This is a genomic window from Vibrio sp. OPT41 (assembly GCF_015163595.1).
GTDB classification, from domain to species: domain Bacteria; phylum Pseudomonadota; class Gammaproteobacteria; order Enterobacterales; family Vibrionaceae; genus Vibrio; species Vibrio alginolyticus.
Map to the genome: position 1 here is coordinate 1 of NZ_JADDYH010000013.1, position 53,383 is coordinate 53,383.

Consider the following 53,383-nt stretch of genomic DNA (forward strand, 5'->3'; position numbering starts at 1 on the left):
AAATGAGGCCTCATACGGCTTTAAAATACAAAACGCCCGATGAAGTACATCGAGCGTTTTAGTTAAAAAGTGTCAACCCATATCAGGACGGGTCATACAAGAGGAGAAGAGTAAGACACGCCACCTAATAAAGCGGCGCAAACGAACTATTTCGCGCTTTCTTCTTCCATTTGTGCGTTATCCACAACGTGGTTTTCACCTAAATCGTTTGGTAGCACAAGGTTAAGAATAATTGCCACGATACCGCATAGGCTCACACCCTGTAGACTGAACTCACCAATACCGAAAGCCATACCACCAATGCCAAACACAAGTGTTACGGCAACAATCACTAGGTTACGAGACTTATGTAAATCAACGTTATTCTTGATCAGTGTGTTGAGGCCTACCGTTGCGATGGAGCCGAACAGCAGAATCATGATGCCGCCCATGACAGGAACTGGAATCGTTTGAAGAACCGCACCTAGCTTACCTACCAATGCAAGTACGATTGCGGTGATTGCTGCCCAAGTCATGATCACAGGGTTAAATGCTTTGGTTAGCATTACCGCTCCTGTTACTTCACTGTAAGTGGTGTTTGGTGGAGCACCCACCATCGAAGCTGCGATAGTTGCCACCCCGTCACCTGCGATTGTGCGGTGAAGGCCTGGTTTTTTCAGGTAGTTTTTACCTGTAACGTTTGAGATAGCAAGCATGTCACCTACGTGCTCAACCGCAGGTGCGATAGCGACAGGAATCATGAACAAAATTGCGTTGATATTGAACTCTGGCGCGGTGAAGTTTGGCATGGCTAGCCAAGCCGCTTGCTCTACGGGAGTGAAATCAACCACCCCGTAGAATAGAGAAACAGAGTAACCAGCAAGAATACCACCAACAATAGGAACGAGCTTCAAAAAGCCTTTTGCAAAAACGCTGAGTACAATGGTTGTGAGCAGTGAGACCGCCGAGATAATGATCGCAGCATCACCATTAACTAGCTGTGCAGCTCCATCACCAGTTTTACCTACCGCCATGTTCACTGCTGTTGGGGCAAGGCCAAGGCCGATAACCATGATCACAGGGCCAACGACAACGGGCGGGAGAATTTTATGGATAAATCCAACACCGCGCACTTTGATCATAGCCCCTAGAGCCACATAAACTAAGCCCGCTGCCATCAAGCCGCCCATCGTTGCACCGATACCCCAAGTTTGGATACCGAACATAATAGGAGCAATAAACGCAAAAGAAGAGGCAAGGAAGATGGGAACAGAACGTTTAGTCATTAATTGGAAGAGGAGGGTACCGACACCGGCACCAAAGAGGGCTACGTTTGGATCAAGGCCAGTTAGGAGCGGCACAAGCACCAAAGCACCAAAAGCGACAAAGAGCATTTGAGCGCCTTGTAACGCGTTTTTCATAATAATTCCCTATTTTCAAGATACGCAGACAAATCCGGCGAATACTATCATCCTGCAATCGTTTGCAATGTTGCATAGATCAAACTTTCGATTGAATTTTTCCCATAAATAGCACTTTTGAGAGTTGCTTGCTTGCAAATTGTCCTCTTTTACGTGTCTTGCGTGAAGATGAAAAATGGACAGCCTAACTTGTTGAGATAGCTTAATAAGCAATGAGTTTATTATAAAAAATAGCACTGAAGTGCTGGTTGAGGCCCGAGTTAACAAAGCTGGTCATAATACAGACAATTTACTCAGTACTTGCCTTGCTCAAGATTTGATAGTTGCTTATTATTCGGGTTCTTGTTCAGAGGATTATAAAAACTATGCGCTATTTAGCTCTCTTACTGATAGGTTGGTTGTCCCTACCAGTATATGCATTAACTCAGGTGGATATCTATCGTGCCGAAGTGGTTATCGACAGTGAGCAGAACGACGGTGAGTCTTTGGCTCGTCAACAAGGTATGCAGGATGTGATTGTTCGAGCGACCGGTTCTCAATCCTCTTTAAGCAATCCAGTGATTAAAAAGGCACTTAGCTCAAGTGCGCGTTACATTTCTCAACTAAGCTATGGGCAGGTTGATGGAAAAGCGAGCTTAAAAATGTTGTTTAACAACGACCAAATCAGCTCTCTTTTAACACAAGCACAATTGCCATCTTGGTCGCCAAATCGTGCCAATATTTTAGTTTGGATGGTTGAAGAACAGGGTTACGATCGTAACATTGCGTGGGAACATTCTGAATCTTCAAATGTTGCAGCACTTCGTAGCGCAGCGAAATTAAGAGGCCTACCAATCACTATCCCGGTTGGGGATTTTGATGATGTAACCGGTGTTAATGTCTCTGATCTTTGGGGCGGCTTTATTGAGCCAATTGGTCAAGCCAGCCAGCGCTACCCAGCTGACGCCGTTTTGGTTGTACGGGCTCAAGGTGAACAAATTCGTTGGACACTCTACGACCAGTCGCCAACGAGAATTGTAGAAGCGCAACGTTCTCCGCGTAGCGGGTCTGTATCAGGTGCTAATGCTATTGCAGAAATGGTGGATGGCATCGCAGACTACTATGCAAGTAAGAGTGCAGTTGTGGTTTCAGGAAAGTCTTCAAAAGCGCTAGCAGTGAAAGTCCTTAATGTAACCTCTGCCACGGACTTCTTCCGTTTAGAGAATGCGTTAAAACAACTTAATTCGGTTGCGGGTACAGAGATTAAGCGTGTTCAAGGGGACGAGTTAACGCTCAACATCCACCTTTTGGCATCACAACAAGCTTTTGAGAAAGAAGCTTCTTCTATTTCTCAATTAATGGTTTTTGAAGATCCTTTAGGTGAAGTTGATGCCCCAGCTTCAACTCAAGAAGAAGAGCCATTGGTTCAGAGTAATGAAGCAAAAGACGCCGCGACGCCAAAAGAAGCGCAGCCTGAAGTACCAGTAGATATTGTGGCAGAAGCAAGTGACGAAACACAGCCAACTCAGCCGATGATTGTGGAGCCTGCCCGAGAACAGTATGACTTGATCTACGAGTGGCGCTCGGCATCGTAATCTCCTTGGTAGCGTTCCAGGCGTGAAACGCAAGGATCAAAGACCAATGTGGTAAGCATAAAAAAGAGTCGCAATAGCGACTCTTTTTGTTTTCTAAATTCGTATTCGAACCAATGATCAGTGATTGACTGCAATTGGCGTTATTTATTGAATTTCGCTTTTTCTTCTTTTTCTACTTGAGAGAGGCGTTTCAACTTAAGACCTAGCTCTTTGCCTCTCGCTCTAGCAAACAAAATATTGCCAGCGAAACCGAGTGAAGTCAGTATCAGTTCCACTGCCGCAAGCCAGCGTTCACCCCCATCCACATAAAGGATGGTCAGAGCATGCAAGAAATACAGCATAAGAACAAAGTTAGCCCAAGCATGAGTGTAAGGCTTACCAGCTAAAATACCAGGCAACGGAAGTAGTAGCGGAATACACCAAGCAATAGCAAGTGTTGTGCTGCTGAGGTGAGGGTGAGGGGATAACGCAAGCTGCCAAATAGCGACCCAGGCTAATAAGGCTAAGTTGCCAAATAAAGCCAGGTAACGATAGGTTTTAGCCTGTGTACCGAGTGGTGTTTGGTCTAAAGAGTCAGACATCGATTAACTATCCTTGATTTTACTAACAGACTTTTAGTTTTAACGCTGCAGTTGCCAGCCTTTTGCCTAATTGTTGTGTCAGGCGAATCTCTTCACTGCTTAGGGTTGCCTCATGGCCTACACTGCTGGCGCCATACGGAGTGCCTCCGGACTGCGTAGTGTGTAACTCTGGCTCGGAATAAGGAATGCCCAAAACCATCATCCCGTGATGCAATAAAGGGGTCATCATGCTTTGTAACGTTGTTTCTTGACCACCATGCATCGAGGACGAAGAGGCAAAGACACAAGCAGGCTTATCGATTAAGTCACCACTGACCCATAAAGATGTAGTCTGATCCCAGAAGTGCTTTAAAGGCGCTGCCATGTTGCCAAACCAGACGGGACTGCCAAACGCTAGACCGTCGCACGTTTTCAGTTCCTCTAGAGTAACAATTGGATCAGAAGGGGAGTGTGAGTGAGGTGACAATTCTTCAACTGTACGCAAAACTGCTTGGCATTGAGGAGTCGATTCGACTCCTCTTGCTATTTGTCTTGCCAGTTGTTTTGTCGAGCCATGACGGCTGAAATACAAAATAAGGATCTGGCAATCCATTTATAAAATATCCAACACTTGCTCTGGTGGGCGACCAATTTTTGCTTTGCCGTTAGCAACGACTACCGGACGTTCAAACAACTTTGGATTTTTCGCCATTGCTTCGAATAATTGCTCATCGCTGACGGAGTCTTCGCCTAAGCCAAGCTCTTTATATTCACTTTCTTTAGTGCGCATCATTTCACGTACAGATGAAAAGCCAAGCTGGGCGTACAGCGCTTTTAGTTCATCCACGTTAAGTGGTGTGTCTAGGTATTTGACGACTTCCGGTGTAACACCATTTTGCTCAAGTAGTTCAAGTGTTTGACGGCTCTTTGAGCAACGAGGGTTGTGATAAATCACGACTGACATGGTTTTCTCCATTTCGTTATTGTAATGCCATGAATCGATCTCTTTGGATCATGAGTTGGTCGATACGGGCATCGTATCGCGCTTGCTCTAAGCTGCCCAACTTGGCCATTTTACTTGCTTCACTATAATATTGAATCGCTTTATTCCAATTTGCTCGCAATGCCAAAATTTCCGCTCGAGCAGCCAATTCTTCATCGCTACGCCCTAGCGCGTGGTAGCTCTTCGATATTAGGTGCCAGCCATTTGTATCTTCAGGATAGTCATGAGTGTATCTTTGAAGAACTCGCGTGGCTTGATCGTTTTTATTGTCCTCAAGTAGCGCATTGGCGTAGTTAATGGTTAATACTTTATTTTGAGGGTTACGAGATAACGCTTTACGGAGCATCTCGGTCGCTTTTTCTGGCTGCTTCTTCTCGATGTATAAATCCGTCATAGCATCCAAGTAAAACGGGTTACTTGGGTCTTGTTCCAGTAACTTTTTCAAAATTGGTTCCGCTTGAGATAAGCGTTTATTGTCTAAATGCACGAGTGCTCGACCATAATCAAAAGCAGGTGTAATGTCCGCAGAGGCTTTCTTTTGAGTTCGCTCAAACCAGCTCAGGGCGGCTTGTCCATCAATGCCAGCGTAACGAGCCACAATGCGCGCGCGAGCTAGATGATAGTCTATTGAAGGCACAACACGCATTGGAGGATAGGTTCTTGCTCGCGCACGGCTATCGGTAATTCGATCTTCAGGCAGAGGGTGAGTCAGGAGCATTGGTGGCGGTTTACTCGCGTAACGATACTCATCAGCAAGACGGCCAAAAAACCTTGGCATTGCTTGAACATCAAAACCGGCTTTTGCTAGTGTCGAAATACCAAAGCGATCCGCTTCTTTTTCGTTTGCACGAGTGTAGTTGATTTGACTTTGCATGTTGCCCGCGGTTGCTGCTGTAATTGCAGCCATCCCCGCTTCGGGTGAGGCAATTGAAAGCAGTAGTGCCCCCGCAAGTGCGGCTAATGTGGCCGGAGAGCGGCGTGCTTGTTCTTCCATACTCCGAGCAAGATGACGTTGTGTGACGTGCGCTATCTCGTGAGCGACAACAGAGGCCAGCTCACTTTCTGAACGAGCATGAAGAAACAACCCAGAATGCAGCGCTACATAGCCACCAAAAAACGCGAACGCGTTGATATTACGGTCGCGAATCATAAAGAAGTGGAACGGCGTTTTTACATCATTCGCATTGGCCACTAATTTGTGCCCAAGAGAGTCAATATATTCATTGATGACAGGGTCATTAACGATAGGTTTACTGGCTCTGAGCATACGCATATAGGCGTCGCCATAAATCAACTCTTGGTCTATTGAAAGCGTGCCACCAGCAGCTGTGCCAATGTCTGGCAAGTCAATGCTATTGGCATAAGTTGTCGGCGAACTGATGGCAGCAGCAAGACATAAGCAAACTAGCGAGCGAGTGCGTTTTAACATACGTTTACAAGGTTCTCCAAAATACATAAGCATGTGGTTACAGGTCGAGAGCCTATTAACAGCGCCACATACGTTTTGGTTATCCGTGAGGATATAAGCTAACAGTAAGACCGGAAATAAATGAATTGGTTTCGTAAATTATTTTATATCCGAGCTATTTCAGCATGTGGTTAAATCATGTCAGAAGTGCTAGCACCAGCTCAAAAAGCCGTTACAATACAACCCTATCATAAGTGCAGAGCAATACAATGGAATCCATGTTACTTGATTTGCGTGAGCAACGTTGTCCTATGGCACTGTTACTTGCAAAGCGTCATGCTGCTGAGGTCTTTCAAGGAGAAGCAAAGCAGTATCATCAACTTGTCATTCAAGTGGTGGACAACAGCTCTAAACGAGACATTGTGAACTATCTTAGTGCCCAAGGGTACTCGGTTGATTGCCAATCTATATCAGAGCACTACACATTGACTGTCTTCAATAAGGAATCCGCATAAGATGTTTGAAATGGTTAGTCGTTGGTATAAACGACGTTTCTCTGACCCTCACGCAGTAAGTCTCGTCGCGATCTTGCTGTTTGGCTTTATCACCATTTACTTCTTTGGACACTTGATTGCGCCATTACTTGTCGCGATCGTTTTGGCTTATCTACTTGAATGGCCAGTTGTCAAAATGTGTCGTATGGGCGTGCCGCGCACTTTGTCGGTTATTATCGTGATCTTGGTCTTTGTCGGGTTAATGTTAATTGCGTTGTTTGGCTTGGTTCCGACGATTTGGACTCAGGTCGGTAATCTAATTAACGATATTCCGAACATGTACAACGGGCTACAAAAGTTTATTGTCACATTGCCAGAGCGCCATCCTGAACTAGCCAATTTAGAAATAGTAGAAACCGTGGTGACGAACGCCAAAAACCAAGCACTGGGGCTGGGTGAAAGTGTCGTCAAAGGGTCGCTTGCTTCATTAGTTAGCATTGCAACGCTAGCGGTATATTTGATCTTAGTGCCACTCCTTATCTTCTTTTTGCTTAAAGACAAAGAAGAAATGCTGCGAATCGCAAGCGGTATTCTGCCGAAAAACCGTAAATTGGCGAATAAAGTTTGGCATGAAATGAACGAGCAGATATCAAATTACATTCGCGGTAAAGTGTTAGAGATTTTAATCGTGGGCGGTGTGAGCTACGTAACTTTTGCCCTTTTAGATCTTCGTTACTCGGCGTTGCTTGCCGTAGCCGTTGGTCTATCGGTTTTGATTCCTTATATCGGTGCGGCGGCTGTTACTGTACCTGTTGCTATCGTTGGTTTGTTCCAATGGGGTTTAACGCCTCCGTTTTATTGGTTGTTGCTTGCTTACGGTATTATCCAGGCGCTTGATGGTAACGTCTTGGTTCCTGTTCTGTTTTCCGAGGCAGTAAACTTACACCCAGTTGCTATCATTGTGGCTGTATTAGTCTTTGGTGGGCTCTGGGGTTTTTGGGGGGTGTTCTTTGCCATTCCTTTAGCGACATTAGTCAAAGCCGTATGGCATGCATTACCAAGCACGGAAGAAAACGAACCTATCGAACAAGAGTAGTTGTTACCAAAGGTACGATAGTTAAAAGAAAGCCCAGCAGTTTGCTGGGCTTTTTGTTTGTAGAAAAACAATAGCGTTTAAGCGTTTTCGTTTAAGTAGTTTAATACGACTTCGTGGTGATCTTTGGTTTTGAACTTGTTAAACACGTGTTCGATCACGCCTTCTTCATTGATCAGAAAGCTAATGCGGTGAAGACCGTCGTATACTTTGCCCATGAATTTCTTTTCGCCCCAAACGCCGAACTGGTCTGCAACGGCATGGTCTTCATCAGAAAGCAGAGTGAAGTTTAAATCATCGCGCTCGATGAACTTGCCTAGGCGCTTTACAGGGTCGATGCTTACGCCGAGTACTACCACGTTATGTGCATCGAGTTCAGCTTTGATGTCACGAAGGCCTTTTGCTTGTGTAGTACAACCCGGCGTCATCGCCTTAGGGTAAAAGTAGAAAAGTACTTTCTTGCCTTTAAAGTCTTCAAGAGAAACGGTATTTCCGTCTTGGTCGAGCAAAGAGAAGGCTGGCGCTGGCGAGCCTGCTGTCAGCGTATTCATTTTGATTTCCTTTACTTTATAGTGTGTTTTTAATGAAATTCAGAGAACCTTGTACGTTGAGCGACTTACAAAGTTCATCGAAGTCTTCTTGTAACTGCATCAAATTAAAATCCGCGCTTACAGATGCAGTAATCGCAATGTGAAACTGGTCAGAATCGAGTTGAATTTTCGACTTGCTGATGGTTTGCGCACTAAGAGAGTCTAAACCAATCTGCTGATCAGCGAAGAACTTAGTAAATTTTTCAGTTAACCCAGGGCGGTCTTCAGACTCAATAAACACTTCCATGGTGTAGCTGTTATCGAGCAGTTCGTGCGCCGCTGTGCGTTTCATGATCGTAATAAGGTCATGTTCTTGGCCAAGCAGGGGCAATTGCGTTTCAACTCGAGTCACGCTGCTGGCGTTCCCAGTCAGGAGCATGATCAGCGTAAATTCGCTGCCAAAGATAGCGATACGGCTATCGACTATGTTACAACCAGCTTGAGTAACGAGCTGTACGACTTGGTTACAAATGCCTGGACGGTCCGTTCCAACTGCTGTAAGTACCAGATGTTGCTTCATAAATGAGCTTCTTGTCCTTTCTTCAATAGAGAGATGTTAGCACAGATATTGCGAAGAAATATCGAGCCAGTTCTTTTTTAGTCTATAAAAAGCAGGAGGATGTTGAGGGGAGCGGTGGGAAATAAACAGTAAATGCAGGCTACAGGATAAACAAAACGTTTGCATGATGTGCTTGCCTATTGTCTGGCCGTTTTATTCACTTAGATCTGACTTGGCTAACAAGACCAAAGAGTATATTTTCCTTGCTTGTGCTCTTCAGTATTTTCCAAATCACTGATAGATTCTAAAGTCACTCGAAAGCCCAACACGATTATCAATATTGCCGTTAATCAAACCAAATAGAGCAATTAAGTTGCTAGACCTCTAACAACTGGTAATTATTCATTCATTTGTACTTTGTAAGCGAGTTTACGCTCTTGTGTTTTTCAATCGCATTACAGTACCATGCAGAAAGAGTTAAATGAGGGAGATAAACATGTTTTCAGGAAGTATCGTAGCGCTGATTACGCCATTCAAAGCAGATGGCGAAGTAGACTTTGATGGTCTGCAAAAGCTAGTAGAGTACCACGTTGAAGCGGGTACAGACGGTATTGTGGCAGTAGGCACAACAGGTGAGTCAGCGACACTGACCATTGAAGAGCATGTAAAGGTCGTTAATAAAACTGTTGAGTTTGCCGACGGTCGCATCCCTGTGATTGCTGGCACGGGTGCAAATGCTACCCATGAGGCAGTAACATTTAGCAAATTACTGGCTGATTCTGGTATTGCTGGCTTCCTGAGTGTGACACCGTATTACAACAAACCAACTCAAGAGGGTTTGTTTCTACATTACAAGGCAATTGCCGAAGCGAGTGATGTGCCTCTAATTTTGTACAACGTACCAGGCCGTACTGCTGTTGATATGCAGCCAGAAACAGTGGCACGCTTGTCAAAGCTTGATAATATCGTGGCTCTAAAAGATGCAACGGGCGATTTGGAACGAATTGCAATTCATCGTGAACTTTGTGGCGAAGATTTTATCTTACTAAGTGGCGATGATGCGACAGGGCTGGATTTTGTGAAACTTGGCGGCAATGGTGTTATCTCGGTAACGAACAATATTGCAGCTAAAGACATGGCAGACATGTTCCATTTGGCAAGTGAAGGTAAGTACGAAGAAGCAGAAGCGATTAACCAACGCTTGATGACTCTACACAAAAACCTTTTCATCGAAGCAAGCCCTATCCCAGTAAAATGGGCAGCGCAAAAGCTTGGTTTGATTGAAGAAGGTGGTTTGCGTCTTCCTTTAACTACGCTTTCTGAAAAATCGCAGCCGATCGTCGAGCAGGCGCTAACAGACGCCCATATTTATTAAGATTGAGCTATTAAGATTGAGTTACTAGGATTGAAGTTCATACTGGGGGCCAAAGCGCCCTCGGTGTTTTAGGAGTATAGATGAAGCTTTCAAGCCAGTTAGTGTTAAGTTCATTAGCTGTATTCGTATTGACTGCCTGTTCAGGTGGTGCCAATCAACGTCGTCAAGCAAAAGATGACTTCGAGTATTTGAACTCCCCCAATTTGGGTGAGTGGAATGTCCCACAGGGTGCACAGCCTCAGTTTTACCCTAACTACGAGATCCCTCAGGGTAACTACGCTGGTGGTGTCGGTAAAGATGTCGACATTCGTCCACCTCAACAAGTCCTAGAGCTTATTCCCGGTGCACGTTTGGACCGCAGTAGTGATGGTGAAGTGACACTTTGGCTACTTCGTAAAGATGAACTAGATAAAGTTTGGCAAACGGTGCAAAACATGGTCGCGGCCAACGAGATTCCAGTTGAAAGCCAAACAGACTCTCGCATCGAGACAGGATGGGTGACTTGGGATTCGCCAGATGAAGAGCTAGAAATTGGCAGCCGATATGAAATCGTACGCGCTGAAGCAAATGGTCGACACGGCTTTAAGGTGAGCATTATTGACTGGCGTGAAGGCAATCAAGTGAAAGAAGTAACGGCGACCAACCGTGAGCGCTACAATGTGTTCATGACGAACTTGGTCACCGCTCGCTACGATCAAGAAGTGCGTGAAGAAGCACAGCGTAAAGCGCAAGAGTTGGTTAAACAGATCCCAATCACAATGGGTAAAGACCGCAGCGGACTTCCTGTGATTATCGCGCGTGCGCAATACAACATGCTTTGGCAACGTCTGCCTAATATTCTACCTAAGATGGGCTTTAAGATTGAAGAGCGTAGCCAGTCTCAGGGCACAATCACTGCGAAATATGCATCTCCGGATGATGAATTCTGGAATGATATCGGCGTTAAACCAGTGGAGTTAGCCGCTGGTAAGTACACATTCTTACTTGGTGATTTAGGCAACCGTACGTCTATCAATATCACCGACTCCTCTGGCAAGCCAGTAGAAGAAGAGTTTTTGAAATCACTAGCGCCTGTATTGGCTGCAACAGTGAAGCAGTAAACAAAGCGAGCTTAACGCGGCGTGTTTACTTAATGATAGAAAAGGGACCTAGTGGTCCCTTTTTTGATGTTTAGATTAAATGTGTCGAGATGAAGCTGGTGAGTAACTAACGAGGCTCGTTTTTGTTTTTATCTTCTTCAGCGTAGCGCTGTTTATCCAATGTGTTCAGCTTATCTAAATCGTTCTTACGGCTTTTATCCATCTGACCAAACTTCATTTTTGCGGTATATTTGAGTGCGGCAATATTACCAATGACCACGCTCAACACTACAATAATAATGACCCAAGGATTGGTTAGTATTTCTATCATAGAGCCTCCGGCGGCGTGATATTGTGAATAAATTTGGCAACGACGTTATCCAAATTATTCAGTATGACGTCAATCCCTGCAATGTTGTCGGTCTGATTTTGTTTAATCAACTGGCTTCTGAGTACATCAAGCGTCAACTGCTCGAGGCATTGCTGCCCGACAGCGCGGTGACTAATGTGCCAAGGCTCAATCGAAACGCCACCTAAATCGTGCTGATAAGGAAAGAAGAAACCGAACCGACCAAGGTTGGCTTTTAACCATTGGTAGAACGCCTGCTGGTGGCCTTCGAGATACTCCCAAGGTTCCAACTTGAGTTTTGTGTCAGCAGGCAATAAATTGCGCGCATAGACATCAAAATCACAACCCCAATGATGACGACTTCCTCCGGGCAATGCCGACCAGCGCAAAATGGCCATCAATTTCTCTTTGTCATTTAACTCTGCTTTATTCAAAGGGCGGGAGTTGATGTCGAGAATTGGCAACTCACCAGAAAACTTCCCGTTCCAGATGGCTTTTTGGCGATTAAAGTCACGAAAACCACTGGCGATTTCCATTTTGAAACCTGCTTCGGTTGCGGCATTAATCATCTTCAATAAGTCATTGACTACTTTAGGGTGAAGCATAAATGCCTTTTGCCCCACTAGTGTGGATTGAAGATGGGAATCAGTGATTCCGGTGAGTTGCTCTGGTGTCATTGTGTTCTCGCTGATTACTTCGCCAATAGGTGTTTCAACGTGTTTTCGTACATGTCCGTCAACTTTTCAAGATCGTCGACTTTCACACACTCGTTCACTTTATGAATCGTAGCGTTAACAGGGCCTAACTCTACGACTTGACCTCCCATTCGAGCAATAAAACGACCATCAGACGTACCGCCAGTTGTAAGTAGCGCTGGCTTCGTATCATTGACTTCGGCCACAGCAGCTACAACCGCGTCTAGCAGTGCGCCCGTATCGGTCAGGAATGGGTCTCCGTTGAATGTCCATTTTAGGTCGTAGTCCAGCTCATGCTTGTCCAATGTTTCGGTAACACGCTGAACAATTGCGTCATTGTTAAGCTCAGTACTAAAACGTAGGTTGAACTGAACATGGAACTCGCCAGGAATAACGTTAGACGCACCAGTGCCAGCCGATACATTCGGGATCTGGAAACTAGTCGGTGGGAAGTAATCATTCCCTTTGTCCCATTCTGTCGTCGCGAGTTCATGAATCGCGAGTAGAGACTCGTGCACTGGATTGCTGGCTAGGTGAGGGTAGGCCACGTGACCTTGTGTTCCTTTTACCGTTAAATCACCAGTGATGGATCCACGGCGTCCATTTTTCACTACATCGCCAACCACGTCGGTGCTGGATGGTTCACCAACAATACACATATCGATGTTCTCACCACGTTCCATCAACGTTTCTACAACGCGAACGGTACCATTGATAAATGGTCCTTCTTCATCTGACGTAATCAAAAAGCCAATTGAGCCTTTGTGGTCTGGGTTTTCTTCAATGAAGCGTTCGACAGCAACGACCATAGCAGCTAGCGACCCTTTCATGTCAGCTGCGCCGCGGCCATGCAAGTAACCATCAATAATGGTCGGTTCAAACGGATGTGTATTCCAGTGTTCCAATTTGCCAGCTGGTACCACATCGGTGTGGCCAGCAAACGCAAATAGCGGCGCTTCTGAACCACGTCGAGCCCAGAAGTTCGTGGTGTCTTCAAATACCATCACTTCAATTTCAAACCCGAGTGCTTTTAAGCGCTCGATCATCAAATCCTGACAACCTGCGTCTTCCGGCGTTACGGACTGTCTACTGATCAGATCTTTAGCAAGTGCCAATACTGGACTGTCTGTCATCCTTGAGTATTCCTTTATTTAAGAGTTGAAAATGCTAGCGTATTGATCAGCTTTAAAACCGATATGAAGTTGATCATTCACTTTTAAAATTGGGCGTTTAATCATCGCAGGGTTTTCTACCAAAAGAGCGATGGCGTTTTCCTCGTTAAGTGTGTCTTTCTGCTCTTGCGCTAATTGGCGGTAGGTTGTGCCACGTTTATTGAGCACCTGTTCCCAACCTAAAGCGCGACAAAATTCACTTACCATTTCTGCATCAATGCCTTGCTTACGGTAGTCATGGAAGTCGTAAGCAATATCCTCGGCTTCTAACCATTTCTTGGCTTTTTTGATCGTATCGCAGTTGGGAATACCAAACATGGTAATCGACATAGTGTTTCCTTTTTCTTTGTTCTATTTTTCACTGGCGCGGTTAAGACGCACTTAAGTGATTTGGGCTGTTAAAGCATCCTATCAAGAAGCAATCAAACTGACAAAATGCGGTGGAAAATATTTTCAGATAGATTGAGATAACTAATGTCACATAACTTATTTACGATGAATGCGCTATAAATCGAATAAAAATTCGTCTAAATTAAATGGAAAAGTCGAGTTATTGATCAAACGCAACACCTCGCTGAGCAAAAACGAAATAATGAATCAGCACAATTTTAGGAGGTGTCAATGGAATTGAGTCCTGTTTTTGCAAGGCGGCTATATTTGGCCTTGTTGGTGGAAAACCTAGAAAGGCCGAATGTGCCAAAGTTGATCGAAAAAACGGGGTGGCCTCGTCGTACTATTCAAGATGTACTCAAGGCGTTACCTGGGATCGGCATTGAACTCATATTCGTTCAAGATGGCCGACGTCATAATGACGGCTATTATCAACTTTCAGATTGGGGGCCTTTTGATAGCCAATGGGTTCTAGAGCGGGAGAGAGATATCGCTAGCAGTCTTGGATTTCGTGCATAAGCCAGCAATTGCTGGCTTTTTTCATATTCAGGCCTCATCCATTGCAGCGGTAAGCGGAACCCAGCACGCTAAATGAAGTGATAAAATCTTGTGGGGAGACCATAAAAACGGTGTCCGCATCGATAGCCGCTGCATTGTTTTTTAAATCGTTCATCGCGCCTTGCATCATCGCGTCATTAGTCATGAAAATGTAGTTATACCAATGGCCTTCACTTCCGGTGACTTCGCCTTTGTATTCGCATCGCTCAGGGTCGAATTGCGCGTCAATGCGAATATGAACATCTTGACTTTGAGCATGAGTAAGGTGAGAAGGCATCGTGCAACCCGTTAGAAGCACGACAAAAAGTCCAAGTAACAGGCGTTTCATTAGCTATTTCCCCAATACTATGTAAGCAGCAAAGTCAATCCAGCTCAGGACAAGTAGTGTCCAAGGCAGTTTGCTTGATGAATGGTTTGGCGCATCGTCGGTGATATTGTCTTGTTCGATAATCTCTTCATGCTGACGTTGTTTTTCACGTTGCTGTTTTTTCTTCGCTTTATCGGCTTGGCGGTTGCGCTCTTTTTGTTGTTTCTTATATTGCGCGATGCCTTTTTCGATACCTTGAGCGATGAGCTTGGTTTGCTCTTTAGTTTGGCCGGGCTTTTGCGTGGATTTAGCAATTCTCATCGCTTCGGCTTGTGTTTCTTGAGAAGGCACAGGGGTGGCAGGAGTTCTTTTTTTCATGTTTCTCATCAACGTCGCTGTAAATCTTTGTTTAGTTTACCTGTGTAAGGTGCTGAAATGAACTTCAGTTCTCATCTTTGTTGGCTTGCAACTCTGAAACGATAGGTTAAAGTGACGTTTTTATCACATAAAGAAGAAGATGTTGTGCGCTATTCGTTTGACCAATATGACGCTCATGGATTTTTAAAGGCGCCGATCATTTTATGGGTGGGATGGATGTTTCTTGTGCGTTCATGGGTGGTGTTTGCCATGGCTGGTGTAAGTCGTGATAGTGGCAGTAAGCTACTCGCTATTGTTTACCCAGATTCAAGTACGTTGTATTTAGGTTTGGCGATGGGCATTCCAAGTTTGCTTCTTATGTGGTTAATGGGGCTTCGTCATCCCGACAGAGGATGGGTAAACAGAATTACTCGCTATGGTCGCGAGATCACTTTGATCTTGTGCGGTATTCAACTTGCTCAGACCATGTATCATGTGTACCTAGAACATGGAGTGTTTAATTGGGCAAACGCCCTTACCATTACCTTATTAGCTTGGTTTATGATCTATCTTCTAAATGGAAGATGGGTAAAAGACTGTTTTCATGTGCCACAATTGGCGCACGATGAACAGCAGCATTCAAAGAATTAAAAACAATAACTTCCCACTCTGGGGCAAAGTAATAGAGGAAACCTCAATGTCACAAGCTCAAACGGCGATCGTGCCAGAAGCCGGGCCATTTGCACTGTACACTCAACTCAAAGTGAACCAAAACCGTGAAAACGTATTAGAAAAACTGAAAGCACTACCAAAGTTGGTGGAAGAGTTAAACATTACCCAGCCGGGTGCAGCGCTGACGCTTTCTATCGCATTCACAAAATCGTTTTGGGAACACCTTAATGTAGACGCGCCAGAAGAGCTTATTGATTTTACTCAACTTGGCGAAGGTGACATCGTTGCTCCAGCAACAGACGTAGATGTACTGATTCACTGTCACTCGACTCGTCACGACTTGCATTTTTACGTGTTGCGTAAGTTCCTAGAAGAGACGGCACAAGATGTCACCATTGTGGACGAAACATATGGGTACCGTTACCTTGATGCTCGTGATATGACAGACTTCATTGATGGCACAGAAAACCCGAAAGGGGAGGCTCGCGCTGATGTGGCTCTAGTAAAAGAGGGCCCATTTGCTGGAGGCAGTTATGTTATGGCTCAGCGCTTTGAACATAACCTTGCCGCTTGGAATCGATTGAATGTCAAAGCGCAAGAAAAAGTGATTGGTCGTACCAAACCAGACTCTATCGAGCTAGAAGATGTTCCTGCTGCGTCGCACGTTGGTCGGGTTGATATCAAAGAAGAAGGTAAAGGTTTGAAGATTGTTCGCCACAGCTTACCATACGGGACGGTGACCGGAGCTCACGGTCTGTTGTTCATCTCTTACTGCAATACACTTCATAACATTAAAGTGATGCTAGAAAGTATGTACGGCGTAACAGATGGTAAAACAGACCAAATGCTTCGTTTCACAACAGCGGTAACAGGTGCGTACTTTTTCGCTCCTTCGCAAGAAATGCTCGCAGAGCTAGCCATCAAGTAAGTTCTCAGACTTTATTTCTTAAGCCCTCCAATTAGAGGGCTTTTGTTTTCTATTTCTATTCCAATCTCTTTTCAAAAAACACTAAACTTTTCTGTTACTTGGTCGATAAGTATCCAAAGCCTTAATTTATTTGGAGTCTGTGTCTCGTGGCGATCACCGTTAATACCAATGTAGCAGCACTTGTCGCACAGCGTCATTTGACCAGTGCAACTGACATGCTGAACCAATCCATGGAGCGTTTGTCTTCAGGGAAGCGTATTAACAGCGCAAAAGATGACGCGGCGGGTCTGCAAATCTCCAACCGTCTGCAATCGCAAATGCGTGGTTTGGATGTCGCGGTACGTAACGCGAATGACGGCATTTCCATCATGAAAACTGCGGAAGGCGCGATGAATGAGGTGACCAATATCATGCAACGTATGCGTGATTTGTCGCTACAGTCAGCCAATGGTTCAAACAGCAAAGCGGAGCGCACTGCACTGCAAGAAGAAGTTTCTGCTTTAAATGATGAGTTAAGTCGTATTGCAGAAACGACCTCCTTTGGCGGACGTAAATTGCTGAATGGCACATTCGGTACATCGTCTTTTCAAATCGGAGCAACGGCTGGTGAAGCGGTACAAATTGGCCTGCGGACCATGCAGCCGGAATCTTTAGGTAGCTTTTCAATGAGCTCATATCAAAGAGTCAGTTCAGATTGGACGGTTCAAAACGGAAATAATGAAATTGTTATCAGCTACCGTGATAACAATTTTGAAGAGCAGGAGATCCGTATTGAAGCTAAAGCTGGCGACGATATAGAAGAACTCGCGACTTACATTAATGGGCAAACCGATAAAGTGAAAGCGTCTGTTAATGAGGAGGGGCAACTGCAGTTACTCATGTCCCACAAGGACGCCATAAAATACCCTGGACCAACCTTCAGTGGTGGCCTGGCTGATGAGTTAGAAATTGGCAAGTATGTCACCGTAAATAGAACGGTAGATAGTATTGATATTAGCACGGTCGGTGGCGCTCAGATGGCGGTCGGCATTTTAGATGATGCTTTGAAAACGGTAGATGGCAGTCGTGCGGAGTTAGGCGCGTATCAAAACCGCTTTAATCACGCGATCAATAATCTCGATAACATCCACGAAAACTTAGCTGCTTCCAACAGTCGTATCCAAGACACTGACTACGCGAAAGAAACCACGCAAATGGTGAAGCAGCAGATTTTACAACAGGTCAGTACTTCTATTCTGGCGCAAGCAAAACAAGCGCCAAACCTAGCATTGACCTTGCTTGGCTGATGAATGGCCTTGCCCGAATTTAACGCAAAACCTGCCTGTATCGACAATTCGAAAAGAAGCTTTAGCGAAAAATGAAAGTTTTTTTGCTTTTTTATCCGCTTTGTCACGATTACCCCTCCAAACGAATTATTTTCAAAAAAATCTAAAATTTTCTCTAAAGAAAACAGGGCATGCGCCGTTAATAAAAGTAACTTTGAGAGAACTACTTGGTTTTCCGAGACGTCGGAAACCGCTACACCGGAAAATCAATTGGAGAAATCACCATGGCAGTGAATGTAAACACTAACGTATCAGCGATGACCGCTCAGCGTTACCTAAACAACGCAAACTCAGCTCAACAAACTTCTATGGAGCGTTTGTCTTCAGGTTTTAAAATCAACAGCGCAAAAGATGACGCTGCGGGTCTACAAATCTCGAACCGTTTGAACGTACAAAGCCGTGGTTTGGATGTAGCGGTTCGCAACGCGAACGACGGTATCTCAATTGCACAAACTGCTGAAGGTGCAATGAACGAGACCACTAACATTCTTCAACGTATGCGTGATTTGTCTCTGCAATCAGCAAACGGTTCAAACTCGAAAGCAGAGCGCGTTGCGATTCAAGAAGAAGTGACCGCACTCAACGACGAACTAAATCGTATCGCAGAAACAACCTCTTTCGGTGGTAACAAGCTACTAAACGGCACACACGGTGCGAAATCGTTCCAAATCGGTGCGGATAACGGTGAAGCAGTGATGCTTGAGCTAAAAGACATGCGCTCAGACAACAAAATGATGGGCGGTGTGAGCTACCAAGCTGAAAGTGGTAAAGGTAAAGACTGGAACGTTGCTGAAGGTAAGAACGACCTAAAAATCAACCTAACGGACAGCTACGGCCAAGAGCAAGAAATCAACATCAGCGCAAAAGCGGGTGACGATATCGAAGAGCTTGCGACTTACATTAACGGCCAAACTGACCTAGTGAAAGCGTCAGTAGACCAAGACGGTAAACTGCAAATCTTCGCTGGCAACAACAAAGTTGAGGGCGAGGTCGAGTTTTCAGGCGGTCTATCTGGTGAACTAGGTTTGGGCGAAGGTAAAAAAGTGACGGTAGATACTATTGACGTAACCTCAGTCGGTGGCGCACAAGAATCTGTTGCAATCATCGATGCGGCACTGAAATACGTAGACAGCCACCGCGCAGAGCTGGGTGCATTCCAGAACCGTTTCAACCATGCAATCAGCAACTTGGACAACATTAACGAGAATGTGAACGCGTCGAAGAGCCGTATCAAAGATACAGATTTCGCGAAAGAAACGACGGCAATGACCAAATCACAAATTCTATCGCAAGCGTCAAGCTCAATCCTTGCGCAAGCGAAACAAGCGCCAAACTCAGCGCTAAGTCTGCTAGGTTAATTTCAAACCTAAGACGAGAACCTCATTGGCTCGTGGTGAGAGATGAGCGAGTAAACCCAGCTTCGGCTGGGTTTTTTTCTGCCTTTAAAAGAGCGAAGGTATTCATCAACGGCAATATTAGAGCTTTATCACACTTCAGTAAGCCAAAGAAAATAATCGCAAAAAATTGAAAATTTCTCCTAAAGGATATGCATACGTCGCCGTTAAAGGGACTGAGAGAAATGAGATGTACCTAAGTGAGGTGAGAGACACGACGGTACATTCACTAAAGCCTTAAGGAGATCAATTATGGCGATTAACGTTAATACTAACGTTTCTGCGATGACTGCACAGCGTTACCTGAACCAGGCAGCTGACGGTCAACAAAAATCTATGGAGCGTTTGTCTTCGGGTTACAAAATCAATAGCGCGAAAGACGATGCTGCAGGTCTACAGATTTCAAACCGTTTGAATGCACAAAGCCGTGGCCTAGATATGGCAGTGAAAAACGCAAACGACGGTATTTCTATTGCACAGGTTGCTGAAGGTGCAATGAATGAATCTACCAACATCCTACAACGTATGCGTGATCTTTCGCTTCAATCGGCGAACGGCTCTAACTCAAAAGCAGAACGTGTAGCGATCCAAGAAGAAGTAACAGCGCTAAACGACGAGCTAAACCGTATTGCTGAAACTACCTCTTTCGGTGGTAACAAGCTTCTAAACGGTACTTACGGTACTCAATCTTTCCAAATCGGTGCGGACTCAGGTGAAGCAGTGATGCTTTCTATGGGTAACCTACGCTCAGACACTTCAGCAATGGGTGGTAAGAGCTACGCAGCAGAAGAGGGTAAAGACGCATCTTGGACTGTTGGTGAGAAAACAGAGTTCAAAATGAGCTACACCAACAAGCAGGGTGAAGAGAAAGAGCTATCAATCAGCGCTAAGCAAGGCGATGATATTGAACAGCTAGCGACATACATCAACGGTCAAAACGATGATGTAAAAGCCTCTGTTGGCGAAGATGGCAAACTACAAGTATTTGCTTCTTCTCAAAAAGTTGAAGGTGATGTTGAGTTTTCTGGCAACCTAGCAGACGAGATCGGCTTTGGTGGTCCGAAAGACGTAACAGTGAAAGACATCGACGTAACCACAGTAGCTGGCTCTCAAGAAGCAGTAGCGGTTATCGACGGCGCTCTTAAGTCCGTAGACAGCCAACGAGCTTCACTCGGTGCTTTCCAAAACCGCTTCAACCACGCAATCAGCAACCTAGACAACATTAACGAGAACGTTAACGCGTCTAAAAGCCGTATTAAAGATACTGATTACGCGAAGGAAACCACTGCGATGACTAAGTCGCAAATTCTTCAGCAAGCAAGTACTTCAATCCTGGCTCAAGCGAAGCAGTCTCCATCTGCAGCGCTAAGCTTGTTGGGCTAAGTGGTAAACCCAGCCTGAGGTCAACACCTTAGTGCTGGGGCACCAAAGCGATAGATTCTATCGTTAGCCCATAAGGTGGAAGGGAGATTGTAATGGATATATCCTCCTACGCATCGAACATCCAGCCTTACGGCACGCCAAATGGCACAAAGTTTGCAAATAAAAATGGCAATGATATAGGCACGTCTAGCCCAGCAAATTCAAATGGTGAGATTTCGCCGCAAAAAGCGAAAAACACCGAATACGACTTCTCTGTTCAAGCTGCGATCGAGATGGCTGAAAGCCGTCAAGAACTGAACAAAGAAGAACGTGAAAAATTGGTCGCACAAATGAATGAATTTGTAACGTCCATAAACAAAGGAGTCGCATTTCGAGTGGATGAAGAATCCGGACGAGATGTGGTGACGATTTATGAAGCCAATACCGGTGACGTGATTCGTCAAATTCCTGATGAAGAAATGCTAGTGGTATTGCGTCGCCTAGCTGAGCACACAGCCAACAGCGGGTTGTTGACTGAAAAAGTGTAAGTCGTTTTTAGAGGTGATTTGATGAGTTTAGGCCCTTTGGGGATGTCTGGCGGCATGGATATTAATTCCATGGTCAGCAAAATTGTGGATGCCGAACGCGTACCAAAGCAGCAACGCATCGACAACGAACGCACGACAATTAATGCCAGTATCAGTGCTTACGGACGACTCAGAGAATCATTGGATACGATGAAAAATCTCATGGCGAACTTTCGTCAGGAGAAAGCATTTGCCGTTCGCACCGTCGAAACGACCAATGACAATATCGTATCTGCCACGGCAACCACAGATGCTATCGCTGGCAAATATGCTATCGATGTGTTGCAGCTTGCTCAGAGCCATAAAGTCGCTTCTGACGTATTGCCAGAAGACGCAAAATTTGGCCCTGGTAAGCTGCAGATTTCGCTTGGTGATGAGCGTTTTAATATCGATGTTCGTTCCCGATCTAAGCTCATCGATGTCGTACGTGGCATCAATGGCGCTAAAGATAACCCTGGCGTTCGTGCATCTCTTATTAACGACGTCGAAGGTCCACGCCTTATCCTTGCTTCTAACCTCTCTGGTAAGGATCATCAAATCAGAGTCAGTGTGGAGGCAGAAAAAGGCAACCCTCTTAAATATTTCGAATACCAAACACTTGAAGACCGCGTCAACGCGCTTGAAGAAGCTCGTTCAGCGGCGGAAGATGTCTTAGGTCCTCTTAAATTTCCGGAACAACCAGCAGAAGAGCTGGATGCAAACGGCAATCCTCTACCTCCAGAAGAGCAAAAAGCGGCAGACGATGTACAAGATGATGCATCGCAAGCGCCAATCTCTGCGGCGGGTGCAGAAGCAGCCAAAGCTGGTCAAGAAGCCATTGATGAAGCCAACCGACGCGCGAGTTTACGCCCTGAAGACAGAATTCCAGGGTGGACAGAAACTGCGTCAGGTACTTTGTTGGACTCTTATGAAGAACCAGAGCTCGAACTCGACGAAAAGGCAATAGAGAAGGCACCAGATGTACCAGGCTGGAATAATGCCGCATCGGGCACCCTAACCGATTCTTACGTTACGACGAAAGAGGCTAAGCAGCTTCTTGAGCAAGAAAAAGCGGAAATCGAGCAAAAAATTGCGAGTGAAAAGCAAGCGTTAGACGAAAAAGTGGCACGTGGTGAACTTTCCGAAGCGCAAGCTAAGCAAATTCATCGCGCTAAACTTGATCCTCAAGAACGTGAGCGTCTGGAAAAAATTGATGAAGCAGAAGCGAAAATCGCAAAGGCACAATCTGCTTTTGAAGAATACCTTGGAATGACAGAAGTACAAGCAGGGCAAGATTCAGAAGTTCTGCTTGATGGAGTGGCAAAGCTATCTAGCCACAACAATGTGATTGAAGATGCGATCGAAGGTGTTGATTTAACGCTAAAAGGCAAATCAGAACCGAATAAACCGCCTGCTGAAATTGGTGTCGAGTACGACCGTCAAAGTGTACGCAACGATATCGAAAACTTTGTGGCAGCGTATAACTCGTTTTATCAAACCTCCCAAGCGTTGGCGAGTGTGGATCCGGTAACTGGCCAAAAAGGGCCGTTGTCAGGTGACAGCACCGTACGCAGTGCAGATTCACGATTAAAATCGGTCTTTTCTACTCGAATCGATAAAGCACCTGAAAACCTAAAGTCCTTAACAGAATTTGGCATTACGACCACACGTCAAGGCACCCTAGAAATCAACTATGACATGCTAGACCGCCAGTTGAACAATAACTTCAACGAGTTAGAAAAGTTCTTCGGTGGCAACACAGGTTTTGCTAAACGAGTAGAAGATGCGATTCACGGTATCACAGGTATTACAGGCAGTATTCGTACTCGAGAAAAAAGTCTCACAGAACAAAACTACCGTTTGAGTGACGATCAAGCGGCATTAGATCGCCGCATGGAAAGCCTAGAGAAGCGTACTCATGCGAAGTTTACCGCGATGCAAGATGCGACCGGTAAAATGCAAGGCCAGTTAGGCGCTTTGATGAGTGCGTTGGGTTAATAAATGCAAAAAGAACTCATGGAAATTAGTGATATAGATCAACTAATTACGCAAGAATTAGAAAAAATTGATTTTAATGCTGAAGAAATTCTTCGCTTGGTCGATATCAGGGAACGGTTATTGCAAAACCTGTTACCAATTATTCATCAAAATCCTTTGGTTAAGCAGGATGCAGAGTGGCAAGCATTGCTAACTCGTACCAAAAGAATTGTCGAGCTGATGCAATCGGAAACGTCAAAGGTCGGAAAAGAGCTCCATAAGTTTCGTTATGGCCAGCGTTCACTTCAGCAGTACAAAAAATTTATTTAAAAGAGGATTACTATGCGCGGTTCTTTGCAAGCATACAAAAAGGTATCAGTCGACAGCCAGCTTAGCGCGGCTTCTCCGCACAAAGTCATTCAAATGCTTATGGCTGGTGCGATTGAGCGCCTTATTCAAGGTAAAGCAGCCATGCAAGCAGGCAATATTCCAGCAAAAGGTGAGCGCTTAGGTAAAGCGTTAGACATCATTATCGCGCTACGCAGCTGTCTATCTATGGATGACGGTGGTGATATTGCTTCAAACTTAGATTCACTGTATGAGTTTATGATCACGCAAATTTCTGCTGCTAACCATCAAAATGAGCCTCAGCTGATCGACGACGTTATCGACATTATCCGTGAGATCAAGTCCGCTTGGGACCAAATCCCAACAGAGTTTCATAATCTTACCGCTGCTGAAGTTGGTATTTAATAGTCAAAACAATGCGTTAAGATACTAGACGAATATATTTGTCAATTGCGCAACGAGTTGTGTAGCAAAGTTTCTATCAAGCTCACACCTCTCCATTGCTTGGTTGCCTTATTTTTATATTCAAATAAAATAGAAGCCATTAGTAGCCCTAATGGCTTTTTTGTTGCTGATTTTCCTATTTTGTCTATCGTAAATTGAGTGTGGTGGTTCTGCCTTCTTTAGCACCCAATTGCGCAAATCAAGGTTTGGCCGCAACGCACCTAAAATAAAGGCAATCATTCTTACTTATGCATGGTTTGGCAAAGCTGCTTGTAATTGATGATGACGCATCAAGTCGTTTAAATTTAAGCAATATATTGGAATTTGTTGGAGAAAATTGCGAAGCGGTCAGTTCTGATCAGCTCAGCGATGTTGATTGGTCTAGCGTATGGTCGTGCTGTATTGTTGGTAATATTCCAGCAGGTCAAGCGGCGAGTACGGTTATCTCTCATTTAAACAGCGCTTACCACATCCCTCTTCTAGTCATGGGCCGTTTTCCTTTGCCTGTTGATGATCTTCCAAATTTTGTTGGTGAACTAGAGCTGCCGCTTAATTACCCACAGCTTAGTGAAGCGTTACGCCACTGCAAAGATTTTCTGGGGCGAAAAGGAGTGAATGTTGTTGCTAGTGCACGCAAAAACACGCTTTTTCGCAGCTTAGTTGGTCAAAGTAGAGGTATTCAAGAAGTTCGACACCTGATTGAGCAAGTATCAAACACGGAAGCAAACGTGTTGATCTTAGGTGAGTCCGGTACGGGTAAGGAAGTTGTTGCGCGTAACATCCACTATCACTCTTCATACCGCGATGGCGCATTTGTACCTATTAACTGTGGTGCAATACCGCCTGAGCTCCTAGAAAGCGAATTATTTGGTCACGAAAAAGGCGCGTTTACTGGTGCGTTAACTGCCCGTAAAGGTCGATTTGAGCTCGCAGATGGTGGCACTATCTTTCTTGATGAGATTGGCGATATGCCAATGTCGATGCAAGTAAAGTTGCTTCGTGTATTGCAAGAACGCTGCTTTGAACGTGTAGGTGGCAATAGTACCATCAAGGTAAATGTTCGAGTTGTGGCGGCGACACACCGTAATCTAGAAAATATGATTGAAGAAGGTACGTTCCGAGAAGACTTGTTCTATCGTCTGAACGTGTTTCCAATTGAGATGCCAGCGCTGAAAGAGCGCAAACAAGATATACCATTGCTGCTGCAAGAACTGATGACACGTTTAGAGGCGGAGGGCGGACAACCTATCTGTTTTACACCTCGTGCAATCAACTCACTGATGGAGCATAACTGGCCGGGCAACGTACGCGAGTTGGCTAATCTTGTTGAGCGAATGATTATTCTGTATCCAAATAGCTTAGTGGATGTAAACCATCTACCAACCAAATATCGCTACAGTGACATCCCAGAGTTCCAACCAGAGAGCAATCCATTTGTTTCGGTGGAAGAGCAAGAGCGTGATGTATTCCAAGATATCTTCTCTGAAGATTTTAGCTTTGAAGATCAAGACGACCTTGATCACAGCATGAACGCCCCGCAAGCGCTGCCACCGGAAGGGGTTAATTTGAAAGAGCTGCTGGCTGATTTAGAAGTTAATATGATCAGCCAAGCATTAGAAGCGCAGGGTGGCGTTGTAGCAAGAGCGGCCGATATGCTGGGTATGCGACGTACTACGCTGGTGGAAAAAATGCGTAAGTACAACTTACAGCGCTAGGTAAAGTGAAGTTTTAAGACGATATCTGAATTATCACTTGTGCTAGTTAACATCGTTTTTCTGGCATCCAAAACCGTTATCTCTGAGTGTCAACTTATTGTCGATAGCTTAACGTCCTGATAAATATAAAAAATAGCTTGGTACGCTAATTGCTTACCAAGCTATTTTAGTTTTAGCGGCGATATTTCGACAGGCAGTAATGGATAACAACACCAATCAATCCCATTTAGATTCCGTAGAGAATCAGGTTGAGCGCTACAAACAGGTGCTCGATGTGATGCCTGCTGGAGTGATTTTGCTCGATACGTACGGAGTAGTGCGTGAAGCAAATCCAGAAGCGCACCGAATTCTTGAGATTCCACTGGTTAACGAAAAATGGTTCAACGTTATCCAGGCGGTGTTTGACCCACGTGAAGATGATGGCCATGAAGTTTCATTACGTAATGGCCGTAAAGTTCGACTCGCCATCTCGGCGTCCACAACAGGTCAATTGATCCTGATTACCGATTTAACCGAAACCCGTTTACTTCAAGCTCGTGTCAGTGATTTACAGCGCTTGTCGTCGTTAGGACGTATGGTTGCGTCGCTTGCTCACCAAGTAAGAACGCCGCTGTCGAGCGCTATGTTATATGCATCCAATTTGGGAGCGCCAAATCTTCCTCCAGCGACAAAAGATCGCTTCCAAACCAAATTAATGGATCGACTGCACGATTTGGAAAAGCAGGTTAATGATATGCTGCTTTTTGCTAAAGGTGGTGATAATAAAGTCATTAAGCCATTCACGATTGCCCAGTTGGTAGCGGAATACCAGCCGATGGTCGAAACCGCGCTAAAAAACAACAGTATTGATTACTGCCTAGAAGTGGAAGAAGAACAAACTGAGCTACTAGGCAATGCGAACGCCATTGCATCCGCATTAAGTAATCTGGTCATGAATGCGATTCAAATGTCTGGTAAAGAATCGCAAGTCGATATTTTTTTCCGCCCGGTAAATGGTGAGTTACGCATTTCTGTGCAAGACAGCGGACCGGGTGTGCCCGAAGAACTGCAAGCCAAAATCATGGAGCCATTTTTTACCACACGTTCTCAAGGAACTGGATTAGGGTTGGCAGTTGTTCAAATGGTTTGCCGTGCCCATGACGGTCGATTGGAGCTTATTTCAGAGCAGGGTGATGGAGCCTGCTTCACCATGTGCATTCCGCTAGAGCGAGTGCAAACAGAAGCGCAATAAGCGGCTTTTGGTAATAACAATTTCTGGAGAATCATAATGGCGCAAAGCAAAGTGCTGATCGTAGAAGACGATGAAGGTCTTCGTGAAGCCCTAGTCGATACTCTGGCTCTGGCAGGGTATGAGTGGTTGGAAGCGGACTGTGCTGAAGATGCACTGTTGAAGCTGAAATCGAATACGGTTGATATCGTCGTTTCTGATGTGCAAATGGCGGGTATGGGTGGCTTAGCTCTGCTCAAAAGCATCAAGCAGAATTGGCCTAACTTACCAGTATTGCTAATGACGGCGTACGCCAACATTGAAGATGCCGTGTCTGCAATGAAAGATGGCGCGATTGACTACATGGCGAAACCATTTGCACCAGAAGTGTTGCTAAATATGGTCAGTCGTTATGCACCGATAAAAAGTGATGACAACGGTGATGCTATCGTTGCTGATGAGAAAAGTCTGCGCTTACTCGCGTTGGCCGATAAAGTGGCACGTACAGATGCGAATGTTATGGTGCTAGGTCCGAGTGGCTCAGGTAAAGAAGTGATGTCGCGTTATATTCACAACGCGTCAAATCGTAAAAATGGTCCTTTTGTCGCAATTAACTGTGCCGCGATTCCTGACAATATGCTCGAAGCAACACTGTTTGGCTATGAAAAGGGTGCATTTACTGGTGCTGTTCAGGCATGCCCAGGAAAGTTTGAACAAGCGCAAGGTGGCACAATCTTGCTTGATGAAATCAGCGAAATGGACCTGAACCTGCAAGCGAAGTTGTTGCGTGTTTTGCAAGAGCGAGAAGTAGAGCGCCTAGGCAGTCGCAAAAGCATCAAGTTAGATGTTCGTGTGTTAGCGACGAGTAACCGTGATCTTAAGCAATACGTGTCAGAAGGAAACTTCAGAGAGGACTTATATTACCGCCTGAATGTATTCCCAATTGCGTGGCCTGCACTTAAAGAACGTAAAGGCGATATTGCACCGCTTGCCAAGCATCTTGCTGAGCGTCATTGCAGCAAAATGGGCATGCCAGTGCCTCAATTCTCGGCCGTTGCGTTAGAAAAACTATTGCAATACCCTTGGCCGGGTAATGTTCGTGAATTGGATAACGTGGTTCAACGAGCGCTGATATTAAGTGAAAATGGCGACATCGATGCAGAGCACATTTTGCTCGAGGGCGTAGATTGGCAAGATGCCAATAGCTTGCAACACGTGGTGCAAAATGCAGATATGGTCGTGCCCAATGTTAAGCCAGTTGCTCAAGCTGAGAGTGTCAGCCGCCCAGTAACTGGTGGAGAAGGCTTAGGCAGCGAGCTGCGCGATCAAGAATACGCCATTATTTTGGAGACTTTGGTTGAGTGTAATGGTCGACGCAAAGAAATGGCGGAGAAACTGGGTATAAGCCCTCGAACCTTGCGCTATAAGCTTGCCAAAATGCGTGATGCTGGTATAGATATCCCGAATTAACACAGACAACGGCCATAAGACGAAAAGTGTAAGTAAATTGATTGCTAATGTCTTATGGCACGTTAATTGCTGTGTCAATAATCAGTTTTGTTAATAGTCAATCTTTTGGCTTAGAGGTGCTAATGAAAATTGATGGTATTCAGGCAGAAATGCGCGCCATGATGGTAGAAGCAACCAATACGGCTCCTACTGCAAGTGGGGCGAAAGTTGGAGCGGATTTTAACGATCTCCTAACTAAAGCCATCAATAACGTGAACACACTTCAAAAAGCATCTGGTGATTTACAAACCCGTTTTGATCGTGGTGATGCCGATGTATCCCTTTCTGACGTTATGATCGCTCGTAACAAGTCTAGTGTCGCTTTTGATGCGACGGTTCAAATTCGCAATAAACTCGTTGAGGCATATAAAGATCTCATGAACATGCCAGTGTAATTTAGGTAATAAGTGTGGCAGACAAGTCTACAGATTTAACCGTCACTGAAGGCGGCTCAGATGGTGCACTGGTAGCAAGTTCCGATGTGGATGTGGAGAGTCAAAATCCAGATCTAGAGGAGCGTAGTGCGTCAAAATTCGATATGGCAGTGGGCGACCTCGATTTACTTCGTCAGGTTGTGCTTGTGCTGTCGATATCCATCTGTGTTGCATTGATCGTGATGCTGTTCTTTTGGGTCAAAGAACCGGAGATGCGCCCACTTGGTGCGTATGAGACCGAAGAATTGATCCCCGTTCTGGATTATCTGGACCAGCAGAAAATCAATTATAAGCTTGATGGCAATACTGTTTCTGTTGAATCGAGTGAGTACAACTCGATCAAACTTGGCATGGTTCGTTCCGGCGTTAACCAAGCTACAGAAGCGGGCGATGATATTTTGCTGCAAGACATGGGTTTTGGTGTTTCACAACGTCTCGAGCAAGAGCGTCTCAAACTCAGTCGAGAGCGCCAATTGGCTCAAGCAATTGAAGAAATGAAGCAAGTTCGCAAAGCACGAGTGTTATTGGCACTGCCAAAGCACAGCGTGTTTGTGCGTCATAACCAAGAAGCTTCTGCGTCGGTATTTTTGACATTGTCGACAGGCACGAACCTTAAGCAGCAAGAAGTGGATTCTATTGTCGACATGGTGGCTAGTGCCGTGCCGGGAATGAAAACTTCTCGAATTACCGTCACAGATCAGCATGGCCGCTTACTCAGCTCAGGCTCCCAAGATCCCGCTTCTGCGGCACGACGCAAAGAACAAGAATTAGAACGCAGCCAAGAGCAAGCGCTGCGCGAAAAAATTGATTCCGTACTATTACCGATTTTAGGTTATGGCAACTATACGGCGCAGGTTGATATACAAATGGATTTCAGTGCGGTTGAACAAACTCGCAAACGCTTTGATCCGAACACCCCTGCGACCCGCAGTGAGTACGCACTCGAAGATTACAATAACGGTAACATGGTTGCGGGTATTCCGGGTGCGTTGAGTAATCAGCCTCCAGCGGATGCCTCAATTCCGCAAGATGTGGCTCAAATGAAAGATGGTTCTGTCATGGGGCAGGGTTCAGTTCGTAAAGAGTCCACGCGTAACTTTGAGCTAGATACCACCATCAGCCACGAGCGAAAGCAGACCGGGACGGTGGCTCGTCAGACCGTTTCTGTTGCGATTAAAGACCGTCGTCAAGTTAACCCTGATACGGGTGAAGTGACTTATACCCCAATGTCCGAATCTGAAATCAATGCCATTCGCCAAGTATTAATTGGTACCGTCGGCTTTGATCAAGGTCGTGGCGATTTACTGAATGTATTGAGTGTAAAGTTTGCTGAGCCAGAGGCTGAGCAGCTAGAAGAACCACCAATTTGGGAGCACCCTAACTTCAGTGATTGGGTTCGTTGGTTCGCAAGTGCATTAGTGATTATTGTGGTTGTGTTGGTTCTGGTTCGCCCAGCAATGAAGAAATTGCTTAACCCTACCAGCGATGATGAAGACGAAATGTACGGACCAGACGGCTTGCCGATTGGTGCGGATGGTGAAACTAGCTTGATTGGCAGTGACATCGAAAGCAGCGAACTGTTCGAGTTTGGCTCAAGTATTGATTTGCCAAACCTTCATAAAGATGAAGATGTATTGAAAGCGGTTCGCGCTCTGGTTGCGAATGAACCTGAACTGGCTGCTCAAGTAGTGAAAAACTGGATGAATGACAATGGCTAACGATATCGTACCTCAAGATGACAACGCCGCGGGAATGCCAGTAGAGCTGGATGTTTCAACCATTACTGGCGAAGAAAAAGCGGCAATTTTGCTACTGAGCCTTAATGAACAAGATGCAGCTGGCATTATCCGTCACCTAGAACCAAAACAGGTTCAGCGTGTTGGTAGTGCGATGGCTCGCGCGAAGGATCTCAGCCAAGACAAGGTATCTGCTGTTCATCGTGCGTTTTTGGAGGATATCCAGAAATACACCAACATTGGTATGGGCAGCGAAGACTTTATGCGTAATGCACTGGTTGCCGCTCTTGGTGAAGACAAAGCCAACAACTTGGTTGACCAGATCCTACTTGGTACGGGATCAAAAGGCTTGGATTCTTTGAAATGGATGGACCCACGCCAAGTGGCGAGCATTATTGTCAATGAACACCCACAGATTCAAACTATCGTACTGTCTTATTTAGAAGCAGACCAATCTGCAGAGATTTTGTCTCAGTTCCCTGAGCGCGTGCGTTTGGATCTGATGATGCGTATTGCCAACCTTGAAGAAGTTCAGCCATCAGCATTGGCAGAGCTGAACGAAATCATGGAGAAACAGTTCGCGGGTCAAGCGGGTGCACAAGCAGCCAAAATTGGCGGCCTGAAAGCAGCAGCGGAGATCATGAACTACCTAGACAACAACGTCGAAGGTTTGTTGATGGAACAAATTCGCGATCAGGACGAAGACATGGCGACGCAAATCCAAGACCTAATGTTTGTCTTCGAAAACTTAGTCGAGGTGGACGACCAAGGTATTCAGAAGTTGCTGCGTGACGTACCACAAGACGTGTTGCAAAAAGCACTCAAAGGTGCAGATGACTCGTTACGTGAGAAAGTCTTCAAGAACATGTCTAAACGTGCTGCTGATATGATGCGTGATGACATAGAAGCGATGCCGCCAGTACGAGTGGCAGATGTAGAAGCCGCTCAGAAAGAAATCTTAGCAATTGCCCGTCGAATGGCGGATGCTGGTGAGCTTATGCTATCTGGCGGTGCTGACGAATTCTTATAATTTCTATTGCTTCGCAATTATCCTATTGCGGAGCACCCTCACTTCTTAATCGAACACACAATAGGTAACCCATGGCTGGCGATAGAAAACGTGGATTTATCCGTCCTGATGAAGATGATTCGATGATCGAACCCCAACGTTGGGGGCTGCCTGATTATGGCGAGCCTAAAGCCAAACAAGCAAAACAAACCGCGTTCAACTATGACCCGGGATGGGTGCCGAATTTTGATGAGCCTGAAGAAGAGCAGCCACTTGCGCTAACCGAAGAGCAAATTGAACTGATTAAGCAAGGTGCTTATCAAGAAGGCTTACATCAAGGTCAGGAAGCTGGCTTTAAGCAAGGTTACGACAAAGGTAAAGAAGAAGGGTTGCAAGCCGGCCATGCTGAAGGTCTCGAGCTCGGAAAAGCTGAAGGGGTAACTGCAGGGCAAGAATACATTCAGCAGCAAGTTGAAACTTTTATGAACTTGGCCAATCAGTTTGCTCAACCTTTGGAGTTGATGAATGCTCAGGTTGAAAAGCAGCTGGTGGATATGGTGCTCTGTTTAGTTAAAGAAGTGGTGCACGTTGAAGTACAAACCAACCCTCAAATTATTTTAGATACAGTGAAGCAGTCGGTCGAAGCGCTACCAATATCAGGCCACCCTATTACCTTGCACCTGAATCCAGAGGATGTCGCGATTATTCGTTCAGCTTATGGTGAAGAAGACCTTAATTGTCGCAACTGGACGTTAGTTGCTGAGCCATCGCTCAATCGAGGTGATGTCCAGATTGAAGCCGGTGAATCAAGCATTAATTATCGCATGGAAGAACGCGTCAAAAGCGTATTGCACAGCTTTTGTGGCGCAAACCGTCATCAAGAGGGTGAGTAATCCATGCAAGCACTCGCTGACCGCTTAAAAAACTACAAAGTTGAAGGCCTTACGACGCGCCCTGTCGCCTCTGGCAAACTGGTGCGTGTGGTTGGGTTAACGTTGGAAGCGACCGGCTGTCGCGCACCAATTGGCAGTTTATGCTTAGTGGAAACCATGTCAGGTCAGATGGAAGCCGAGGTTGTCGGCTTTTCAGGTGACAACCTATTTTTAATGCCAAGCGAACAAATTACGGGCATTTTACCTGGCGCGAGAGTCACCCCTTTAACCAGTGACGCTGGTTTGCCTGTCGGCATGGAGTTACTTGGGCGCGTGATAGACGGGGTTGGGAATCCACTTGATGGACTTGGCCCTTTGTATACCGATCATCGTGCCTCTTTTAATGCCGAGCCGATCAACCCGTTGGCTCGAAAACCAATTTCTGAACCGCTCGATGTTGGCCTAAAAGCCATCAATGGTTTGTTGACGGTTGGTAAAGGTCAGCGTATCGGTCTGTTTGCAGGTTCTGGTGTGGGTAAATCGGTCACGCTTGGCATGATGACGCGAGGCACCACCGCACAGGTTGTGGTCGTCGGCCTGATAGGTGAGCGTGGACGTGAAGTTAAAGAGTTCATCGAAGAGATCTTGGGTGAGGACGGTCGTCGCCGCTCAGTGGTGGTCGCGGCGCCTGCCGATGCTTCACCTCTAATGCGCTTAAAGGGGTGCCAAACGGCATTAACGATTGCTGAATACTTCCGGGACCAAGGGTTAGATGTTCTGCTATTGATGGACTCGTTGACTCGTTTTGCACAAGCACAGCGTGAAATCGCACTTTCTGTTGGTGAGCCGCCAGCGACGAAAGGTTACCCGCCTTCTGTATTTGCCAAGCTGCCAGCGCTGGTTGAGCGAGCGGGTAATGGAAGTGCCGAACAAGGCTCGATTACGGCGTTCTTTACCGTCTTGACCGAAGGGGATGATTTGCAAGATCCGATAGCGGATGCATCGCGAGCCATTCTTGATGGCCATATTGTTCTTTCTCGTGAAATGGCGGATGCAGGCCATTATCCGGCGATTGATGTCGAGAAGTCGGTGAGCCGTGTTATGCCGCAAATCACGACCGAAGAGCACGTTCTGATGTCAAAAGCCGTGCGACAGGTCTTGTCTATTTGTCGCAAGAATCAAGATTTGGTCTCGATTGGAGCGTACAAACCGGGTACCGATCCTGCTATTGATGGCGCATTTACTTTGAAACCGAAGTTAGACGAATACTTGCAGCAGAGCATGAAAGAATCGGTGCCATACGATATGTGCGTCAATATGCTTAGAAACATTTTGGGTGGGTGATAGCGCATGAATAATGCGATGGAGTTTCTACTTGAGCAAACTAAGGATCGTGAAGACCAAGCTGTGCTTGCACTGAACAAAGCGCGTTCTGAACTCGAAGATTATTACCGTCAGGTTGAACAAATTGAAAAGTATCGGCTTGATTATTGCCAGCAACTCGTCGACCGTGGTCAGGCGGGCCTAACGGCAAGTCAATATGGACATTTAAATCGATTCCTTACCCAGCTAGATGAAACTTTATCTAAGCAAAAGCAAGCAGAAAGTCATTTCAAAGAGCAGGTTGAAAACTGTAAAGAATATTGGTTAACCGTGCGTAAAGAACGCAAATCCTATGAGTGGATGATAGGCAAACGCGAAAAAGAGAAACAACTTGCTGAAGCTAAGCGCGAACAAAAGCAAATGGACGAGTTTTCCACCTTACTTTACAGTCGAAAACCACATCGTTTCTAAACGTTATCGGTTCGATATTGCATTACGGTGTTGCAGTTGACTACATCTCTACCGATTCAAGTAAGGTAACTTTGATTGAGTCTTGTTCAATTAGCTCAAATACCTTCGGTCGAATCTCGCGAACCCACCACTCGTTGTATGTTTTTTCGTAGAGAGTCTGGCGTGCTTGTTCATTGTCGAACTCTCTAAGCCAAACAAAATAGTCATGTCCATCGTCACCAGTGTGGACGTAAGTATTCAGTACACGCATGCCTTGTGAGCGTTGATAGGGCAACAGTTCTTCCTTCATCCAACTTAGCCATTGCTTTGTTTTGCCTGCTTTGATTCTATATTGGCGTAATTCTGTGATCTTCAAAGTGATTCCTTAATTGTTAAGCAAAGTGTCTGTTTACGCTTATCGTTTTTCAAAGTCAATCAAGTAGCTGTACATCATGTTAGGAACCAGGTTCTCGGATAGTACTGTTGATGTTTGTTCCATAAACATGCCATCTATTAGCTTACCGAGAATTGGCTCAATATTGTGGTGTGATTTTTGCATTTTAGCTGTCAGTGTCGGGTCTTTTTGACCTTTGTTTGCCGCCAGTATTGCTGTCTGTCAGCGATACGCTCAGAGCCACGAGAACGAGAGTTTCTAAATGAGTGTGAATTTGTCCCATGTATCTGCGACTACCAAGACGCCAGTTTCTGATGTGTCCGCTAAAGCGTCCGCAGAGAGCACTGAAAGCAAGGGATTTTTAGAAACGTTAACCGATGCGTTTGCTGGTAAACAAAAGCCCGAAAAAGTAGCAACAGAATCGACAGTGGTTGAAGAAAAAGAAAGAGCGGATGTAGGCAGTACTTCTTCTGCTAACGTCTCGGACGAATTGTTGGCGCAAGAAAGCCAAGGATCCGTCAGTGACGGGACCCATGATTTTGATGAAATATCAGCAAACAAACAGAATGCAACCTTAAGTGAAGAAGTAAGTTTACAAAAGGCGAGTAACAGCACACCTTTGGAGCATGATGTTGAAGCTATTGAAAAAGTGAAATCAACATCAATTGATACGAGTAACCCATCAAATACAATGGACGTAAAAAGCACGATGGGCGAAGGACAACAGCTTCTTGGTCGAATTGAACAAGCGAATCAAACCCTGAATGCGAGTAATGCATCCATCGATAGTGGCAAAGTTTTGCCTCAGAGCGCGAATTTAGTGCATTCGTTCCACGAGCAAGCAACCGTTTCGACACACCTTGATGAGCTTGCTTTGAATGAAACGCCATCAGTTCATTCGCTTGAACAAGCACAGATGATCCCAGGACAAGACTTAGAGCCAATTTTAGATAAGAATGGTCAACCTATCGATGTCGACAAACTTTCGCCTGAGTTTGCTGCTTGGCAAGAGCTAGCGAAACAAGCCAGCCATCCGACGGCTAAGAGCGCAGTCAGTGGTGAAGTAGCTAATGATCTGTCGCCGTTGTTAACAGACGTTGATGGTTCCAACATCGACGCGCTTCCACGAGTATCCTTGGATGAACTTGAAGTTATAGATACTAAGTTGGCGCAAGGAAAACCACTGACTCAGCAAGAAGCTCAGATCATTGAAGGGTTGAAACAAGGAAGGATCACGGCGGATATTCCTGATCAAGACCTTGCCCAATTTGTTGCGCTCCCTAATGACATTAAACAGATTCTCGCAGAGCAACAAGTACAACATAATTTAACTCGCCAGGCTGGACCTATGGCAGTGTCTCAGCAAATCCAGCATACAGCGGCTCAAGTACCCCAGCCACAAACTGCTCATAGTGGAGAAAAAGTCGCATTATCTCCAACGCCTGATACGTTGATAGCCGCGCAAGTGCCGACGTCGCTTCAAGGTGTGAAAGACGGAGAGATTAGCCAGAAAGTAATGAACGCAGCATTGGCGACTGGTGCGCTAAAGGCGACTGCGGATAAACAAGATAAGCCGGACCTCCAACATGGCTTCGCTGGACAGCTTCAGGCTATGGCAGGTCAGCAAGGAATTAATGTGCAGCAACAAGCGCGTATTGATGCTGCACAACAAGCTCAGCTTCCGTTGCAACTAACTAAAGAGCTAGCCAACGAGCAAGTTGCGGAAAAAGTGCAAATGATGATGTCGAAGAATCTGAAAAATCTCGATATTCGTCTTGATCCACCAGAGTTAGGTCGTATGCAAATTCGTATGACCATGAATAACGACGTTGCCAATGTACATTTTACAGTGAACAACCCGCAAGCTCGTGACATTATTGAACAGACGCTCCCTCGTTTGAGAGAAATGCTAGCGCAACAAGGTATGCAGCTGGCTGATTCTTCCGTCCAGCAACAAAACAGCGGGCAACAGCAAGGTAGGTATACTGCTGAACAACATGGTCAAAGCGCGCAAAGTGGCGGTTTTTCTGGACAGTCCGAAGAGGGTTTTGAATCTGATGTCAATCTGGATTTGAATGTCGCTTCAAAGCGTGATGGAATTAGTTTTTACGCATAAAAGGCCGTTTAACGGCAATGGCATACGGTTACCAAGCAACTCACTAAAACGTCTTGGTAACTCAAAAGAACAATAAGAGACAAGAATGGCAGAAGAACAGTTACAAGGGGCCGATGCGCCGAAAGGAAAAAGCAAGTTACTTATCATCATCATCGCTGTTGTAGTATTACTACTTGGTGGCGGGGCAGCGGCATTTTTTCTAATGGGCTCTGATGAACCTGCTCAGGCTGAATCGTCTCAACAGGCTCAAGTGAAGGCATCGAATGCTGCGCCCATCGCGTATGTGAATCTTCCTCAGGCATTTGTATTTAACGTTACTGGGGATAGCCGCGATAGGCTGGTTCAAATTAAAGCGCAGTTAATGGTTCGCGGTGCAGAAAATGAAGAGTTGGCGCGGTATCATTCGCCACTGATTGAAAGCTCTATGCTATCAACGTTTGCTTCCGCGACGGTTGATCAATTGCGCTCTCCTACAGGACGAGTGGAATTGCGCGATCGTGCTTCCGAAGATATCAAAGCAGCGCTGAATGCTGCGGTCGGTAAGCCAGTGATTGAAAAAGTACTGTTTACAGATTTTGTTATTCAATAGGTAAAACGTGACCGATCTATTAAGCCAAGACGAAATTGATGCGCTATTGCATGGGGTTGACGATGTTGATGACGTCGATGAACCGATAGAAAACGACACTGAGGGTGCCGTCAATTTTGATTTCTCGTCGCAAGACAGAATCGTACGTGGTCGAATGCCGACGCTCGAACTTATCAACGAGCGCTTTGCACGGCACATGCGTATTAGTCTGTTTAATATGCTGCGTAAAACGGCAGAGGTGTCGATCAATGGCGTGCAGATGATGAAGTTTGGTGAATACCAGAACACATTGTACGTGCCAACCAGTTTGAACATGGTGCGTTTTCGTCCGTTAAAAGGCACTGCGTTGATCACCATGGAGGCTCGTTTAGTCTTTATTCTGGTAGAAAACTTCTTTGGCGGTGATGGTCGATTCCACGCCAAAATCGAAGGCCGCGAATTTACCCCAACGGAACGCCGCATCATTCAGTTGTTACTGAAAATTGTATTTGAAGATTATAAAGAAGCGTGGTCGCCAGTGATGGGGGTAGAGTTCGAATATCTCGACTCTGAAGTAAACCCAAGCATGGCAAACATTGTCAGCCCGACAGAAGTGATTGTCGTGAGTTCATTCCATATAGAAGTTGACGGCGGTGGCGGCGATTTTCATGTCGTTATGCCTTACTCCATGGTTGAGCCTATCCGTGAACTATTGGATGCAGGTGTTCAGTCCGACAAGATGGAAACGGACGTTCGCTGGAGCTCAGCACTACGTGAAGAGATCATGGATTGTCCGGTTAACTTCCGCGTGAACTTGCTCGAAAAAGACATTTCTTTGCGTGATCTCATGGAGCTGCAACCGGGCGACATCATCCCGATTGAAATGCCAGAACATGCGACGATGTTTGTAGAAGACCTACCGACCTATCGCGTAAAAATGGGTCGTTCGGAAGACAAATTAGCGGTGCAAATTTCTGAGGAAATTGAGCGCCCACATGTCGTCAAAACAGATTTAGCTTTCTTAGGTAAAGACATCATGTCCGAGCTTGAGAATGAAGACGATATAGACCATTAAGATACCTTATTAAACAGACATGCTATGGCATGAGTAAGGCGTAACACAGGATAGAAAAATGGAACCAAGTGACGATCAAAAGCTAGCAGACGAATGGGCAGCCGCTCTTGGCGAAGACCCGTCTGCCCCTTCTGTAGACGTAGATGAAGTATTGGCTGCGCCACTGGAAGAGCTAAAAGACACTTCAAGCCCAATTAGCGAAGATGAGCGTCGTAAACTCGACACTATTATGGATATCCCGGTGACGATTTCGATGGAAGTCGGTCGTTCTCAAATTAGCATTCGGAACCTGTTGCAGCTTAACCAAGGTTCGGTTGTTGAGTTGGATCGTCTAGCCGGTGAGTCGCTCGACGTATTGGTTAACGGTACTTTGATTGCTCACGGCGAAGTCGTGGTCGTCAACGATAAGTTTGGTATCCGTTTGACGGATGTGATCAGCCAAACTGAACGAATTAAGAAGCTGCGTTAAGATGAGTCGTTCAATCAAAATGCGATTGAAGCAAATCACTGGAGCACTGAGCTTAATGCTAAGTGCTCCTTATGCATTTGCTGCCGCACCAAATAATCTGGATCTTGCGACGACACTTGGCTCGCTTGTGCTTGTAATCGGCGTGATTCTTTTGCTGGCTTGGTTGCTGAAACGTATGCAAGTGCCAGCGATGGGACAACAAAAGGGCTTGCGTATAGTGAGTCAGTTGCCAGTGGGTACAAAAGAAAGAATCGCAGTAGTTCAAGTGGGTGAAGAACAGTTTTTGGTTGGGATTACTAGCCAATCGATCCAAACTTTAGCCAAGTTAGATAAGCCACTGAAAGAGGAAGAGTTGGCGACCAATGCTTTTGCGACTCAATTTAGCCAGCTGATCAAAAAACATGACAAAGGGTAATCCAATTCGTTTGCTCCTGAGTACGTTGTTACTTTTTGTCGGCGTGCTGTTTTCTTCATTTACCTTTGCTGAAGCAGAGGAGTCAGCGCTGCCAGATAACTTAGCCGATGGAAGTGGTGTTACAGTTCAGGCTATGCAAAGTGATACTGGTGCTAGCCGTGCTATGTCCGTTTCTAGTGGCGGTGGTATTCCAGCATTCACCATGACCACGAACCCTGATGGCAGTGAAGACTACTCGGTTACACTACAAATTTTAGCGTTAATGACCATGCTTGGCTTCTTGCCTGCCATGGTGATTCTGATGACCTCGTTCACTCGAATTGTGGTGGTGATGTCGATATTGCGTCAGGCAATGGGTTTGCAACAAACGCCTTCTAATCAGGTTATTATTGGTATTGCGCTGTTTTTGACCTTTTTTGTTATGTCTCCTGTCCTGAACGAAATCAACGACAAAGCTGTTCAGCCTTATTTGAACGAGCAAGTTACGGCGCGAGAAGCGTTTGATGCTGCACAAGCGCCAATGAAAGCATTTATGCTTAAGCAGACCCGAATCAAAGATTTGGAGACGTTCGTAACCATGTCAGGAGAGCAAGTCGAGAATCCAGAAGATGTGTCGATGGCGGTGTTGATTCCGGCTTTTATCACCTCAGAGCTAAAAACTGCATTCCAAATTGGCTTTATGCTCTTCTTGCCGTTTTTGATTATTGACCTTGTAGTCGCTTCGGTACTGATGGCAATGGGTATGATGATGTTGTCACCAATGATTGTTTCGTTGCCGTTCAAGTTGATGTTGTTCGTATTGGTCGATGGTTGGAACTTGATACTCTCGACACTTGCGGGCAGCTTTGCCCTTTAGATAAGCGCAGATAGAGGATAAGACATGACACCAGAAATGTTTGTCGAGCTTTTCCGTGAAGCACTTTGGATGGTGCTTATCATGGTCTGCGCTATTATCATCCCAAGCTTGCTTATCGGCCTTGTAGTTGCGATTTTTCAAGCTGCGACATCCATCAACGAACAAACATTGAGCTTCTTACCGCGTTTGATTGTCACGCTTTTGGCCCTGATGCTGTTTGGGCATTGGATGACGCAAATGTTGATGGAATATTTCTATGGCTTGATTGAACGCTTACCTCAGGTGCTTTATTAGAGGCGCCTATGGAGTACCCCACTAGCGTTGTCTTAGATTGGATCGCAAACTACTTCTGGCCCTATGTTCGTATCTCATCCATGTTGATGGTGATGACAGTAACCGGGGCCCGATTTGTTTCGCCAAGAATCCGCCTTTACCTCGGTTTAGCCATCACTTTCGCTGTCATGCCAGCCATCCCCGCCGTACCTCAGGACATTGAGCTACTCTCGTTTCGTGGCTTCATGACCATTGCCGAGCAAATGATCATCGGCATAGCGATGGGTATGGTTACTCAATTTATGATTCAAACCTTTGTCCTACTTGGTCAAATATTGGGTATGCAATCAAGTTTGGGCTTTGCTTCTATGGTTGATCCCGCAAATGGTCAGAACACGCCATTGCTTGGCCAGTTATTCATGTTCTTAACGACAATGTTTTTCCTTGCCACCGATGGACACTTAAAAATGCTGCAATTGGTGGTGTTCAGTTTTAAAACTTTGCCGATTGGCTCCGGCTCGCTCAACGCGGTTGATTTCCGTGAAATGGCAGGCTGGCTTGGTATTATGTTCCAAACTGCATTGAGTATGTCTCTATCCGGCATTATTGCACTACTGACCATTAACTTGTCGTTTGGTGTAATGACCCGTGCCGCACCACAGCTGAATATCTTCTCGCTTGGTTTTGCTTTTGCTTTGATGGTGGGTCTATTACTTTGTTGGTACATACTGGCTGGTCTATACAGTCATTATGAAATGTTCTGGACAGTGGGTGAGGCGCAGATTTGTCGGCTCATTCGCTTGGAGTGCTAAGATTTGGCAGAATCAGACGGTCAGGAACGCACCGAAGAAGCCACGCCCCGACGGTTACAACAAGCCAGAGAAAAGGGGCAGGTCGCTCGATCTAAAGAGCTTGCATCAGCATCTGTGCTGATCGTTGGCGCCATTTCATTGATGTGGTTTGGCGAGGCGTTAGCACGTTCATTGTTTTCCATCATGAGCCGTTTATTTGATCTTCAACGAGAAGAGATTTTCGATACTGCAAAACTGTTTGATATCGCTTTGGGCGCGATGAGTGATTTGTTGTTCCCACTATTTTTGGTGTTAGCGACATTGTTTACCGCCGCCATGATTGGAGCAGCAGGTGTGGGAGGAATCAGTTTTTCTGCCCAAGCGGCCATGCCCAAGCTGTCGAAAATGAATCCACTTAGCGGCTTAAAGCGAATGGTTGGCATGCAAAGCTGGGTAGAGTTGATCAAATCAATCCTTAAAGTGGTTCTGGTCACTGGTGTCGCCATCTATTTGATCCAAGCATCGCAGGCCGATCTGATTCAATTGAGCATGGATGTGTATCCGCAAAACATCTTCCATGCTTTAGATATTTTGCTGAACTTTATTTTGCTGATCAGTTGCTCGCTATTGATTGTGGTTGCCATCGATATTCCATTTCAAATTTGGCAGCACGCCGATCAGTTAAAAATGACCAAGCAAGAAGTCAAAGACGAATACAAAGAGACTGAAGGTAAGCCGGAAGTGAAAGGCCGTATTCGTATGTTGCAAAGGGAAGCGGCTCAACGTCGAATGATGGCGGACGTTCCTCAAGCTGATGTTATTGTTACTAACCCAGAGCACTTCTCGGTAGCGCTTCGTTATAAACAGAAGACAGACCGTGCGCCAGTCGTGATCGCTAAAGGTACTGACCACATGGCGATGAAGATTCGAGAAGTCGCCCGCGAACATGACATTACGATTGTGCCCGCACCACCTTTGGCTCGTGCGTTGTACCACACGACAGAGCTCGAGCAAGAGATCCCCGATGGGTTATTTACTGCCGTCGCTCAGGTTTTGGCATTTGTATTCCAATTGAAGCAATACCGAAAACGAGGTGGACAGCGCCCGAAAATTCAAGATTATGATTTGCCAATCCCGCCCGAGCACCGTCATTGATACGAAAAGCGGTAAAGCCTTAAAAAAGCTCGTTTGATCAAAAGCTAAGCTCTATTTGAGTGTTTAGTCATTATTTTGGCGCTAATTATGGTACATAGATTGCTTAAAACGCTTTAATTATCAACCCTACCTAAACTTTTAGGCTAAAGCGGTCGCGTATTAATAGTAAGAGCTTACGTGACGCTTCAATCGATTGAGATCTCTCGCAGTATGAAGTTAAGCCTGCCGTTTGCAGATAAATTGCCACGAATCCCTCAACGTGAAATGCCAGCTATTGGTGCTCCGGTGATGGTTTTGGCCACCCTAGCGATGGTGGTACTGCCGATTCCAGCATTTTTGCTGGATATGTTCTTCACCTTTAACATCGCGCTGTCGATGGTGGTGTTGTTAGTGACCGTTTACACACGTCGCCCTTTGGACTTCGCTGCTTTTCCAACGGTATTGCTGATCGCCACGTTGCTCCGCTTGGCTTTGAACGTTGCCTCGACTCGTGTCGTCTTACTGCATGGTCATGAAGGCGGTAATGCGGCAGGTAACGTAATTGAGGCGTTCGGTAACGTCGTTATTGGTGGTAACTACGCGGTCGGCCTAGTGGTTTTCCTCATCTTAATGATCATCAACTTTATGGTGGTGACCAAAGGTGCGGGTCGTATCTCTGAGGTAAGTGCTCGCTTTACGCTTGATGCGTTGCCGGGTAAGCAAATGGCGATTGATGCCGACTTGAATGCCGGATTGATAGACCAAGAGCAGGCAAGAGTTCGTCGTTTTGAAGTGACCAAAGAAGCGGATTTCTATGGCTCGATGGATGGTGCCTCGAAGTTCGTAAAAGGTGACGCGATTGCCGGTATTTTGATTCTGTTTATCAACATCGTCGGCGGTCTGTCGATCGGTATGGCGCAGTATGGATTGGGTTTCGGTGAAGCGATTGAAATCTATACCTTACTGACAATCGGTGATGGTTTGGTCGCACAAATCCCATCGCTATTGCTGTCGATTGCAGCGGCAATGATGGTGACGCGCCAAAACACCGATGAAGACATGGGGGAACAACTGGTCTTCCAGATGTTCGACAACCCAAAAGCGCTGATGATTACTGCGGCTATTCTTGGTGTGATGGGCATCGTACCGGGCATGCCACACTTTGCGTTTTTGAGCCTGGCAGTCGCGGCCGGTGCAGCGGCATATTTCATCGACAAACGGCAGAAGCAGAAAGCGAAAGAGCCCGCTTTACCAGCAACAGCAGACGAAGGTACAGAACCTTCCTCACAGCGCGAACTGTCTTGGGATGACGTCCAGCCAGTCGATATTATTGGCTTGGAAGTCGGTTATCGCTTAATCCCTTTGGTGGACAGAGACCAAGGTGGGGAACTGCTAGAGCGCGTAAAAGGCGTGCGTAAAAAGTTATCGCAAGATTTTGGGTTCCTAATTCCAGCGGTTCATATTCGTGACAATCTTGAGCTGACCCCAAACAGTTACCGAATTACATTGATGGGGGTTGCGGTGGGCGAAGCAGAGATTCGTCCGGATCAAGAGCTAGCGATTAACCCAGGTCAGGTGTATGGCATGATTGATGGTGAACCAACCATTGACCCTGCTTTTGGACTGGAAGCCGTATGGATCCGAGAAGATCAGCGTGAGCACGCGCAGGCTCTGGGTTATACGGTTGTTGATTCATCAACGGTATTAGCGACGCACCTAAGCCAGCTATTGACCAACAACGCATCACAGCTAATTGGCCATGAAGAAGTAGAGAATTTATTAGAAATGTTGGGACGCAGCGCGCCTAAGTTGGTCGAGAACTTTGTTCCTGACCAATTACCATTAGGTGTGGTGGTGAAAGTCCTACAAAACTTGTTAAACGAGGCCATTCCAATCCGCGATATTCGCACGATTGTTCAAACTTTGGCTGAGTACTCAAGTAAGAGTCAAGAAGCTGACATATTGACGGCAGCAGTTCGAATTAGTCTTAAACGTCTAATTGTTCAAGAAATCAATGGTATAGAGCCTGAGTTACCAGTGATCACCTTGATACCCGAACTGGAACAAATATTGCATCAAACTATGCAAGCATCAGGAGGCGAATCCGCGGGGATTGAACCGGGACTCGCTGAGCGATTGCAGTCTTCACTAAGCCAAGCGACACAGGAACAAGAACTGAAAGGCGAACCTGCCGTTCTGCTTACTTCCGGTGTATTACGCTCGACGTTGGCGAAATTTGTGAAGAACACAATACCTAATCTCCGGGTACTGTCTTACCAAGAAATCCCGGATGAAAAACAGATCAGAATTGTGCAAGCCGTGGGTAACTGATCTCACGCATCATTAATGGATTCATAGTTTGAAAATAAAGCGATTTTTTGCCAAAGACATGAGAACGGCGCTGCTCCAAGTGAAAGAGGACTTAGGCGCGGAAGCGGTGATCATGTCAAACAAGAAAGTGGCTGGTGGAGTAGCGATTGTTGCGGCGATAGATAGTGAATCTAATCCGTCTCAAGCAAGCGCAGCGTCACAGCAAAATCGCGGTGCTTCTCAATCGAATCGCTATAACGAACATCGTCAAATGTCATCGTCTTCTGCTGATCGTTACCAAGATCGTCATTTAGATGAAGATAAAATTAGCCTGAACAGTAATAACAGTAACAATGAAAAAACAGGCTCAATGACGCAGCGATTCGCTAATATGCTTAAGCAATATAGCGGTGGTGCAGCAGATGCTGACGATCACGTAGCAGAAAATGAAGATTCGCTCTCTGCTTTGCTGCAACGCCAAAATAAGCATCGCGACGGCTACAACCAAGAAAAGCCAGCGCCATATCAACCAGATTCACCTTTGGCGAAGCTAATCGCACAGGACAATCGATTTGAACGTCCGACGCCCAAGCTGGACCCGACGCGCTATGACCGACGTCGCCCAAGTGATGAGCGTGACGAATCGGCCGATGAGCTAGAAAGCATGCGCGAAGAGATGACGTCAATTCGTCGTCTGTTGGAGCACCAAGTTTCTGGCCTGATGTGGCAAGAAGTAGAACGCCGTGAGCCGCTAAGAGCTATGCTGATTAAGCGCTTAGAGCGAATGGGCGTTTCTCCGGAGTTAGCAGACCAGATGGCCTGTTATATCCCGGAAGATACAAAGCCAGCGCGAGCGTGGAAAGCGTTATTGTCGCTGGTGGCGGATCAAATCAATATTCCTAAACAGGACATTTTAAAACGTGGTGGCGTAGTCGCATTGTTGGGTCCGACGGGGGTTGGGAAAACAACAACCGTAGCGAAACTCGCAGCACGCGCAGCCATGGAATACGGTGCCGACAATGTGGCCCTTGTGACAACAGACACATATCGCATAGGTGCACATGAGCAACTCTCAATTTACGGAAGAATCATGGGTTGTCCCGTAAGAGTTGCTAAAGATTCTAACGAGTTAGCCGATGTTATATATCAGCTAAGAAACAGAAGACTGATTTTGGTCGATACGGCAGGGATGGGGCAACGAGATGTGAGGCTTTCCGAGCAGCTCGACACTCTAATGCAAGAGAGCGGAGAAGTGATCCACAGCTACCTTGTTTTGCCGGCTACCGCACAACGTCGTGTTCTACAAGAAACGCTGGATCACTTCCGACGTATACCACTTTCGGGTTGTATTATGACGAAGCTTGATGAGTCATTAAGCCTAGGCGAATTCATCAGTGTAGTGATTCAAAACGCAATGCCAGTAGCTTACATCGCTAATGGTCAGCGCGTACCAGAAGACATTGTGATAGCGCAACCAAAATATATGCTTGCGAAAGCAAATGAACTGTTAGAGAAGTCGACAGAGAACGAACCTCACTTTTGGAACAGTGACAGTGAAGGACTCTAAGGCGGCGGACTACTATGACTGAGAATATGATACACGATCAAGCAAGCGGCCTCCGTCGCTTAACACAACCATCGTTGACCAAAGTGATTGCTGTTACTGGCGGCAAAGGTGGTGTGGGGAAATCAAACGTAACACTGGGTCTGGCGATTTGTATGGCTCGCCAAGGCAAGAAGGTGATGGTTCTCGACGCTGATTTAGGTCTGGCCAATGTGGACGTGATGCTCGGAATTCGTGCAAAACGTAATCTAGGACATGTCTTAGCGGGTGAATGTGAGCTAAAAGATGCGATTGTCGAAGGGCCTTATGGTATAAAGATAATTCCTGCAACTTCTGGCACACAGAGCATGACAGAGCTTTCTCACGCTCAGCATGCCGGACTCATCCGAGCATTTGGTAGTCTTGAAGACGAAATGGATGTCCTGCTGATTGATACCGCTGCTGGTATCTCTGACATGGTAATCAGTTTTTCGCGAGCAGCTCAAGATGTGGTTGTAGTTGTGTGTGATGAACCGACGTCAATCACAGATGCCTATGCATTAATCAAGCTGTTGAGTAAAGAACACCAAGTTCAACGCTTTAAAGTTGTAGCAAATATGGTCAGAAGCTACCGTGAAGGGCGAGAATTGTTTGCAAAGTTGACACTAGTCACAGAGCGATTCTTGAATGTTAGCCTTGAACTCGTAGCATGTATTCCATTAGATGATAAAGTACGACAGGCTGTAAAAAGACAAAAAATTGTCGTTGATGCGTTCCCACGCTCGCCTGCCGCTTTAGCTATCAGCTCACTAGCAAACAAAGCGTTGACGTGGCCACTACCGAAAACACCAAGTGGACACTTGGAATTTTTTGTGGAAAGGTTGCTAAATCGTACCGAATTCGCAGAGGACCCTTTTGGTGAATAAAGCGATAACCTATGACCAACATGGCAAATTTAATAGCCAGCAGGCGTTCATTGAACGTTATTCAGTGTTGGTTAAGCGCATTGCTCACCACCTACTAGGCCGTTTACCGCCGAGTGTTCAGGTAGAGGATTTAATTCAGGCCGGCATGATCGGTCTTATCGAAGCTCAGCAGAATTATGATGGTTCTAAAGGTGCGAGCTTTGAAACTTATGCAGGTATCCGTATTCGTGGCGCAATGTTAGATGACATGCGTAAAGGCGATTGGGTACCGCGTTCTGTTCATAAAAATAATCGAGAGATTAACCAAGCGATTGCGGAGCTGGAAGGCGAATTAAATCGAGATCCTACTGATTCTGAAGTAGCCACGCATCTCGGTATGACACTGGATCAATATCATAGTGCTCTTACCGATATCAACTGCTCAAAATTAGTCGGTATTGAAGATTTAGGCGTTTCTGATGATGTGATTTCACCGGCGGATGAAACCGATGACAGCAACCCATTCAAAGGGGTAGTTGATGAATCATTTCGAAAAGCACTGGTTGAATCAATAAAACAGCTTCCAGAGCGTGAAGCTTTGGTTCTTTCGCTTTATTATGATGAAGAACTCAATTTGAAAGAAATTGGCGATGTGTTAGGCGTAAGCGAATCTCGCGTAAGTCAAATACTGAGTCAAGCGATGCAACGTTTACGTACCAAGCTCAGTGCGTGGACACAAAATGACTAAAAACACTGATTTTACGATTCAGTGGAGGCAATTTTGAATAAAAACATGAAGATCCTTATTGTTGATGATTTCTCAACAATGCGCCGTATTGTTAAAAACCTGCTTCGTGACTTGGGTTTCAATAACACTCAAGAAGCGGACGATGGTTTAACCGCATTACCAATGCTGAAAAAAGGTGACTTCGATTTTGTTGTAACTGACTGGAACATGCCAGGTATGCAAGGCATCGATTTGCTTAAACACATCCGCGCGGATGCAGAACTTAAGCATCTGCCAGTTCTAATGATCACGGCTGAAGCGAAGCGTGAGCAGATCATTGAAGCTGCTCAAGCAGGTGTAAACGGCTACATTGTTAAGCCATTTACTGCTGCAACATTAAAAGAAAAATTAGATAAAATTTTCGAGCGTTTATAACTCTCTCTTTCTCTTTGTTATTCGAGTCATTCATACCAATTATTAAATACCTATTAAATGACTCGTTTAGCGTTTTCAAAGTGATAAGAAGAACTAAACGTAAAAGGGTCTATTCAGAATGATCTCACTAGAGCAGGCGAAGTCACTCGTTCAAATGCTAGAAAACGGGGAACAAGACCAAGCCAATATGCTTGTTGCCTCGATCTACGAAGGTGCCGATAACCCAATGCTGCAAGAAATTGGAGCGTTAACTCGAGACCTTCACGAATCACTCAAGCAGTTCAGTCTCGATCAGCGCATGACCGAAATTGCGAAAGACGAAATCCCTAACGCTAGGGATCGTCTCAATTATGTGATCGAGAAGACAGAGCTTGCAGCCAACAAAACAATGGATGCGGTCGACTGCTGCCTTCCTATCGCTGACAACCTGCATGATTGCCTTCTAAAAGTTCGTCCTCAATGGAATGAACTCATGCACGGGCGCATAGAATTAAGCGAATTTAAAGCACTGTGTCACCGAATCGACGGGCTATTAGTGCAAGTCGAAGGTGACAGCACTGAATTGCGCGGCCAATTGACCGAAATTCTCATGGCGCAAGACTTCCAAGACCTAACTGGCCAAATCATTCGCCGCGTAATTACGTTGGTTAATGAAGTTGAAGGCCGCTTAGTGGAAATCCTAACCGTATTCTCTGGAAATAAACTTGAAGAACACATTCAAGTTTTGTCAGAACCGGCAGATAAAAAGAATACACAAACAAGCGAAGCCGAAGGCCCGATTCTTCATCCAGAACTGAGAGAAGATGCGGTTTCATCGCAGGACGAAGTCGATGACTTGTTGTCCAGTCTTGGATTTTAAAGGTAACGTATGAGCTACGATTTAGACGAAGATATTCTTCAGGACTTTCTCATTGAGGCTGGGGAAATTCTCGAGCTGCTTTCTGAGCAGTTGGTTGAATTGGAAAATAACCCAGAAGACAAAGACTTACTTAATGCTATTTTCCGCGGGTTTCATACCGTAAAAGGCGGTGCCGGCTTCCTTTCATTGGCAGAGCTAGTCGATACTTGTCATGGTGCGGAGAACGTGTTCGACGTTTTACGAAACGGTCAACGCACGGTAACGCAAAACTTAATGGATACGATGCTAAAAGCCTTGGATACGGTTAATACCCAGTTCCAGGCTGTTCAAGATCGTGAGCCGTTAGAAGCTGCGGACCCTGAGCTTCTTGAAGAACTTCATCGTCTATGCAAACCTGAGTCAGAAGATGAAGTAGCGGCAACCGTAGTTGAAGAACCAGTGGCTACTCCAGAGCCTATTATTCCCGAGCCTATCATCGAAGAACCTGCTGCGCCGTCAGCACCATCAAGTGTCGGCTCTGTTGATGAAATTACCCAAGACGAATTCGAAAAGCTACTGGATGAGCTTCATGGTAAAGGTTCAGCGCCAGGCAACTCAATGTCTGCGACACCTACAACGCCATCTGAACCGCCTCAATCGAGTGCACCATCAGTTGAAAGTGGTGATATCACTGATGATGAGTTTGAACGCTTACTCGATGAACTGCACGGTGTAGGAAAAAGCCCTTCTACGGCAGAGGCTGCTGCATCTGTACCAGTAGAGCCACCTAAAGCGGCAGAGCCTTCCGCTCCAGTGTCATCTTCATCAAATCAAGACAGTGACTTAATGACGGACGAAGAGTTCGAAAAGTTACTCGATGAGCTACATGGTTCAGGTAAAGGTCCAACGCTAGAAGAATTGGATATGGCAACGAAGCCAGCTTCAGCAAACGTAGAGCAAAGCCCTGCGAAACCTGAGCCTGTTGCTAAGCCAACACCCGTTCAAGCAGCGCCAGCACCAAAGCCAGAATCTAAACCAGTCGCGGTAAAAGAAGAAGCCAAAGCACCAGCGGTTAAAAAACCTCAGGCTGAAGCAACCGTTCGTGTTGATACCTCGACGCTTGATACCATCATGAACATGGTGGGTGAGCTCGTATTGGTTCGAAACCGCCTATTAAGCCTTGGTTTGAATAGCGACAACGAAGAGATGTCCAAAGCGGTCGCTAACCTTGATGTGGTAACTGCGGATCTACAAGGCGCGGTAATGAAAACGCGTATGCAGCCAATTAAGAAAGTGTTTGGCCGTTTCCCACGCGTTGTCCGTGACTTGGCTCGTAACCTAAATAAAGACATCGTGCTAGAAATGCGCGGTGAAGAAACCGATCTCGATAAAAACCTTGTAGAAGCATTGGCCGATCCGTTGATTCACTTGGTGCGTAACTCGGTTGATCACGGTATTGAAATGCCAGACGCACGCGCGAAGGCCGGCAAATCACGTACAGGTAAAGTGATTTTGTCAGCATCGCAAGAAGGGGACCATATTGAACTATCCATCGTAGATGATGGTGGCGGTATGGACCCGAACAAACTGCGTGGCATCGCGGTGAAGCGTGGCATGATGGATGAAGATGCGGCGGCACGTTTAACAGATAAAGAGTGCTTCAACCTTATCTTCGCACCTGGTTTCTCAAGTAAAGATAAAATTTCTGACATCTCTGGTCGTGGTGTGGGTATGGACGTGGTTAAGACGGCGATCAATACCTTAAACGGTTCAATCGATATCGATTCTGAGCTAGGCAAGGGCACTAAGATTACGATCAAAGTACCACTAACGTTAGCGATTTTACCGACTCTGATGGTTGGTGTTGGCGGTCATCCGTTTGCTCTACCACTGGCTTCGGTGAGTGAAATTTTCCACTTAGATCTTAGCCGTACAAACGTGGTAGATGGTCAGCTGACGATCATTGTACGTGAGAAATCTATCCCGCTATTTTACTTACAAAACTGGTTAGCATCCAAATCGCAAAACGTCCAAGAGCGTACTGGTCACGGTCACGTGGTGATTGTACAGATTGGTAACCAACGCGTTGGTTTTGTTGTGGATACGCTTATTGGTCAAGAAGAAGTGGTTATTAAGCCACTCGATAATCTATTACAGGGCACTCCAGGTATGGCTGGTGCGACAATTACTAGCGATGGCCATATTGCATTAATTCTAGATGTGCCTGATTTACTTAAGCGATATGCTGCGGCTTCACGCCTTTAAGCAAAGCTGACGTTATTAAAAGGAATAAGATGGCGATTAAAGTACTAGTCGTTGATGATTCGAGTTTTTTCCGACGTCGCGTGAGCGAAATCATCAACTCAGAATCGCGCCTAGAAGTGATTGACGTTGCGGTAAATGGTAGAGAGGCGGTTGAGAAAGCCAAATCTCTCAAACCTGACGTCATCACGATGGATATTGAAATGCCAGTGATGGATGGCATTACAGCTGTACGTGAAATAATGGCCGCTGCTCCAACGCCAATTCTAATGTTTTCGTCCCTGACCCACGACGGGGCGAAAGCTACGCTTGATGCGCTAGATGCGGGCGCATTGGACTTCTTACCGAAAAAGTTTGAGGACATTGCGCGTAACCGTGAAGAAGCGGTGTCATTACTTCAACAGCGTGTGATTCAGATTGCCTCGAAGCGCGCTTTCATGCGTCGACCTATCGCTCGCCCAACAGCGAGTACCAGCACGACTACTCGATCATTAGGTTCAAGAACGGCTTCACCTGTGACTCCAACACCAACTCGACCTGCTGCGACAAAGTACCGTGCTTCTGGTAAGAAGTATCAACTGACGGCAATTGGCACATCAACAGGTGGCCCCGTTGCTCTACAAAAAATTCTGACGCGCTTGCCGATGAACTATCCGCATCCGATTGTATTGATTCAACACATGCCAGCAACGTTTACTGCTGCGTTTGCCAGTCGTTTGAACACCTTGTGTAAGATTCAAGTGAAAGAAGCACAAGATGGCGATGTGTTACAGCCCGGTGTGGCATACCTTGCACCAGGTGGGAAACAAATGATGGTGGATGGACGAGCGGGCGCTGCTCGTCTTCGCATTATTGATGGCGGCGATCGCATGAACTACAAACCATGTGTGGATGTGACTTTTGGTTCTGCCGCAAAAGTATATGGCGACAAAGTGCTCTCTTTAGTGTTGACAGGCATGGGTGCAGACGGTCGTGAGGGCGCTCGCATGTTGAAGTCTGCAGGCTCAACTATTTGGGCACAAGATGAAGAAAGTTGTGTTGTTTATGGCATGCCCCAAGCGGTTGCTAAAGCAGGCATTTCTTCAGAAGATTTACCGCTTGACCGCATCGCTGAACGCATGTTGGTGGAAGTTGGCCTAGCTTAGGATTCATCATGATTGTTTGGAGTGTAGCTAACCAGAAAGGAGGCGTGGGTAAAACCACCTCAACAGTGACATTGGCGGGCTTATTGAGCCAGAAAGGCCATCGAGTATTGATGGTTGATACTGATCCTCACGCCTCACTGACTACTTATCTCGGTTATGATCCTGATGCAGTAACTTCGAGCCTATTTGATTTATTCCAGTTGAAGACGTTTTCTCGTGAGACGGTTAAACCGTTGATTTTAGAAACAGAGCTGGAAGGAATGGATATCATTCCCGCGCATATGTCCCTTGCCACGCTTGATCGCGTAATGGGTAATCGCAGTGGTATGGGATTAATCTTAAAACGGGCGCTGCAAACTGTCTCACAAGACTATGATTATGTGTTGATTGACTGTCCGCCAATCCTTGGCGTGATGATGGTGAACGCGTTGGCAGCCAGTGACCGAATTTTGATTCCTGTTCAAACAGAGTTTTTGGCAATGAAAGGTCTAGAGCGCATGATGCGTACGCTAACCATTATGCAAAAATCTCGCCCGGGCGGTTTCAAAGTGACTATCGTCCCAACCATGTACGATAAGCGCACGAAAGCGTCATTGCAGACATTGATGCAACTGAAAAAAGATTACCCAAATCAAGTGTGGACCTCAGCGGTGCCTATTGATACCAAGTTCCGCGATGCCAGTTTAAAGCACTTGCCAGCTTCGCATTTTGCATCTGGTAGCCGTGGTGTGTTTGCCTATAAACAGCTACTGATTTACCTGGAGAGGTTGGCGTTCGATGAGCAGTAATGATGTGCTGTCCAGTGAACAAGCACTTGATGACTACTTTAATGCATTACTGGATGATGAAACTGAAATAACGACTCTTGAGGAAGACCTTGACCTGTTGGCTCAAGAGGTATCATCTGCAGAGCCAGAGCCAGAGCCAGAGCCAGAGCCAGAGCCAGAGCCAGA

General features: G+C 45.9%; 57 protein-coding genes. 42 read left to right on the plus strand and 15 right to left on the minus strand.

Annotated features, from left to right (window positions below; genetic code table 11):
- Positions 1 to 146 precede the first annotated feature (146 nt).
- Positions 147 to 1,400 carry a uracil-xanthine permease family protein gene (locus IQP38_RS03130; RefSeq protein ID WP_005389855.1) on the minus strand — a complete coding sequence of 418 codons (1,254 nt, stop codon included), beginning with the start codon at positions 1,398 to 1,400 and terminating at the stop codon, positions 147 to 149.
- Positions 1,401 to 1,765: 365 nt separating this feature from the next.
- Here IQP38_RS03130 and IQP38_RS03135 point away from each other — a divergent pair, with 365 nt between their 5' ends.
- Positions 1,766 to 2,974, plus strand: a complete 1,209-nt coding sequence (locus IQP38_RS03135) for a DUF2066 domain-containing protein (protein ID WP_005380405.1) — start codon at positions 1,766 to 1,768, stop codon at positions 2,972 to 2,974.
- Positions 2,975 to 3,114: 140 nt separating this feature from the next.
- Here IQP38_RS03135 and IQP38_RS03140 read toward each other — a convergent pair whose 3' ends face one another.
- The 4 genes from IQP38_RS03140 to IQP38_RS03155 are packed head-to-tail and all read right to left on the minus strand — an operon-like array spanning position 3,115 to position 5,966.
- A complete protein-coding gene (locus IQP38_RS03140) occupies positions 3,115 to 3,555 on the minus strand; it encodes a DUF2069 domain-containing protein (RefSeq protein WP_005380407.1) in 441 nt (146 codons plus the stop codon).
- A 22-nt stretch (positions 3,556 to 3,577) separates the two neighbouring features.
- Positions 3,578 to 4,147 (minus strand): NAD(P)H:quinone oxidoreductase, encoded by a 570-nt coding sequence (wrbA, locus tag IQP38_RS03145; protein WP_193837305.1) that lies wholly within the window; start codon positions 4,145 to 4,147, stop codon positions 3,578 to 3,580.
- Positions 4,148 to 4,498, minus strand: a complete 351-nt coding sequence (gene arsC, locus IQP38_RS03150; protein ID WP_005380410.1) for an arsenate reductase (glutaredoxin) — start codon at positions 4,496 to 4,498, stop codon at positions 4,148 to 4,150.
- Positions 4,499 to 4,514: 16 nt separating this feature from the next.
- Positions 4,515 to 5,966: a tetratricopeptide repeat protein gene (locus tag IQP38_RS03155; RefSeq protein ID WP_005394337.1), complete on the minus strand. Its 1,452-nt coding sequence runs from the start codon at positions 5,964 to 5,966 to the stop codon at positions 4,515 to 4,517.
- A gap of 257 nt (positions 5,967 to 6,223) precedes the next feature.
- On the opposite strand from IQP38_RS03155, the gene IQP38_RS03160 reads away from it, so the two are divergent.
- Together IQP38_RS03160 and IQP38_RS03165 are read left to right on the plus strand one after the other, a co-directional pair.
- Positions 6,224 to 6,460 (plus strand): sulfurtransferase TusA family protein, encoded by a 237-nt coding sequence (locus IQP38_RS03160; protein ID WP_193837312.1) that lies wholly within the window; start codon positions 6,224 to 6,226, stop codon positions 6,458 to 6,460.
- A 1-nt stretch (position 6,461) separates the two neighbouring features.
- Positions 6,462 to 7,535, plus strand: a complete 1,074-nt coding sequence (locus tag IQP38_RS03165) for an AI-2E family transporter (protein ID WP_053306710.1) — start codon at positions 6,462 to 6,464, stop codon at positions 7,533 to 7,535.
- Positions 7,536 to 7,612: 77 nt separating this feature from the next.
- On the opposite strand, the gene bcp is transcribed toward IQP38_RS03165, so the two are convergent.
- Both bcp and IQP38_RS03175 read right to left on the minus strand, forming a co-directional pair.
- On the minus strand, positions 7,613 to 8,083 hold the full coding sequence (gene bcp / locus IQP38_RS03170; protein ID WP_005380418.1) for a thioredoxin-dependent thiol peroxidase: 471 nt from the start codon (positions 8,081 to 8,083) through the stop codon (positions 7,613 to 7,615).
- A gap of 16 nt (positions 8,084 to 8,099) precedes the next feature.
- Positions 8,100 to 8,642, minus strand: a complete 543-nt coding sequence (locus IQP38_RS03175) for a glycine cleavage system protein R (RefSeq protein WP_005380420.1) — start codon at positions 8,640 to 8,642, stop codon at positions 8,100 to 8,102.
- 475 nt (positions 8,643 to 9,117) lie between these two features.
- Here IQP38_RS03175 and dapA point away from each other — a divergent pair, with 475 nt between their 5' ends.
- Both dapA and bamC read left to right on the plus strand, forming a co-directional pair.
- Positions 9,118 to 9,996 (plus strand): 4-hydroxy-tetrahydrodipicolinate synthase, encoded by an 879-nt coding sequence (gene dapA, locus IQP38_RS03180; RefSeq protein ID WP_005380422.1) that lies wholly within the window; start codon positions 9,118 to 9,120, stop codon positions 9,994 to 9,996.
- Between the two features lie 80 nt (positions 9,997 to 10,076).
- Positions 10,077 to 11,096, plus strand: coding sequence for an outer membrane protein assembly factor BamC (gene bamC, locus IQP38_RS03185; RefSeq protein WP_065274753.1), 1,020 nt, complete (start codon positions 10,077 to 10,079; stop codon positions 11,094 to 11,096).
- A gap of 106 nt (positions 11,097 to 11,202) precedes the next feature.
- Here the strand turns inward: bamC and IQP38_RS03190 are convergent, their stop codons facing one another.
- Genes IQP38_RS03190 through IQP38_RS03205 form a run of 4 tightly spaced genes read right to left on the minus strand, consistent with a single transcriptional unit; the run spans position 11,203 to position 13,621 of the window.
- Entirely contained in the window at positions 11,203 to 11,406 is a 204-nt protein-coding gene (locus IQP38_RS03190) for a DUF2897 family protein (protein WP_005380425.1), read from the minus strand.
- The gene (locus tag IQP38_RS03195; protein ID WP_193837306.1) at positions 11,403 to 12,101 is read right to left on the minus strand and encodes a M15 family metallopeptidase; all 699 of its coding nucleotides are present in this window, start codon (positions 12,099 to 12,101) and stop codon (positions 11,403 to 11,405) included. The genes IQP38_RS03190 and IQP38_RS03195 overlap by 4 nt, the downstream gene beginning before the upstream one ends.
- A gap of 14 nt (positions 12,102 to 12,115) precedes the next feature.
- Positions 12,116 to 13,252 carry a succinyl-diaminopimelate desuccinylase gene (dapE, locus tag IQP38_RS03200; protein ID WP_005380429.1) on the minus strand — a complete coding sequence of 379 codons (1,137 nt, stop codon included), beginning with the start codon at positions 13,250 to 13,252 and terminating at the stop codon, positions 12,116 to 12,118.
- A gap of 18 nt (positions 13,253 to 13,270) precedes the next feature.
- Positions 13,271 to 13,621 (minus strand): ArsC family reductase, encoded by a 351-nt coding sequence (locus tag IQP38_RS03205; RefSeq protein ID WP_005380431.1) that lies wholly within the window; start codon positions 13,619 to 13,621, stop codon positions 13,271 to 13,273.
- A 291-nt stretch (positions 13,622 to 13,912) separates the two neighbouring features.
- Between IQP38_RS03205 and IQP38_RS03210 the strand changes: the two genes are divergently transcribed.
- Positions 13,913 to 14,200 carry a winged helix-turn-helix domain-containing protein gene (locus tag IQP38_RS03210; protein ID WP_005380433.1) on the plus strand — a complete coding sequence of 96 codons (288 nt, stop codon included), beginning with the start codon at positions 13,913 to 13,915 and terminating at the stop codon, positions 14,198 to 14,200.
- A gap of 34 nt (positions 14,201 to 14,234) precedes the next feature.
- On the opposite strand, the gene IQP38_RS03215 is transcribed toward IQP38_RS03210, so the two are convergent.
- Together IQP38_RS03215 and IQP38_RS03220 are read right to left on the minus strand one after the other, a co-directional pair.
- Positions 14,235 to 14,567, minus strand: a complete 333-nt coding sequence (locus IQP38_RS03215) for a DUF4156 domain-containing protein (protein ID WP_005380435.1) — start codon at positions 14,565 to 14,567, stop codon at positions 14,235 to 14,237.
- Positions 14,568 to 14,570: 3 nt separating this feature from the next.
- Complete coding sequence (locus IQP38_RS03220) at positions 14,571 to 14,924, minus strand: DUF2956 domain-containing protein (RefSeq protein WP_193837307.1); 354 nt, start codon at positions 14,922 to 14,924, stop codon at positions 14,571 to 14,573.
- Positions 14,925 to 15,068: 144 nt separating this feature from the next.
- On the opposite strand from IQP38_RS03220, the gene IQP38_RS03225 reads away from it, so the two are divergent.
- The 18 genes from IQP38_RS03225 to fliJ all read left to right on the plus strand — a co-directional run bounded on the left by IQP38_RS03225 (position 15,069) and on the right by fliJ (position 34,195).
- Positions 15,069 to 15,554, plus strand: coding sequence for a DUF2919 domain-containing protein (locus IQP38_RS03225; protein ID WP_025768263.1), 486 nt, complete (start codon positions 15,069 to 15,071; stop codon positions 15,552 to 15,554).
- A gap of 46 nt (positions 15,555 to 15,600) precedes the next feature.
- On the plus strand, positions 15,601 to 16,503 hold the full coding sequence (locus IQP38_RS03230) for a Dyp-type peroxidase (RefSeq protein WP_054576281.1): 903 nt from the start codon (positions 15,601 to 15,603) through the stop codon (positions 16,501 to 16,503).
- Between the two features lie 146 nt (positions 16,504 to 16,649).
- Positions 16,650 to 17,789, plus strand: a complete 1,140-nt coding sequence (locus tag IQP38_RS03235) for a flagellin (protein WP_193837308.1) — start codon at positions 16,650 to 16,652, stop codon at positions 17,787 to 17,789.
- Between the two features lie 263 nt (positions 17,790 to 18,052).
- Positions 18,053 to 19,186, plus strand: a complete 1,134-nt coding sequence (locus IQP38_RS03240; RefSeq protein WP_005380447.1) for a flagellin — start codon at positions 18,053 to 18,055, stop codon at positions 19,184 to 19,186.
- A gap of 288 nt (positions 19,187 to 19,474) precedes the next feature.
- Positions 19,475 to 20,605, plus strand: coding sequence for a flagellin (locus tag IQP38_RS03245; RefSeq protein ID WP_005380449.1), 1,131 nt, complete (start codon positions 19,475 to 19,477; stop codon positions 20,603 to 20,605).
- A 92-nt stretch (positions 20,606 to 20,697) separates the two neighbouring features.
- Positions 20,698 to 21,132, plus strand: coding sequence for a flagellar protein FlaG (flaG, locus tag IQP38_RS03250; protein ID WP_005384493.1), 435 nt, complete (start codon positions 20,698 to 20,700; stop codon positions 21,130 to 21,132).
- Positions 21,133 to 21,153: 21 nt separating this feature from the next.
- Complete coding sequence (gene fliD / locus IQP38_RS03255; protein ID WP_047102855.1) at positions 21,154 to 23,148, plus strand: flagellar filament capping protein FliD; 1,995 nt, start codon at positions 21,154 to 21,156, stop codon at positions 23,146 to 23,148.
- Between the two features lie 3 nt (positions 23,149 to 23,151).
- Positions 23,152 to 23,457 (plus strand): flagellar protein FliT, encoded by a 306-nt coding sequence (locus IQP38_RS03260; protein WP_005380456.1) that lies wholly within the window; start codon positions 23,152 to 23,154, stop codon positions 23,455 to 23,457.
- 12 nt (positions 23,458 to 23,469) lie between these two features.
- Positions 23,470 to 23,880: a flagellar export chaperone FliS gene (gene fliS, locus IQP38_RS03265; RefSeq protein WP_005380457.1), complete on the plus strand. Its 411-nt coding sequence runs from the start codon at positions 23,470 to 23,472 to the stop codon at positions 23,878 to 23,880.
- Between the two features lie 287 nt (positions 23,881 to 24,167).
- Complete coding sequence (locus tag IQP38_RS03270) at positions 24,168 to 25,634, plus strand: sigma-54 dependent transcriptional regulator (protein WP_005384490.1); 1,467 nt, start codon at positions 24,168 to 24,170, stop codon at positions 25,632 to 25,634.
- 199 nt (positions 25,635 to 25,833) lie between these two features.
- Positions 25,834 to 26,865 carry a sensor histidine kinase gene (locus tag IQP38_RS03275; RefSeq protein ID WP_005380459.1) on the plus strand — a complete coding sequence of 344 codons (1,032 nt, stop codon included), beginning with the start codon at positions 25,834 to 25,836 and terminating at the stop codon, positions 26,863 to 26,865.
- A 36-nt stretch (positions 26,866 to 26,901) separates the two neighbouring features.
- A complete protein-coding gene (locus IQP38_RS03280; protein WP_054576279.1) occupies positions 26,902 to 28,311 on the plus strand; it encodes a sigma-54-dependent transcriptional regulator in 1,410 nt (469 codons plus the stop codon).
- Positions 28,312 to 28,433: 122 nt separating this feature from the next.
- Positions 28,434 to 28,745 (plus strand): flagellar hook-basal body complex protein FliE, encoded by a 312-nt coding sequence (gene fliE, locus IQP38_RS03285; RefSeq protein ID WP_005384482.1) that lies wholly within the window; start codon positions 28,434 to 28,436, stop codon positions 28,743 to 28,745.
- 14 nt (positions 28,746 to 28,759) lie between these two features.
- A complete protein-coding gene (gene fliF, locus IQP38_RS03290; RefSeq protein ID WP_005380462.1) occupies positions 28,760 to 30,502 on the plus strand; it encodes a flagellar basal-body MS-ring/collar protein FliF in 1,743 nt (580 codons plus the stop codon).
- Complete coding sequence (gene fliG, locus IQP38_RS03295; RefSeq protein WP_005380470.1) at positions 30,495 to 31,550, plus strand: flagellar motor switch protein FliG; 1,056 nt, start codon at positions 30,495 to 30,497, stop codon at positions 31,548 to 31,550. Before fliF ends, fliG begins: the two co-directional genes overlap by 8 nt.
- A gap of 71 nt (positions 31,551 to 31,621) precedes the next feature.
- On the plus strand, positions 31,622 to 32,422 hold the full coding sequence (fliH, locus tag IQP38_RS03300; RefSeq protein WP_005394317.1) for a flagellar assembly protein FliH: 801 nt from the start codon (positions 31,622 to 31,624) through the stop codon (positions 32,420 to 32,422).
- A gap of 3 nt (positions 32,423 to 32,425) precedes the next feature.
- Positions 32,426 to 33,745 carry a flagellar protein export ATPase FliI gene (fliI, locus tag IQP38_RS03305; protein ID WP_046875538.1) on the plus strand — a complete coding sequence of 440 codons (1,320 nt, stop codon included), beginning with the start codon at positions 32,426 to 32,428 and terminating at the stop codon, positions 33,743 to 33,745.
- 6 nt (positions 33,746 to 33,751) lie between these two features.
- Positions 33,752 to 34,195 (plus strand): flagellar export protein FliJ, encoded by a 444-nt coding sequence (gene fliJ / locus IQP38_RS03310; RefSeq protein ID WP_193837309.1) that lies wholly within the window; start codon positions 33,752 to 33,754, stop codon positions 34,193 to 34,195.
- Positions 34,196 to 34,235: 40 nt separating this feature from the next.
- On the opposite strand, the gene IQP38_RS03315 is transcribed toward fliJ, so the two are convergent.
- Together IQP38_RS03315 and IQP38_RS03320 are read right to left on the minus strand one after the other, a co-directional pair.
- On the minus strand, positions 34,236 to 34,550 hold the full coding sequence (locus IQP38_RS03315) for an NIPSNAP family protein (RefSeq protein WP_104975530.1): 315 nt from the start codon (positions 34,548 to 34,550) through the stop codon (positions 34,236 to 34,238).
- Between the two features lie 39 nt (positions 34,551 to 34,589).
- Complete coding sequence (locus IQP38_RS03320) at positions 34,590 to 34,733, minus strand: hypothetical protein (protein ID WP_005394314.1); 144 nt, start codon at positions 34,731 to 34,733, stop codon at positions 34,590 to 34,592.
- Between the two features lie 97 nt (positions 34,734 to 34,830).
- Here IQP38_RS03320 and IQP38_RS03325 point away from each other — a divergent pair, with 97 nt between their 5' ends.
- The 18 genes from IQP38_RS03325 (at position 34,831) to IQP38_RS03410 (ending at position 53,218) form a co-directional block, all read left to right on the plus strand.
- Positions 34,831 to 36,684: a flagellar hook-length control protein FliK gene (locus IQP38_RS03325; RefSeq protein WP_104975529.1), complete on the plus strand. Its 1,854-nt coding sequence runs from the start codon at positions 34,831 to 34,833 to the stop codon at positions 36,682 to 36,684.
- An 85-nt stretch (positions 36,685 to 36,769) separates the two neighbouring features.
- Complete coding sequence (fliL, locus tag IQP38_RS03330; protein ID WP_104975528.1) at positions 36,770 to 37,273, plus strand: flagellar basal body-associated protein FliL; 504 nt, start codon at positions 36,770 to 36,772, stop codon at positions 37,271 to 37,273.
- Positions 37,274 to 37,280: 7 nt separating this feature from the next.
- Positions 37,281 to 38,327, plus strand: coding sequence for a flagellar motor switch protein FliM (gene fliM, locus IQP38_RS03335; RefSeq protein WP_017635951.1), 1,047 nt, complete (start codon positions 37,281 to 37,283; stop codon positions 38,325 to 38,327).
- 58 nt (positions 38,328 to 38,385) lie between these two features.
- Complete coding sequence (fliN, locus tag IQP38_RS03340; protein ID WP_005380479.1) at positions 38,386 to 38,796, plus strand: flagellar motor switch protein FliN; 411 nt, start codon at positions 38,386 to 38,388, stop codon at positions 38,794 to 38,796.
- Between the two features lies 1 nt (position 38,797).
- The gene (gene fliO / locus IQP38_RS03345) at positions 38,798 to 39,211 is read left to right on the plus strand and encodes a flagellar biosynthetic protein FliO (protein WP_005380480.1); all 414 of its coding nucleotides are present in this window, start codon (positions 38,798 to 38,800) and stop codon (positions 39,209 to 39,211) included.
- Positions 39,198 to 40,067: a flagellar type III secretion system pore protein FliP gene (gene fliP / locus IQP38_RS03350; RefSeq protein ID WP_005394311.1), complete on the plus strand. Its 870-nt coding sequence runs from the start codon at positions 39,198 to 39,200 to the stop codon at positions 40,065 to 40,067. The genes fliO and fliP overlap by 14 nt, the downstream gene beginning before the upstream one ends.
- 24 nt (positions 40,068 to 40,091) lie before the next feature.
- Complete coding sequence (gene fliQ / locus IQP38_RS03355) at positions 40,092 to 40,361, plus strand: flagellar biosynthesis protein FliQ (protein ID WP_005380488.1); 270 nt, start codon at positions 40,092 to 40,094, stop codon at positions 40,359 to 40,361.
- Between the two features lie 8 nt (positions 40,362 to 40,369).
- On the plus strand, positions 40,370 to 41,152 hold the full coding sequence (fliR, locus tag IQP38_RS03360) for a flagellar biosynthetic protein FliR (protein WP_005384463.1): 783 nt from the start codon (positions 40,370 to 40,372) through the stop codon (positions 41,150 to 41,152).
- A gap of 3 nt (positions 41,153 to 41,155) precedes the next feature.
- Positions 41,156 to 42,286, plus strand: a complete 1,131-nt coding sequence (gene flhB / locus IQP38_RS03365; RefSeq protein WP_005380490.1) for a flagellar biosynthesis protein FlhB — start codon at positions 41,156 to 41,158, stop codon at positions 42,284 to 42,286.
- Positions 42,287 to 42,496: 210 nt separating this feature from the next.
- Entirely contained in the window at positions 42,497 to 44,596 is a 2,100-nt protein-coding gene (flhA, locus tag IQP38_RS03370) for a flagellar biosynthesis protein FlhA (RefSeq protein WP_025998722.1), read from the plus strand.
- 28 nt (positions 44,597 to 44,624) lie between these two features.
- Positions 44,625 to 46,142, plus strand: a complete 1,518-nt coding sequence (gene flhF / locus IQP38_RS03375; protein WP_085569739.1) for a flagellar biosynthesis protein FlhF — start codon at positions 44,625 to 44,627, stop codon at positions 46,140 to 46,142.
- 14 nt (positions 46,143 to 46,156) lie between these two features.
- Complete coding sequence (locus IQP38_RS03380; protein WP_005380498.1) at positions 46,157 to 47,044, plus strand: MinD/ParA family protein; 888 nt, start codon at positions 46,157 to 46,159, stop codon at positions 47,042 to 47,044.
- Positions 47,037 to 47,771 (plus strand): RNA polymerase sigma factor FliA, encoded by a 735-nt coding sequence (locus IQP38_RS03385; protein WP_005380499.1) that lies wholly within the window; start codon positions 47,037 to 47,039, stop codon positions 47,769 to 47,771. Before IQP38_RS03380 ends, IQP38_RS03385 begins: the two co-directional genes overlap by 8 nt.
- A 45-nt stretch (positions 47,772 to 47,816) precedes the next feature.
- Positions 47,817 to 48,185 carry a chemotaxis response regulator CheY gene (cheY, locus tag IQP38_RS03390; protein WP_017635949.1) on the plus strand — a complete coding sequence of 123 codons (369 nt, stop codon included), beginning with the start codon at positions 47,817 to 47,819 and terminating at the stop codon, positions 48,183 to 48,185.
- A gap of 118 nt (positions 48,186 to 48,303) precedes the next feature.
- Positions 48,304 to 49,044, plus strand: a complete 741-nt coding sequence (locus tag IQP38_RS03395; RefSeq protein ID WP_005380502.1) for a protein phosphatase CheZ — start codon at positions 48,304 to 48,306, stop codon at positions 49,042 to 49,044.
- Positions 49,045 to 49,053: 9 nt separating this feature from the next.
- Complete coding sequence (locus IQP38_RS03400; protein WP_193837310.1) at positions 49,054 to 51,288, plus strand: chemotaxis protein CheA; 2,235 nt, start codon at positions 49,054 to 49,056, stop codon at positions 51,286 to 51,288.
- 29 nt (positions 51,289 to 51,317) lie between these two features.
- Positions 51,318 to 52,430 carry a protein-glutamate methylesterase/protein-glutamine glutaminase gene (locus tag IQP38_RS03405; RefSeq protein WP_025767174.1) on the plus strand — a complete coding sequence of 371 codons (1,113 nt, stop codon included), beginning with the start codon at positions 51,318 to 51,320 and terminating at the stop codon, positions 52,428 to 52,430.
- 8 nt (positions 52,431 to 52,438) lie between these two features.
- Positions 52,439 to 53,218, plus strand: a complete 780-nt coding sequence (locus tag IQP38_RS03410) for a ParA family protein (RefSeq protein WP_005380505.1) — start codon at positions 52,439 to 52,441, stop codon at positions 53,216 to 53,218.
- Positions 53,219 to 53,383 lie beyond the last annotated feature (165 nt).

Coding starts and splice junctions, on each gene's coding strand:
- fliD (WP_047102855.1), top strand. CDS start 21,154: ATGAGTTTAGGCCCTTTGGGGATGTCTGGCGGCATGGATATTAATTCC.
- fliS (WP_005380457.1), top strand. CDS start 23,470: ATGCGCGGTTCTTTGCAAGCATACAAAAAGGTATCAGTCGACAGCCAG.
- bamC (WP_065274753.1), top strand. CDS start 10,077: ATGAAGCTTTCAAGCCAGTTAGTGTTAAGTTCATTAGCTGTATTCGTA.
- bcp (WP_005380418.1), bottom strand. CDS start 8,083: ATGAATACGCTGACAGCAGGCTCGCCAGCGCCAGCCTTCTCTTTGCTC.
- IQP38_RS03230 (WP_054576281.1), top strand. CDS start 15,601: ATGTCACAAGCTCAAACGGCGATCGTGCCAGAAGCCGGGCCATTTGCA.
- fliN (WP_005380479.1), top strand. CDS start 38,386: ATGGAACCAAGTGACGATCAAAAGCTAGCAGACGAATGGGCAGCCGCT.
- flhA (WP_025998722.1), top strand. CDS start 42,497: ATGAAGTTAAGCCTGCCGTTTGCAGATAAATTGCCACGAATCCCTCAA.
- IQP38_RS03135 (WP_005380405.1), top strand. CDS start 1,766: ATGCGCTATTTAGCTCTCTTACTGATAGGTTGGTTGTCCCTACCAGTA.
- fliH (WP_005394317.1), top strand. CDS start 31,622: ATGGCTGGCGATAGAAAACGTGGATTTATCCGTCCTGATGAAGATGAT.
- IQP38_RS03210 (WP_005380433.1), top strand. CDS start 13,913: ATGGAATTGAGTCCTGTTTTTGCAAGGCGGCTATATTTGGCCTTGTTG.
- wrbA (WP_193837305.1), bottom strand. CDS start 4,147: ATGGATTGCCAGATCCTTATTTTGTATTTCAGCCGTCATGGCTCGACA.
- fliE (WP_005384482.1), top strand. CDS start 28,434: ATGAAAATTGATGGTATTCAGGCAGAAATGCGCGCCATGATGGTAGAA.
- IQP38_RS03380 (WP_005380498.1), top strand. CDS start 46,157: ATGACTGAGAATATGATACACGATCAAGCAAGCGGCCTCCGTCGCTTA.
- fliO (WP_005380480.1), top strand. CDS start 38,798: ATGAGTCGTTCAATCAAAATGCGATTGAAGCAAATCACTGGAGCACTG.
- IQP38_RS03215 (WP_005380435.1), bottom strand. CDS start 14,567: ATGAAACGCCTGTTACTTGGACTTTTTGTCGTGCTTCTAACGGGTTGC.
- IQP38_RS03325 (WP_104975529.1), top strand. CDS start 34,831: ATGAGTGTGAATTTGTCCCATGTATCTGCGACTACCAAGACGCCAGTT.
- IQP38_RS03190 (WP_005380425.1), bottom strand. CDS start 11,406: ATGATAGAAATACTAACCAATCCTTGGGTCATTATTATTGTAGTGTTG.
- IQP38_RS03270 (WP_005384490.1), top strand. CDS start 24,168: ATGCATGGTTTGGCAAAGCTGCTTGTAATTGATGATGACGCATCAAGT.
- IQP38_RS03395 (WP_005380502.1), top strand. CDS start 48,304: ATGATCTCACTAGAGCAGGCGAAGTCACTCGTTCAAATGCTAGAAAAC.
- fliI (WP_046875538.1), top strand. CDS start 32,426: ATGCAAGCACTCGCTGACCGCTTAAAAAACTACAAAGTTGAAGGCCTT.
- IQP38_RS03165 (WP_053306710.1), top strand. CDS start 6,462: ATGTTTGAAATGGTTAGTCGTTGGTATAAACGACGTTTCTCTGACCCT.
- fliP (WP_005394311.1), top strand. CDS start 39,198: ATGACAAAGGGTAATCCAATTCGTTTGCTCCTGAGTACGTTGTTACTT.
- IQP38_RS03275 (WP_005380459.1), top strand. CDS start 25,834: ATGGATAACAACACCAATCAATCCCATTTAGATTCCGTAGAGAATCAG.
- fliG (WP_005380470.1), top strand. CDS start 30,495: ATGGCTAACGATATCGTACCTCAAGATGACAACGCCGCGGGAATGCCA.
- IQP38_RS03155 (WP_005394337.1), bottom strand. CDS start 5,966: ATGTTAAAACGCACTCGCTCGCTAGTTTGCTTATGTCTTGCTGCTGCC.
- dapE (WP_005380429.1), bottom strand. CDS start 13,252: ATGACAGACAGTCCAGTATTGGCACTTGCTAAAGATCTGATCAGTAGA.
- fliL (WP_104975528.1), top strand. CDS start 36,770: ATGGCAGAAGAACAGTTACAAGGGGCCGATGCGCCGAAAGGAAAAAGC.
- IQP38_RS03320 (WP_005394314.1), bottom strand. CDS start 34,733: ATGCAAAAATCACACCACAATATTGAGCCAATTCTCGGTAAGCTAATA.
- IQP38_RS03405 (WP_025767174.1), top strand. CDS start 51,318: ATGGCGATTAAAGTACTAGTCGTTGATGATTCGAGTTTTTTCCGACGT.
- IQP38_RS03280 (WP_054576279.1), top strand. CDS start 26,902: ATGGCGCAAAGCAAAGTGCTGATCGTAGAAGACGATGAAGGTCTTCGT.
- IQP38_RS03160 (WP_193837312.1), top strand. CDS start 6,224: ATGTTACTTGATTTGCGTGAGCAACGTTGTCCTATGGCACTGTTACTT.
- IQP38_RS03245 (WP_005380449.1), top strand. CDS start 19,475: ATGGCGATTAACGTTAATACTAACGTTTCTGCGATGACTGCACAGCGT.
- IQP38_RS03260 (WP_005380456.1), top strand. CDS start 23,152: ATGCAAAAAGAACTCATGGAAATTAGTGATATAGATCAACTAATTACG.
- IQP38_RS03400 (WP_193837310.1), top strand. CDS start 49,054: ATGAGCTACGATTTAGACGAAGATATTCTTCAGGACTTTCTCATTGAG.
- fliR (WP_005384463.1), top strand. CDS start 40,370: ATGGAGTACCCCACTAGCGTTGTCTTAGATTGGATCGCAAACTACTTC.
- fliJ (WP_193837309.1), top strand. CDS start 33,752: ATGAATAATGCGATGGAGTTTCTACTTGAGCAAACTAAGGATCGTGAA.
- fliQ (WP_005380488.1), top strand. CDS start 40,092: ATGACACCAGAAATGTTTGTCGAGCTTTTCCGTGAAGCACTTTGGATG.
- dapA (WP_005380422.1), top strand. CDS start 9,118: ATGTTTTCAGGAAGTATCGTAGCGCTGATTACGCCATTCAAAGCAGAT.
- cheY (WP_017635949.1), top strand. CDS start 47,817: ATGAAGATCCTTATTGTTGATGATTTCTCAACAATGCGCCGTATTGTT.
- IQP38_RS03205 (WP_005380431.1), bottom strand. CDS start 13,621: ATGTCGATTACCATGTTTGGTATTCCCAACTGCGATACGATCAAAAAA.
- IQP38_RS03240 (WP_005380447.1), top strand. CDS start 18,053: ATGGCAGTGAATGTAAACACTAACGTATCAGCGATGACCGCTCAGCGT.
- IQP38_RS03410 (WP_005380505.1), top strand. CDS start 52,439: ATGATTGTTTGGAGTGTAGCTAACCAGAAAGGAGGCGTGGGTAAAACC.
- arsC (WP_005380410.1), bottom strand. CDS start 4,498: ATGTCAGTCGTGATTTATCACAACCCTCGTTGCTCAAAGAGCCGTCAA.
- IQP38_RS03140 (WP_005380407.1), bottom strand. CDS start 3,555: ATGTCTGACTCTTTAGACCAAACACCACTCGGTACACAGGCTAAAACC.
- IQP38_RS03220 (WP_193837307.1), bottom strand. CDS start 14,924: ATGAAAAAAAGAACTCCTGCCACCCCTGTGCCTTCTCAAGAAACACAA.
- IQP38_RS03195 (WP_193837306.1), bottom strand. CDS start 12,101: ATGACACCAGAGCAACTCACCGGAATCACTGATTCCCATCTTCAATCC.
- IQP38_RS03130 (WP_005389855.1), bottom strand. CDS start 1,400: ATGAAAAACGCGTTACAAGGCGCTCAAATGCTCTTTGTCGCTTTTGGT.
- flaG (WP_005384493.1), top strand. CDS start 20,698: ATGGATATATCCTCCTACGCATCGAACATCCAGCCTTACGGCACGCCA.
- IQP38_RS03175 (WP_005380420.1), bottom strand. CDS start 8,642: ATGAAGCAACATCTGGTACTTACAGCAGTTGGAACGGACCGTCCAGGC.